This window comes from Peribacillus sp. GL_122 (genome assembly GCF_057835005.1).
This window is the reverse complement of the sequence record NZ_CM174415.1, coordinates 1-57,671: the sequence shown is the minus strand read 5'-3', so window position 1 is coordinate 57,671 and position 57,671 is coordinate 1. Positions and strand designations below refer to the sequence as shown.

Here is a 57,671-nt window from a genome sequence, read left to right as displayed (position 1 = left end):
CGGGCTGAATGTCATCAAGAGTAAGACCTGCTTCCTCTAACGCTTTGACCAATAAATAATGAACATTGGAACCTTTATTCAAGCCAACCTTCTTTCCCTTTAAATCTTTCACATTTTTAATGGGTGAATCCTTTTGTACAACTATAGCCTCTCCTGATGGGTTTGCCGGCTGATTGGCAATATAGACAAGCCGAGCATTGGCTGCTTGTGCAAATATCGGCGGTGCCTCCCCTGTGTGCCCAAAATCAATGCTGCCGACATTCAAGGCTTCAAGCAGCTGAGGTCCTGCAGGGAATTCAGTCCAATCGACTGTATATCCCACTTTCTTTAAATGTGTTTCCAGCTCCCCTTTTGATTTTAAAATATTTAATGTCCCGAATTTTTGATAACCGATTCGGATGGTCTTATCCGATTCTTTTGCATCAGCACTTGTGGAACTGTTCTTTTCCTGCCCGCATGCACTTACTATCAGCATGATGATGCTGAAGATGGACAGCAGCCATATCTTTCGTTTTTTCTTCATATTCTGCACACCCTTCTTAAACTATTTATATAAAAATAAAAGGCTCCTTTTCTTCACCAATAGGACAATAGGGCAAAAAGATGCCTAATGTTCAATGGTAAGTGAAAAGGAGCCTTCGGTAGTCCGATCGGCGTTAACCAATATGCACTTGCGTTAGTACAGGTTTTCGTTCCATGAATATGAATTGAATTTGTATAGACATTTTATTATTAGTATTCATATCTGTCAACTAAGAATTTAATATTTTCCGAAAATTTCAAACAAAAATACGGCGAGCCCGAAGGCCCGCCGTGTTTTGATTAATTTTGTTATCAATCGAATAATGTGCTGACTGATTGTTCCTCATGCACACGAATAATCGCCTCTGCAATCAAAGGTGCTACAGAAAGTCCGGTAATTTTATCGATTTTCTTATCTTCAGATAGGGCAATCGAGTTAGTCACGACCAATTCCTTGATCGTTGAATTTTGAATCCTTTCGATGGCAGGACCTGAAAGGACTGGGTGTGTACAACAAGCATACACTGCTTTAGCACCATTCTCCACAAGGGCATTGGCCGCTAGTGTAATAGTGCCTGCAGTATCGATGATGTCATCAATCAGTATTGCTGTCTTCCCTTCAATATTACCAATGATGTTCATGACTTCAGCCACGTTCGGTCTTGGACGGCGCTTATCGATAATGGCAATCGGTGCTTTTAGGCGATCGGCCATTTTACGGGCACGTGTTACACCACCATGATCTGGGGAAACGATGACGATATCACTTAAATCTTTTTCCTTGAAGAAATCAGCTAAAATCGGAACAGCAACAAGGTGATCGATCAGAATATCGAAGAAACCTTGAATTTGTGGTGCGTGAAGATCTAAAGTGATAACACGGTGGGCACCAGCCGTTTCTAAAAGATTTGCGACAAGTTTAGCTGTAATCGGTTCACGCGCACGCGCTTTACGATCTTGTCGGGCATAACCGTAATATGGCATTACAATATTGATCGTTTTAGCTGAAGCACGTTTAAGAGCATCGATCATAATTAAAAGTTCCATTAAATTTTCATTGACTGGTTGGCTTGTTGATTGGATTACGTAAACGTCACAGCCACGAATACTTTCTTCAATATTAATCTGAACTTCACCGTCACTGAAACTTGTTACACTACATTTTCCAAGTTCAACACCGATTGCAGCAGCAATTTCCTGAGCTAAATCGAAGTTTGAATTTAAAGAGAATACTTTTAAATTAGGATCTAAATACTGATTTGACATGATGACCTCCGTCGGTTATTTATTAAATTTCAAATTCTTGACATAATCTTCTTTGTTAACTTGACGAGCCCGGGCAACGGATAGGGCTTCCTGCGGTACATCTTGCGTGATGGTTGACCCAGCAGCTACATATGCCCCTTCTCCTACAGTCACAGGTGCAACCAGATTAGAATTGCAGCCTATGAAGACATTGTCTTCAATCTTCGTCAAATGTTTATTTTTCCCGTCGTAATTCACGGTAATAGATCCGCAGCCTATATTAACATTCTCCCCAACCTCTGCATCTCCAATATAACTCAAGTGAGAGGCCTTGCTTCCTTCGCCAAAAACGGTCTTTTTAATTTCTACAAAATTACCGATCTTAACGGAATCCTTAATATCTGATTGAGGTCTAACATGTGCGAATGGACCGATTTTAACAAAACTTCCAATACTGCTTTCGTGTACAACCGATTGGAGGACTTCCGTTCCATCACCAATTTCACAATTACTGATTTCCGTATTCGGGCCAATCAAGCAATCCTGCCCGATAATACTTTTTCCTTTAATGAATGACCCAGGGTTAATGACTGTATCCTGTCCGATTTGTACGTCCGCTTCAATGAACGTAGTTAGCGGATCGATGATCGTTACACCATTCCTCATATGCGTTTCATTGATGCGTTTCCGCAAAATTTGCTCCGCCTGCGATAAAGCCACTCGGTCATTTACACCCAATGTCTCCTCGAAATCACTTGATTGGAAGGCCGTCACCACTTCGCCTTCCTCTTTTAAGATTTCAATAACATCCGGTAAGTAATATTCTCCCTGGACATTTTCATTTGAAACTTTTTTCAGCGCGCTAAATAATGCTTGGTTATCGAAGCAATATGTACCGGTATTTATTTCCTTAACATATCTTTCTTCATCAGTGGCATCCTTATGCTCGACGATTTTTTCTACAAGACCGCCTTCACCGCGAAGGACCCTTCCATAACCAGCAGGGTTATCTGCATATGCTGTTAAGATTGTTGCTTTCGCCTGACTTTGCTCATGCAATGCTATAAGCTCTTTCATCGTTTCCGCTTTAATCAGAGGCGTATCACCGCAAATAACAAGAGTCGTTCCACTTTTTACGGATAAAACGCTTTCCGCTTGCATTACAGCATGTGCCGTACCTAATTGCTGTTCTTGTAAGGCATACTTGCATGAATCACCAAGTTGTTCTTGTACTTTTTCAGCTCCATGGCCGATGACTGTAACAATATCTTCTATTTGAAGTTGATTGACTTGATCGATAACATGTTGTACCATTGGTTTCCCGCAAACAGGGTGCAAAACCTTATAAAGCTTAGATTTCATCCTAGTACCTTGCCCAGCGGCCAATATTATTGCATAGCGATTACTCATAACAGGCCTCCATTTTCACCTTTTTATCCACTAAAAATATTATCTCAAATAGTGATTCTTTTCAAGGTAACAATTAAAAGTACATATAATTGTCAACCAATTAGGTAAAAAAAGTTCGATTTCCGACAGCCTCACTAAAGTTATTAATGGACCTTTTAGCATTATTTTAAATCATGGTCGATGTCATTTTCATTAACGACATAATACAGAAACCATGTCTCCTCCCCTTCATAACACCAGCAAGCCCCATTATCCCAAAACATCGCCATGATCGCGTTAGACCTATGTACAAGCCATCTGGAAGTACTGCACCCTTTGTTAACTTCCATTCCGAAATCAGATTAACGATTCAATTCATCTTCAGCTCTTTTGATGGATGGAGTAAGTGGTATCCTCAAATCCCGCTTACAGGAATTTCAATATCAGGATGGACAAAAAGGTTTAAAAAATAAAAGGATGGGTACTTAAACTCTAAAGATATCCCCTTAATTTTACAATTTAGATACTTAAAGCGAATTTCCGTATGATGAGCGAATAAGTTCTAAACTTACCCGTTTATGAATAAATAAAAAAGAGCACTACTTATGAAGTAGGCTCTAGATGCACAAATTATAAATTTAAAGTTTAAAAGTAAGGTTATTTTAAGAAGCACCTGCTCCAGCTTCCTCTAATTCAGTTTCAAGTTCTCCCAATCGATGATATTCTGTCAAGACAGCTTCTTGAATTTTCCCGCGTGTCGAGGAATTGATTGGATGAGCGATATCCCGGAATTCTCCATCTGGAGTTCGTTTACTTGGCATTGCTACAAATAAACCATTGTTTCCGTCGATCACACGAATATCATGAACCACAAATTCATTATCCAGTGTAATTGATGCGATAGCTCTCATACGACCATCCGTATTCACACGGCGTAATCTTACGTCAGTTACTTCCATTTAAGCTCACCATCCCTTTTTGTTGTTGTTAAAACTTAAAGTACATATTCAACAAAAAAACGTGAACTCCTTCTATTATCTGTAATTTTTTTAGAAAATTCAGCCTAGTTTTCAAAAACACTAAAAATCATCCTTATATTACAGGAAAATACCCATTACGAATTTCCTAAAAAATAAAAAAAACGCCCGTTTATTTAACGAGCGCTACCACTTCTATTTCCACTAGTGCATCTTTAGGAAGGCGAGCAACCTCTACACAAGAGCGAGCAGGTTTGTGAGCAGAAAAATATTCTCCGTATATTTCATTAATCGAACCGAAATCATCCATACTTTTAATGAATACTGTAGCCTTAATGACAGTTTCCAATGAAGCCCCAGCTTCTTTCAATACGGCTTGGAGATTCTTAAAGACCTGGTGTGTTTGTTCCTTTACATCCCCAGTCACCATCTCACCAGAAGCAGTAAGTGGGATCTGTCCTGAACTGAAAAATAACTTATCCACGATCACGCCTTGTGAATATGGTCCGATCGCTGCCGGTGCTTCATCAGTATGTATCGTTTTCATTAAATGATTCCCCCTATTCCTTTTTCGTAAAATAATTCCCACGGCTTACATTAATTTTCTTGTCTCTTTCGACCACCTGCGTCAACTTGATTAAAGAAACATAGTCCTCGACAAGGCACTCTTCCGTATGTTCGGATTCGACCAGCACCGCTATTCCGGCAACTGTTGCCTTAAATTCATCCAATAGACTGATCATACCATTAACGGTACCCCCAGCCTTCATGAAATCGTCTACAATTAATACATTCGAACCCTCAACCAAGCTTCTCTTAGAGAGTACCATAGTCTGAATCCTCTTTGAAGAGCCTGAAACATAATTGATGCTCACTGTTGAACCTTCCGTTACTTTATTATTCCTACTTACAATTACAACTGGAACATTCAAATAATTTGCCACGGCGTATGCTAATGATATCCCTTTGGTTGCCATTGTCATGATGACTGAGATGTTTTTTTTGGCATACATTGAAGCGATTATCCTTCCAACCTTATTCACGGTTTGCGGATGTCCTAATATGTCTGTCATATATAGATAACCGCCAGGAAGTAGCCTTTCTGGACTAGCGATCGTATCGCATAATCCGTCAATGAAGGCACTGGCTTCTTCTTCCTTGATGGAAACAATATATTTCACTCCACCGGCCGCACCTGGAACGGTTGTTAAAGATCCTATCCCGCGTTGTTCGAAGGTATCTTTGATGATTGTCAAATCTTCACTGATCGAAGACTTTGCCGAACTATATCTTTCAGCAAAATAAGTCAGCGAAACAAGTTCCCCTGGATGTTCTAATAAATAATTGGTCATATCGACTAGCCTCTCGCTGCGACGAAATTTCATTGAGACACCCCCTTTGTGAATTCCGAATATTATATAGCAACTATACCACTAATGTACGTTTCTATTCAAGATTGTTTCGATCACCCAGTAAACGGACCGCATAGACTTGATCACAAAATCCGCGAAGTCCATTATAAATTCTTTGCATGCGCGAATCATGTTCCACCAAACCAAAAACGGTCGGACCACTTCCGCTCATCAAGACCGAATCCGCTCCAAATGTCTTCATTTGATCTTTAATGTTCGCAACCTCTGGGTATAACTGCAATGTCACTTGTTCCAGAACATTACCCAACCCTTCACATACATCGTGATAATTGTTTTCCATAATAGCCGAAATCATTCCAGGTACATCCGGATGCTCCATTTTTGAAGTTTGGAGCCTTTTGTATATATCTGCCGTCGATACGCCGATCGTCGGTTTGGCCAAAATGACCCAGCATTTTGGCGGTGCGGGAAGATGCGTGATTTTTTCCCCGCGCCCCCTGGCCAATGCCGTTCCTCCATATACACAAAATGAAACATCAGAGCCAATTTCAGCTCCTATTTCCGCAAGTTCATCCATGGAAAGACCAAGCTTCCATAGTCTATTTAAGCCTCTCAAGGTAGCTGCGGCATCACTGCTTCCACCAGCAAGTCCTGCGGCTACAGGTATATTTTTCTCTATAGTTATGGAAACACCTTTTTTGATCCCAAAACGTTCCTTTAGAATAAATGCAGCTTGATAAGCTAAATTCCGATGATCATCCGGAACAAATCGATTATGGGATAGAATTTGAATATGATTTCCCTTTATTTCCTTTAGTTCAATTCTATCGGCAAGGTCGACTGTCGTCATGATCATTTCCACCTCATGATACCCATCAGGCCGTTTGAAAAGCACATCCAAAGCCAAATTAATTTTAGCCGGGGCTTTTTCCATAAGCTTCAATATGTCCACCTACTTTAACGTTCTTAAAAGTTCTTGTCCTATTCTATCATATTTGTTTATATTCTAAAGGTTTTTTCATCGTAATTTCAATGTAATGAAGCTAAGATCGGCCCTTAGAGGAGAATAGACACATGTAGGCACATTGGAGAGCAGCTGCTTCCTGCAACCCAAAAGACTTGCTACATATCCATATAGCATTCACCGATACATAAAAAAACCAGACTCCTTAACTACAATGTAAGCAAAAATGAATGGAGCTATACATTGTATAAAGAGTCCAGCTTCTTTCAACATGACGGCATGATTCAATTAAGTGTTTGATCTTACTCTTTGTTCACCAATTGACGTTGTGCTTTTTCGATAGCAAGTTTTACCATGTTACCTGCGTCCCTGGCCCGGATTCCTCCCCAGCCTTCTTTCTGGACAACATCGTAAAATCCAAGTTCTTTAGCCAATTCCTCTTTAAGATCATTTGACATAATCCCTTTTTTCCTGCTCAAGCGAAGCAACCCCTTTCACATGCCGTCACATGCCTAGTGTTTGCATCATACGCTATTTCATTACATCCTTTTTAAGCCTTTATTGGAGCTCACAGGTATTCTATACAAAACAAAAAGCAGCAAACAAAGTTGTTCGCTGCCTCGTCTAAGTTACATCTCTTGTTGTTTGTTTAAAAATGTTAGTTCTACGGTTTCCGTTAAAACATCCGCATAGCTGTAAGATACTCTTTCAAACGCATTTTCATCTTGGTCGAGCTCAATTACAAAAACAGCCGGATAAGTTTCCGCCAAAGTTCCGAATCGTTCTACAGTCTTTCTTCTTCCACCGTTTGCTTTTAAGAGCAATCTTTTACCTAGGTTTGAATCAAGTGCAGTTTTAATATCAGCTAGAGTTTTTGGCATTTTCGGTCCACCTCACTAAGTTAAGTATATCACAATTTACAAATATACGCAAACAAAATAATAAATTATATCAGCACTTAAAAATGTAGTCAATATATTTTTATCTGAAATTCGGCAAAATCGCGAACAATTTTATTATATCCTGGGAAATGAAAAATTATGTAAACGAACTATTTCATTATCTATTAAGCCGAATTTTCGTAATTAAAACATTACCTACTATCATCACTCAACAAAAAACCAGTTTTTCTGTGACGATATCCGAATTCTTACCCACTAAAAGCAAGCTGCATTCTTTCAAAATGCAGCTCGTTCATTCTTCCTGAAATGGCTTGAAAGGCAACCCGGTCCGTAACACCCCTTTTGTCTCAATTCCCCCCAACCCCTTCTCTCCAGTTAATGTATTCCGAAGGACATCCCATACATGAATATGATCGGAAAAAGGCGTAAAGCTTATCTTTCCGACGATATATACCGGATCAAGAGCATGTATATTAACACGGGAAGGAGAACTTGCAAAATTTGCCCCCGCTTGGATCAGCGATTCAAAATGCGACTGACAAGCCCCGGCAAATATAATCAGTTGGTCTAAATGAGAAACCCTCCTTCGCGCTTCTCTAACCGTCTGTACAAAATCCTTTGAGTGACGGTAGGCATTAATATCGGATATCGGCCCTTTTGATTTTGAATAGGCATCATGACCGGTGACAACAAGAATGTCCGGCCGATAATGGTCCAACAGCCCCCCGATTCTTTGGGGCATTTCCTTTTCATTGCAATAGATGCCATTGACCGGAATACTGAATTTCTGATATAGATCCATGCATTTCCTTAAGTAAGATGCATCCCCATCAACATGGAGGACTCTCCCTGGTATCTGAAAATATTCACCGCTGTACCGATAACCATTACTGGATTGATAGCCATTTTTTTGTTGTTGCAGCTCTAGATCTTGTGTTAATAAGCGGTAAGATTGTTCTTGAAGTACCTCATTCGACCTTTGTCGATCATTTCTTTCATTATCATTAATGATCATTAAATCTTGAAAAGGTGCATCTGCAATCAGTCGGATATCTTCCCCATAAAGAACAGCTTGACGCCTTCCGTCAATATCACGGATATCAATTACCCGGAACACCACGTCGCATTTATAAGAAACCCGACCAACAATATCGTTTATTTGAATATTCATGGCCCCACCCCATGAGAAGACTTATTTTCAGCCCGCCCTAGTTTATTTTCATTCTTAAGTTATGCGAACCATTCTTGAATGGTGAAAAGTGGGGATTGATTACACTTTCGGATACGTTCCCTCATGGTTGGCCAAATTCAAAATAAAAAAAGCCGGAAGTTGGGATTGACCCCATTCCGACTTGAATCCTTCACATTTCCCTTTATTTGAAATTCGGCAATAATGCATCACTTAAGCGGCCAAATTCTTTGATGCTCAGCGTTTCCCCCCGTCTGGAAGGATCCACTTCCGCGGCTTCGAGAGCAGCAAGTATAAGTTCTTTTTTCGATTTACCATCTGGCAGCTGACTGGTTAAGTTATTTAAAATCGTTTTCCGACGCTGTGCAAAGCTCGCCCGGGTCACAGTGAATAAGAAATCCTCATCCATTACCTCGACGATCGGCTTCACGCGCTTTGTAAGGCGGATTACAGCTGAATCAACATTAGGCTGAGGCATGAATACCGTTTTGGGTACTATCATCACTGTTTCGGCTTCAGTATAATATTGAATGGCAATGGATAAAGAACCGTATTCCTTTGTCCCAGGTTTTGCGGCAATTCGATCGGCTACTTCCTTTTGCAGCATGCACACGATGCCTCTAATCGGCAGGTCCTCGGACAATAGCTTTAAAATGATGGGAGTCGTGACATAGTATGGCAGATTTGCAACAACCATCAGGTCCGAAAAGCCAGCAAATTCCTCCTCGATGACCTTCTTGACATCAGCCTTGAGAACATCCCCGTGAATGATGTTTACATTGCTATAGGGAGAGAGTGTATCCGATAAGATGGGCAGCAGACGCTGATCAATCTCAAAGGCCGCAACCTTTTTGCTGCTTTTCGCTAGTTGTTCCGTCAATGCCCCGATTCCCGGCCCAATTTCGATGGCGCCGCTTTCCTCTGTCAAATTGGCATGTTCGACAATACGTTTCAAGATATTCGTATCGATTAAAAAGTTCTGGCCTAAGCTCTTTTTAAAGGAGAATCCATATTTCTTTAATATTTCTTTCGTTCTGACAGGGGTTGCAATATCCTTATTCATTTTTTTCCTCCTGAATTATCTGTACCATCGCTTTCTCAAAAGCCTCAGTTGATATTTGGAACATTTTTAGTCTCTTATATAACTGTTTACCATTGGTAAACCCGATTTTTAAAATAGATCCAAGTTTTTCCCTTCGTTCCTTGGCACCGGATCCCCCGATTAAACCTGCATCTATTAAATCCTGCTGTGAAATCTCTTCTGAAGCCTCTTCATCCATTAATTGGGCGTCCTTTAAAGCATTACGAATTGCCTCAGGAGAAGCGTGTTCCACACCAATTCCTCTACCTGACTTAGGAAGGGCTTCCTTCTTCGTTAAAAAGGCGTGTTTACAGCCTTTTACTTGTTCAGAAATTATATTCCTGATTTTTTGACCAGGAAAATCAGGGTCTGTGAAAATGATGGCTCCACGTGTCTTTTGGGCAAGCCTCACCTGCTCAATACAAGACTCATTCACCGCGGAACCGTTGGTTTCTATTGTATCAGCATTAACAGCCCTTTTTATCGCTACCGTATCGTCTTTTCCTTCTACAACAATAATTTCTTTAATCTTTTTCATGGTTTCCTCCATACAGAAAAGCGCAAGCGCTTTGATTAGCTCTTGGATAAACGTAACCGGTCCCCCGTAAAATTTTCTGGATAGAGAATCCAGTCAAGATCATTTATGAAGTTCACACGCATATATTAAATCTTATGGAATAGTGAGACGTCTATCTTATTAAAACAGTTTTACATAGGGTTTTTCAACAAACAGAAAATAAAACGCAAAAAACAGGAGACGAATTCATCTCCTGCGAGAGAAACCTTATTAGTCCAATACACGAACCTTTACCCTCTTTACACCCCAGCGATAGGCATCATTTTTTGAGGAAAAGAAGACGTCAATCCTATTTCCCTTTATTGCTCCGCCTTTGTCAGCAGCCACTGCATAGCCATAGCCATCCACATATACTTTAGAGCCCATAGGAATTACATTTGGATCGACAGCGATGATTTTCGCACCCGGATTACTCTTTAGATCCACGCCTGTGGACGTGACACCGGAACAGCCTTTACAACTGGCAGTATAAGCTGTTGATGATACGTATATTTCTTTTCCACTTGAAGAACTAACGTTAGTTACTCCGCGTGATGCCTGGGCAACCGTCGTTCGAGTTCCGACCGTTACAACTTTATCCTGCTTTTTATTAACTACTTTTTCTGAAAGTAATTCTCTTTTAACCTCTTTGCCATTTTCTTTAATAACTTCATATTCCTTGGAAATGAGTCCGTCTTTTCCTTCTTTGACAATTTTCTCTTTCCCTTTTGATAAAGAGTCATCTTTTTTAGTTATGACAGCAAAGTCAACTGGTTCTTCCACTACATCGGTGACTTTTTCAATTCGAACTACGTTTACCGTATTCTCAGCTTCAACTTTTTCGGTTAATTCTGGCTCAACTCGATCCAAATCATTGAGTTTTACTCCTTGTTGCTTTAAAAAGTCAGCGACAGTAGTCGAAGTTGACCATACCTGCTTTTCGTCTCCACCTACCACTAATTTCAGTGAAAAGGCTTTGTCTATGGCAACTTCCATATTCGCTTTCAGCTTCGTATTTTTCGAAGGGGTGATCTTATCCTGTTCCTTCACACTAAGATTTTGGTCTTTTAAAAGTTCGTCTACCGTATCGGCGGTAGACCAAACATCCTTCGTCTTACCATCCTGTACCATGACGATTTTTTGTGCAGGCTTCCAAACCACCTCTAAATCATCATCAACCTCGGTGTCTCTAGATGGGTGGACATAGTCTGCAGCTTTAACGGTAATCTCTAAATCTTCCAACATATCATTTACAGTAGCAGCGTGTGTACGCACTACCTCTTTTTTTCCGTCTAGCATAATTGTTACTGTATCCTTTGTTCCTTGATATATCAGTATTCCCAATGCTGTAGAAACAAGAATAGCACTGCAAATGGCAATTGCCATTCTCTTCTTCCCAAAAGGTTTGGGAATAAGGTTTTTCATAGTTTTTAATAGAATGAAAAACTCCTCCTTCCTCCCGGTGATTATATAGACTTAGTTATCAAGCTGTCAACCCATTCACTTCTCATTCAGGAAATTACTACCTATTATGCATATTTCATATTGAAAAGGAAAGGGTGACTTCTCGACATAATAAGCCTATAGTTGGAGTGAAATTTGTAGAAACCTTAAAAAAATTCAATTTTAGCTAGTGAACCCCGGGGGATATTGTAAAAAAAAATGTCAGTTAATGCCGAATAATTTCTTGGCATTTTCTGTTGTTGCCTGGGAAACTTCTTCTAATGTGAGTTGTTTGATTTCTGCAATTTGTTCAGCAACAAGTTTCACATACGAAGGTTCATTACGCTTTCCTCTATAAGGATGGGGAGCCAAGTATGGACAATCGGTCTCTATCAGTAAACGGTCTAATGGTACGGCGGCTGCCACTTCCTTTGGTTTTTTTGCATTCTTGAAGGTCACAGGGCCACCCAATGAAATATAAAAGTTCATATTGATGCATTCCAAAGCAGTTTCTGCACTTCCGCTAAAGCAATGCATGATGCCCCCAACCCTTGATGCCTCTTCTTCCTTGAGTATGTTCACGATATCCGCGGTCGCTTCCCGATTATGGATGATAATGGGCAGACCCACCTTTTTTGCCAATCGGATTTGCTTCCTGAACACCTCCATTTGAACATCTTTCGGCGATTTATCCCAATGATAATCCAGGCCCATCTCACCAATGGCCACAACCTTTGGATGATTGGATAATTCCTCGATCCATTTTAAGTCCTCTTCTGTCATATCTATAGCATCCACAGGATGCCATCCGACCGCGGCATACATGAAATCATAAGCTTCTATTAATTCCATTGCCCTTATAATAGTAGGCCGGTCAAAACCAACGACTACCATATTATTGACTCCTGCTTCCTTAGCTCTGTCTATTACGTCTTCGAGATCCTCGTTGAATTGTTCCGCATTAACATGTACGTGTGTATCAAATAACATTATTTTTCTTCCTTTCTAGCACTATTTTATAAAAAAATGAAAGTTTTATGTTTCACATTTAGGTAACAAAAAGATTACAAAGGATCCTATATGCCCAACAAATAAATGCAGAACAAAAAACTAAACCTGTTTTAAATTACTTTTTCCAAAAGCATAAAGAAAAAAACATAAAAATGTTTCATATGAAACACCTTTATGTTTTCATCGGTTTATTTCACCTTTGAACCATTAGGAATCGATGAATCTATTGTAGCGACTGAGAGCACTCCATCCTGGCTTCCCGCCAAAATCATTCCTTGAGAGAGCTCGCCACGAAGTTTAACAGGTTTCAAATTTGTTACGCATATCACTTTTTTGCCTACTAAATCTTCAGGTTTATAGTGCTGTGCAATGCCTGATACGACTTGGCGTTTCTCATAACCCAAATCAAGCTGAAGTTTAAGAAGCTTATCCGCCTTCTTAACAGGCTCAACTTCCATGACCTGAGCAACACGAAGCTCCACTTTTGTAAAGTCATCAATAGTGATTTCATCAACTTCGGGAATCGTCTCTTCCACTTTTTCCTCGGCCTTGGGGGCGCCGCCCTGCATTTGATCTTTAATATATAAAACTTCCTCTTCCATATCCAGACGAGGGAAGATCGGCTCTCCCTTCAAGACTTTTGTTTCAGCAGGAATTTGACCGAATTCCGCTAAACTGTCCCAGGATTTTAACACATCATCTTTGATGCTAAGCTGAGCAAAGATTTTTTCCGGTGTTTGCGTCAAGAACGGTTTCAAAAGGATTGCCGTCCTGCGTAATGATTCCGCCAAATGAACCATGACACTAGCAAGGTCTTCCTTCCTTGATTCATCTTTAGCAAGAGTCCATGGCTGGGTCTCATCAATGAATTTATTAGTTCTGCTCACGAGTTGCCAAATGGATGTTAGTGCAACTGAAAATTCCATGTTTTCCATTGCTTCCTCATACTTACCTACCGTATCTTGGTTCATTTCAAGCAAAGCCTTTTCGAATTCGCCATTGGATCCTCCGTAATTTGGAATCACACCATCAAAATACTTATTGACCATTGCAACTGTTCGATTTAATAAATTCCCTAAATCATTTGCCAGGTCAAAATTGATCCGTTCCACAAACCCTTCCGGTGTAAATACTCCATCTGAACCAAATGGTACTTCACGCAATAAGTAGTAGCGTAAAGAATCCAAACCGTAACGATCAATCAATGTAACGGGATCTACTACATTCCCTTTTGATTTGGACATTTTACCATCTTTCATGAGAAGCCATCCGTGGGCAAAGACTTTCTTTGGAAGCGGCACGTCAAGGGCCATTAACATGATCGGCCAATAGATTGTATGGAAACGAACGATTTCCTTTCCGACCAGATGTACATCGGCAGGCCAATAATTCAAGTATTTAGAATCATTATCCGTTCCATACCCTAATGCCGTTATATAATTGGTCAATGCATCAATCCATACATAAATAACATGCTTTGGATCTCCCGGCACCTTGATGCCCCAATCGAAAGTAGTACGGGAAACGGCCAGGTCTTCCAATCCAGGCTTGATGAAGTTATTGATCATTTCGTTTTTGCGCGATTCCGGTTGAATGAAATCCGGGTTCTCCTCATAAAATTTCAGTAACCGATCCGCATATTTACTCATCTTAAAGAAATAAGATTCCTCTTTCACCTTTTCAACAGGCCTGCCGCAATCAGGACAATTTCCATTGCTTTCTTCCACCTGACGTTCCGTGAAGAAAGATTCGCATGGTGTACAATATAATCCTTCATATTGGTCCAAATATATATCACCCTGGTCCAATAGCCTTTTGAAAATCTTGGCTACGACCTCTTTATGGCGATCTTCCGTCGTCCTGATGAAATCATCATATGAAATATCAAGCTTTTCCCAGAGCTCTTTAATCCCCGATACGATATTATCTACATATTGCTGAGGAGTGACTCCTTCCTCAGCCGCTTTACGCTGGATTTTTTGACCATGTTCATCAGTTCCTGTTAAATACATGACATCGAAGCCACGCATCCTTTTATAACGAGCCATGGCATCCCCTGCCACTGTCGTATACGCGTGCCCTATATGTAAATTACCACTCGGATAATATATGGGTGTCGTGATATAGAATGTTTTTAATTTATCTTGCACTTCGTTCCCTCCTCATCATTTGAAAAACCGGCTATAGGACTGGCCCAAGCTATAAGAATATATTTTAAGCTATTATCTCTATTTTAACGCTATATACAATTCTGCGCGACAATAATCACTAATCTAATCATCATGTTAATAGAATAAAAAAATATAAGTAAATCTCATTTTAACAATAAGGGAACTGGAAGTGAACTTCCCTTATGACAGCATTACCTCTTACCTCAACAAAATATACCTAAATTTCTTTTTTTGTGCAACAACTCACATATTCGTAAACTTTTTCAGAAAATTATCCTTAATTCAGAACTTTTGTTTTGAAACTAAATTATATTTAATCATATAATAGTGAAGTGTGTTTTTTATATGCATACTTTGTCGAAATGTGGTGAAGTGAGTAGTTCTTTGTATCCTGCTATTTCTTCACTTTTAAAGATATAACCGATTTTTCCTCTTTAAAAGCCTTTTTGTTACACGAAAAGAGGCATGCTATTTCTTACAAAAAAATGAAAATAAATCATTGACGAATTTGGGAATGGCTGGTATTATAAATTTATAAAAAAATTTGTCGAATAATGGCGAAAAAAATAGAAATAGGGTACTAGATTGTAACTGAGAGGAGAATTTTTAAAATGAAATCTACAGGTATTGTTCGTAAAGTTGATGAGTTAGGCCGGGTGGTTATTCCAATCGAACTTCGTCGTACATTGGGTATCGCTGAGAAAGACGCTCTTGAAATCTATGTTGATGATGAGCGCATCATCTTGAAAAAATACAAACCAAACATGACTTGCCAAGTTACAGGTGAAGTTTCCGATAACAACCTTACACTTGCTAATGGTAAATTGATCCTTAGTCGTGAAGGTGCAGAATTACTTATTCAAGAAATTCAACAAAACTTCACTGCTTCTAAATAAATGATAAAAAAACTTCCGGTCATCGGAAGTTTTTTTTATGTTTATTATTATTGTATATCAATGTGATACGCTTGATATACATCACGTTTTTGCATATTGCGATCTTTTGCGACCTGCTTGATTGCATCCTTTGAAGTGAACTGCTTGGTTTCTATATAATGATTAACATGACCGACGATATCAAGGGCCATCCACCAAGCTTCTTCAGGTTCCTCTTCCGACCATTGCCCACCTTCAATTATTAAACAGAACTCACCGCGAATTTCAGATTCCATCGCCCACGTCAATGCTTCACTCACAGTCCCTCGAATGAACTCTTCGAATTTCTTGGTTAATTCGCGGCATAATACTATACGGCGGTCACCTAAAATTTCATGCATATGTTTCAATGTTTCTTTCAATCGATGTGGCGATTCATAAACGATCCAAGTCGATTCCATTTTTTTTAATTTTTCCAGCTCCTGCTTTTTTTCTTTTGCTCCCCGTTGTAGAAAGCCATAAAAGTAAAAAGGCTGCGGAATCAGTCCAGATGCGATCAATGCAGTTAATGCAGCATTTGCCCCCGGCAATGGGATGACTTTAAACTGTTCGGCAATGGCATCTTTGACCAGTTCATATCCCGGGTCGGATATCGTCGGCAAGCCAGCATCACTCACCAATGCGATGACCTCTCCAGATCGAAGCCTCTCTAGCATTTGCTTCCCGCTATATTCCTTATTATGTTCATGGTAACTGACGATAGGTGTCGAAATTTCAAAGTAGTTGCATAACTTCTTCGTATTTCGCGTGTCCTCAGCAGCAATGACATCCGCTTCCTTTAAGATTCTTAAAGCCCGGAAACTCATATCCTCAAGGTTTCCTATTGGTGTAGGAACCAGATATAGAGCTGGCTCCAATCCTTCTTTTTCAAAACTCTTTTGCTGCCACATATCATGTATCCTCCTTTGCCATCCACTTTTGCTTTTGTTTTCTTGTTAATTGCTTAAATTTATATTCAGCCTGCATGGCCAATGTCCGTGTTTCGAATATTTCATGATAAATCAGTTCAACCGGGGTCCGGCCTCGTGTATACTTTGCACCCCTGCCATTATTATGAGCATCAATCCTACGGTGCAAATTATTTGTATACCCGGCATAATAGCTGCCGTCCCTGCATTTCAAAACATAAAAATAATGCTTATTCCTCTCCATATAGAATCCTTCTGATTTCCGGATTATACTCATTCTGATCATTATATACAACAAGTGGAGGAAGAATCTTCAAATCAGGGTTGCCGTCCTTTATCCCTTCTATAAGAATCGTATTCGCTTCTTTTGAACTCTTAGGATAAACGAATTGCAGTCGCTTCGGTTCAATTCTGTACATCCTCATGAAATGCAGGATATCCATCAGACGGCCCGGTCTATGAACGAATGCAGCCTTCCCACCTTGACGCAGCAACTGGCTTGAAACACGCATGACGTCCTCAAGATTACACATTATTTCATGTCGGGCAATTGCAAAGTGCTCATTCTTGTTAATTTCCTCGATCGATGGCGTCGGGAAATAGGGTGGATTGCAAGTAACGACATCATATTTGCTATACCCCATCTGTTTTGGAATTTCCTTTATATCCCCATGTATCATCTCGATTTGAGAGGATACGCCATTATAGTCCATGCTCCTCTGGGCCATGTCATATAACCGCTCTTGAATTTCAACACCGGTAATTGTCCCTTTCGTTCTTGTACTCAGCAGCAATGGTACGACCCCATTACCTGAGCAAAGATCTACGATTTTCCCTTTTTGGATCGGTACATTTACGAACCTTGATAATAAAACGGCATCTAATGAAAAAGAGAACACCGATGGGCTCTGGATGATCCTTAAATTCTCAGCCAATAGATAATCCAGGCGCTCATCGCCTTTAAGTTCTACCATTGCTGTTACCCTCCTAATCATGTATCGAAAAAGCATGTTTAGGGACCATGCTTCTACATTACTATCGTACAAAAAGGGGTCTGACTCATAGTATGCGTCAGACCCCGAATCACTATATATTGTAAACGGTCTATCTATCACGTAAAAGAAACATCTTTTATATTATTCCTTTATCACTTCTTGTTTAAAAAAGATAAACAGAACAGGCAATCCCCTTCTTTTCGTAAACTGCCAAAATGCAGATTGCAAATATGAAAGCCTTCTTGATAGATACGGGCTAAATTATCATAGCCTTCCCCGATATCCATAACCTTGTCCGTACTTGCGGTACGGTTTTTCACTTTTTGTTTGACCTTTACTGCAGCAGGCGCACTTTCGACTTCCACAAGGCCCAACCGATGGCGCAAATGCTCTTTCTCCAACTTGAGCGACTGATTTTCCTCAAGGATTTCAGCTAAGTTCTGCTTCAATTCTCCAAGCTGCTTATATAATTGGCCTATCTGGGTTTCCATATTGGTCACCGACTCAAAAATATCTTTCTTATCCACGCTCTCCCACCACCTTAATAATCTGTGGCTTGAATAGAAACGGCTCCCTCTTTTAGAATCTCATCTAGAGTATACTCTAATACTCTTTCTTGCTCGATTAGTTCAATCTGAAGTACGCGTTCTAGAATATTAAGCCCCACTACCTTGCCTTTGCCACCAGGCGTATTAATCATTTCACCTAAATCAGGAAGCATTTCCTTCGCACTTTCATACTCATCATTTTCATATTTCAGACAGCACATCAATCGACCGCATAAACCTGAGATTTTTGTAGGGTTTAATGATAAATTCTGATCCTTCGCCATTTTGATGGAAACCGGTTCAAAATCTCCAAGAAATGTGGAGCAGCAAAGCATTCTGCCACAAGGCCCGATGCCACCAAGCATCTTTGCCTCATCCCTTACCCCAATTTGGCGCAGTTCTATGCGAGTTCTGAATATGGCAGCTAAATCTTTGACTAAATCACGGAAATCCACGCGACCATCCGCTGTAAAATAAAACACGACTTTATTTCTGTCGAAAGTATATGACACATCAACAAGCTTCATATCCAGCTTATGCTCCACAACCTTTTGACAACATATAGAGTAAGCCTCTTCTGCAGCCGCCTTGTTCTCGTCTACAATCAGCTTATCCTTTGCATCAGCGACCCGAAGTACTTTTTTCAATGGCAGGACAACATCGTTTTCATCTACTTGTTTTCGGGCTGTAACGACTTTACCGAATTCAACACCGCGGACAGTCTCCACTATTACAAAATCGTCCTTAGGAATAGCGAATTCACCCGGATCGAAGTAGTATATTTTGCCCGCCTTTTTAAAACGGACACCTACAACATCATACAAATCATGATCCCTCCTGCAAATTCAGCACAAGCTGTTCCATCAACAGCTGTGGATTCGTGTTGGACATCAGCTTCCTTTTTGCTTCCAAAATGCAACCCATATGTTCAGCAAGGCGTCTTGGGGAAAGATGAAGAGCGTGAGTTTCAAATTCCTTCAGTTTATTTTGGAACACAACGAAGTCCTTTTTGTCCAACTGAATGTATAATAAATCCTTATATATAAGAAGTAACAAATCAAGACCTCTGTCAACCTGTTCTCTTTCTTTAAAGTGTGTGAACCAATCCGTCTGAAGGTACAGCAATGCCTTCAAGGAATTAAGTTTTAACACTTCATATAATTTTACCACTATTTTTTGAGCTTGTACAAACCATTCATCATGACTAAGCCCGATTCCAGCTTCCACATTCTGTGTTATGTGTACAATAACCGAAGCCAGCTGTGGTTCTACATCCTGTTCCATCAGCTTCCGTTTCACATTTTCAGGAGATAATGGCTTGAACGAAATCACTTGGCACCTTGATAATATAGTCGGCAGAATCCTCTGAAGCTGTTCGGTCATCAATATTGCTACAGTATCAGCCGAAGGTTCTTCTAAAAATTTCAATAGACTGTTGGCTGCCCCCACCGACATTTTGTCAGCATCGGCAATCATATAAACCTTCCGATCCGCCTCTACACTTTTTTTCGAAAATTCTTCCTGAAGACCCTTAATTTGCTCTTTCTTTATTGAGAGACCGTCTCTTTCTATCAAATGGACATCAGGATGATTCCCACTTGAAATCCGTTTGCAATTCCGACAAAGTTCGCATGGCTCATAACCTGTTGTCGGGGCTTCACATAGTAAGCTTTTGGCAAAGGCATTGCTTATCTCTTGCTTACCTGTCCCTTTTTCCCCTTCAAATAAATATGCATGAGCCACCCTTTTCTTCGTTATGCTATTTTGCAGCATCGTCATTACCTGCGGCTGAATTTGACTCATTTCCTGCCATGTTTTTTCCAAAACCATCAACTCACTTAAGTATATAAATTAATCAGAAGACCTTTAATCTCGCCTATCATTTCCAATATTTCAAGCGAGCTTTTCTCTTTATTAAGAATTTCCTCACTTAACTCAACTAATCTTACATCTATCGTTTCCACGGTTTTCAACGGCCTGCTCTGTCCATATTCGTTCCAGCTCGTGGATTGCTTCAGTTCCAGTCCATATTCAACCGCTTCTTTAACAAACCGTTTCACCAATGCTTTATATTTTGCCAATTCCCTAAAAGTGCGTGACCTTACTAAACGCTGACCCGCCCCTTCAATATCGCCAATCAAACGGTTTAATGTTTGGATTTGCATCTTTTGATCCTGTGTCTGGACCATTTGCTGAAATCCGCCATTTCCAGTTTGAAACTGCTTGGCATCCTGACGCGATTTATCCAGCTTAATAGGGATATCATGGTTGATTTTCATAATGAACCTCCCTAAAACTAACCGTTAAAATTGTAAAAAGTTTTCAACCGGCAGAACAAAAATGGTCGCACCGCCTACTTGAATCTCCACTGGGTAAGGTACATAGGACTCGGCATTCCCGCCCATCGGTGAAACCGGTGATACTAATTGGGATCGCGACTGACAATTCTGTTTGATGATCTGGATGGCTTTGTCAACACGTTCATCCTCTGTGCCAATCATAAAAGTCGTATTGCCTGATTTTAAAAACCCGCCAGTGCTGGCTAGCTTGGTCGTTCCGAAATTATTTTCCACTAATTCATTCAGCAGGCGATGACTATCCTTGTCTTGAACGACAGCAATGATCATTTTCATTCTCATCATCCTCCGGTTACTCTGAATTTTTACTAACTCCATTATATCAACTAGTCCTTGTCTGGAATAGTATTGGTTGAATATTATGGAAACCTGTATATTTAGTTTCCTGCTTTCGCTAAAAATTTCAGCAAGCTGGCTTTCGTTTCCTCAAGGACTTCATCTATTGTCCGGCCTGCATCCACGATAATGAAACGGTCTTTCCATCTATTTATAATGAACTGATACCCCTCACGAACTTTTTTATGGAAGTCGAGGGCTTCAAGATCCAGACGGTTCACTTCCCGTTCCCCATTGGACTGGATACGTCTCAATCCCTCTTCTGGGTCTATATCAAAAAAGAACGTGGCATCTGGCATCATATCTCCAATTGCGAATTTATTGATATTATAAACTTCTTCTATATCCAAGCCCCTTGCATGACCCTGATAGGCTAACGAGCTATCTATGAATCGGTCACATAGGACAATTCCCCCTCGTTCCAACTCAGGCATGACCACTTCCACTAAATGCTGACGCCTTGCTGCTGCGTATAATAAAGCCTCTGTTCTCGAGTCCATGGCTGTATTATCTTTATTAAGGATCACTTCCCTAATTTGCTCCGAAATGGGAACTCCCCCCGGCTCACGCGTTAATAGGACTTGATAGCCTTCTTGTTGCAGGGCCTTGCCAAGCATTTGGGTAATTGTTGTTTTCCCGGCACCCTCAGGCCCTTCCATTGTTATAAAAATACCACGTTTCATCGATGTACCTCCAAGGTTCTTTGTTTGTAGTATATCATTTTAATGCCCGCTTTCATAAACGATCAATTCTCCGTTTGAGAGGGAGGAACCTCCATGAAACCTTGATCCCAGTTCTAGCAGTCTCCTCAGATTGAATATATGCTCAGGAGTAATCATTTCCCCGGACATAATTAAAGGGATGCCCGGCGGATAAGGAATGACCATCTCGGCAGATACCTCACCCCCTGCTTTCTGTAATGTTACAGATTTGGATTTACTATGCTTCATGGCGGAGTATGGCATTTCAAGTCCTGTCATTGATCTTCCATCAGGCCATAGGACCCCAAGATTTGATTCCTTGTTTCCAGTTCTGTCTTCAGTGGCACTTTTTATAGTTTGAACGATTTCATGAAAAGGAAATTCGGTACCCATTTTTAATAAGGGTAAAATCATTAATAAATTATCAGGATCAGCCAATTCCGTAAAAATGCCTTCGGCTTCACATAGCTGCTGTAACTCAAACCCGCTTAAACCATTTGTTGATTGAATGACCACTTTCAACGGGTCTGCCACGGTGCCTAGTGGGGCCTCCAGCACCCTTACTGTTTGCAGGGCACCTAATTCCCACCTGAAGTCTGATATCTTTTCAATAAGGGATATTTTATCTTCTGATGTAAAAGCGGCTAAGTAGGCCCTAGCTAAGTCCAGCGATCCCATAATTGGGTAAGATGGACTGCTCGACTGAAGCATTTGTAAATAGAATGATACTTGATCGACATCAACTAAGGATGAATTCACATGAAGAAATGACCCCATTGTCATAGCCGGCAGTGTTTTATGCGCTGAATGGACAACGGCATCTGCCCCTGCCAAAATTGCTGGCTTAGGAAACGGGCTTCCTAACTGAAAATGAGCGCCATGTGCCTCGTCCACCAACACAGGGATCCCCTTTTGATGTGCGAGTCTTACCATTTCCGTCAAGTCTTCACCAAGACCATAATAATTAGGATAGGTAACAATGATGGCTTTTACATCTGGATGTACACTCAAGGCTTCTTCAATTAATTCAGATCCCACACCGCCAGCAATGCCCCATTTCTCATAATAAGCTGGTTGTAAAAAGATCGGTTGTACATTCGCTAACATCAATCCATGTAAAATTGATTTATGGCAGCTTCTTTGGACAAGGACCTTATCACCTTCCCGGCAGGTAGCAAGAATCATGGCAATGTTGCCTACGGTGGACCCATTAACCAAAAAATAACTCCGCTTTACCCCATATAGGTCAGAGAGTAGTTGCTCGGACTGTAAAATGGCGCCCTCTGGAGCATGCAGGTCATCTAAACCGCTTATCTCCGTGGCATCAATACCAAGAAGGGGATTGTATAAGGCTTGGCCCTTTTTATTAAACACCCATCCATTTTTATGCCCTGGGACATGCAGAGATATTGGGCTTTTTTTATAAAAAGCACTCAGTGCATCGAACAACGGTGTCTGTGATTGATTCATTTTTCTCTTCCCTCATATCATAGTATTTTTTCATTTTATCAAATTAGTTCAATTTTATCTCATATTGCGTCGGCTGAAAGGTAATTATGCGGCTCCGAACAGTCTGTTTGGAGGGAAGATACAGAAACATTGGAGCATGTTTCCAAGCATTCTTCTAAAGTACAAAAAAAAGAATCAGAGATTAAAGAAACACATCATTTCTTTTTTCTCTGACTCTTTAACTCTCCACATACTATTTTTTCATGATAATATTTCAGGATTAGTGATTTTTCTTAATTGCTTTAAGTAATATTGGTACTTGGGATCGTTCGTATCCGTCCTGATCATATCCCTTTCACATTCCTCACAAATAAAAGTCGTATATAAATGTATACCCATCCCTTTTATTTGTTCACAAACCGCGCACGTTTCCCCTGCCGTCGTTTTGGTTGTTGTTGTCCCCAACATCTCCACCTCCATACCTGCATTCTCCCCAAAAACCATTGTTCGCATACATTAATTTAAATAGTTTAAGAGAACCGGGGATGCTTTTAACAATGTATGATGAAGAATTTCAATACGTGTATGTCTTTATAAAAGTTTCCATAATTGATAATCCCTTTATATCCAATGATTTTTCTTTGCATTATGCAAAAAAAGACCAGCCGGATGGCTGATCTTTTTAAATGGCTTGGCGGCGTCCTACTCTCACAGGGGGAAACCCCCAACTACCATCGGCGCTGAAGAGCTTAACTGCCGTGTTCGGAATGGGAACGGGTGTGACCTCTTCGCTATCGCCACCAAACATAAAAGGAACGTTGTTCCTTCAAAACTAGATAATAAGAAGGTATTTCATTTTTTAAAAAACGTTGGTTAAGTCCTCGATCTATTAGTATCAGTCAGCTCCACATGTCGCCACGCTTCCACCTCTGACCTATCAACCTGATCATCTTTCAGGGATCTTACTAGCTTGCGCCATGGGAAATCTCATCTTGAGGGGGGCTTCATGCTTAGATGCTTTCAGCACTTATCCCGTCCGCACGTAGCTACCCAGCTATGCCTTTGGCAAGACAACTGGTACACCAGCGGTGCGTCCATCCCGGTCCTCTCGTACTAAGGACAGCTCCTCTCAAATTTCCTGCGCCCGCGACGGATAGGGACCGAACTGTCTCACGACGTTCTGAACCCAGCTCGCGTACCGCTTTAATGGGCGAACAGCCCAACCCTTGGGACCGACTACAGCCCCAGGATGCGATGAGCCGACATCGAGGTGCCAAACCTCCCCGTCGATGTGGACTCTTGGGGGAGATAAGCCTGTTATCCCCGGGGTAGCTTTTATCCGTTGAGCGATGGCCCTTCCATGCGGAACCACCGGATCACTAAGCCCGACTTTCGTCCCTGCTCGACTTGTAGGTCTCGCAGTCAAGCTCCCTTGTGCCTTTACACTCTACGAATGATTTCCAACCATTCTGAGGGAACCTTTGGGCGCCTCCGTTACTCTTTAGGAGGCGACCGCCCCAGTCAAACTGCCCACCTGACACTGTCTCCCACCCCGATAAGGGGCGCGGGTTAGAATTTCAATACAGCCAGGGTAGTATCCCACCAACGCCTCCACCGAAGCTAGCGCTCCGGCTTCTCAGGCTCCTACCTATCCTGTACAAGCTGTACCAAAATTCAATATCAGGCTGCAGTAAAGCTCCACGGGGTCTTTCCGTCCTGTCGCGGGTAACCTGCATCTTCACAGGTACTATAATTTCACCGAGTCTCTCGTTGAGACAGTGCCCAGATCGTTACACCTTTCGTGCGGGTCGGAACTTACCCGACAAGGAATTTCGCTACCTTAGGACCGTTATAGTTACGGCCGCCGTTTACTGGGGCTTCGGTTCAAAGCTTCGCTTGCGCTAACCTCTCCCCTTAACCTTCCAGCACCGGGCAGGTGTCAGCCCCTATACTTCGCCTTGCGGCTTCGCAGAGACCTGTGTTTTTGCTAAACAGTCGCCTGGGCCTATTCACTGCGGCTTTTCTGGGCTATTCACCCTAAAAAGCACCCCTTCTCCCGAAGTTACGGGGTCATTTTGCCGAGTTCCTTAACGAGAGTTCTCTCGCACACCTTAGGATTCTCTCCTCGCCTACCTGTGTCGGTTTGCGGTACGGGCACCTTACATCTCACTAGAGGCTTTTCTTGGCAGCGTGGAATCAGGAACTTCGGTACTATATTTCCCTCGCCATCACAGCTCCGCCTTAATGGAAACGGGATTTGCCTCGTTTCCGGCCTAACTGCTTGGACGCGCATATCCAACAGCGCGCTTACCCTATCCTTCTGCGTCCCCCCATCGTTCAAACGATGTATAGGTGGTACAGGAATATCAACCTGTTGTCCATCGCCTACGCCTTTCGGCCTCGGCTTAGGTCCCGACTAACCCTGAGCGGACGAGCCTTCCTCAGGAAACCTTAGGCATTCGGTGGAAGGGATTCTCACCCTTCTTTCGCTACTCATACCGGCATTCTCACTTCTAAGCGCTCCACCAGTCCTTCCGGTCTGACTTCAACGCCCTTAGAACGCTCTCCTACCATCGACACCTAATGGTGTCAATCCACAGCTTCGGTGATACGTTTAGCCCCGGTACATTTTCGGCGCGGAGTCACTCGACCAGTGAGCTATTACGCACTCTTTAAATGGTGGCTGCTTCTAAGCCAACATCCTGGTTGTCTAAGCAACTCCACATCCTTTTCCACTTAACGTATACTTTGGGACCTTAGCTGGTGGTCTGGGCTGTTTCCCTTTCGACTACGGATCTTATCACTCGCAGTCTGACTCCCAAGAATAAGTATTTGGCATTCGGAGTTTGACTGAATTCGGTAACCCGTTGGGGGCCCCTAGTCCAATCAGTGCTCTACCTCCAATACTCTCATCTTGAGGCTAGCCCTAAAGCTATTTCGGAGAGAACCAGCTATCTCCAGGTTCGATTGGAATTTCTCCGCTACCCACACCTCATCCCCGCACTTTTCAACGTGCGTGGGTTCGGGCCTCCATTCAGTGTTACCTGAACTTCACCCTGGACATGGGTAGATCACCTGGTTTCGGGTCTACGACCTCATACTCATTCGCCCTATTCAGACTCGCTTTCGCTGCGGCTCCGTCTCATCAACTTAACCTCGCATGAAATCGTAACTCGCCGGTTCATTCTACAAAAGGCACGCCATTACCCATTAACGGGCTTTGACTACTTGTAGGCACACGGTTTCAGGATCTATTTCACTCCCCTTCCGGGGTGCTTTTCACCTTTCCCTCACGGTACTGGTTCACTATCGGTCACTAGGGAGTATTTAGCCTTGGGAGATGGTCCTCCCTGCTTCCGACGGGATTTCTCGTGTCCCGCCGTACTCAGGATCCACTCAGGAGGGAACGAAGTTTCAACTACAGGGTTTTTACCTTCTTCGACGGACCTTTCCAGGTCGCTTCATTTACCCCGTTCCTTTGTAACTCCATGTTGAGTGTCCTACAACCCCAAGAGGCAAGCCTCTTGGTTTGGGCTAATTCCGTTTCGCTCGCCGCTACTCAGGAAATCGCGTTTGCTTTCTCTTCCTCCGGGTACTTAGATGTTTCAGTTCCCCGGGTCTGCCTTCAGTACCCTATGTATTCAGGTAAAGATACTGTTCCATTACGAACAGTGGGTTTCCCCATTCGGAAATCTCCGGATCAAAGCTTACTTACAGCTCCCCGAAGCATATCGGTGTTAGTCCCGTCCTTCATCGGCTCCTAGTGCCAAGGCATCCACCGTGCGCCCTTTCTAACTTAACCGTTAAAAAAGATCTTACAGATGCTTTGAAAAAAATTAATTGCCTTCTATCTATTATCTAGTTTTCAAGGAACAAGCTGTCCCAATCACAACGTGATTGTTTCATTGGTGGAGCCTAGCGGGATCGAACCGCTGACCTCCTGCGTGCAAGGCAGGCGCTCTCCCAGCTGAGCTAAGGCCCCGTTTTGGGAAATGGAATGGTGGGCCTAAATGGACTCGAACCATCGACCTCACGCTTATCAGGCGTGCGCTCTAACCAGCTGAGCTATAGGCCCATTCACATAAATAATAAGCTTCTGCTTCCCAAGCTTATCGCGGGATTGCTATTTAATTGAATGAATCACTCATTCAAAACTGAACAAAACAAAAGCGCCTCGTAATTATCCTTAGAAAGGAGGTGATCCAGCCGCACCTTCCGATACGGCTACCTTGTTACGACTTCACCCCAATCATCTGTCCCACCTTAGGCGGCTGGCTCCATGAAGGTTACCTCACCGACTTCGGGTGTTACAAACTCTCGTGGTGTGACGGGCGGTGTGTACAAGGCCCGGGAACGTATTCACCGCGGCATGCTGATCCGCGATTACTAGCGATTCCGGCTTCATGCAGGCGAGTTGCAGCCTGCAATCCGAACTGAGAATGGCTTTATGGGATTCGCTTACCTTCGCAGGTTTGCAGCCCTTTGTACCATCCATTGTAGCACGTGTGTAGCCCAGGTCATAAGGGGCATGATGATTTGACGTCATCCCCACCTTCCTCCGGTTTGTCACCGGCAGTCACCTTAGAGTGCCCAACTGAATGCTGGCAACTAAGATCAAGGGTTGCGCTCGTTGCGGGACTTAACCCAACATCTCACGACACGAGCTGACGACAACCATGCACCACCTGTCACTCTGTCCCCCGAAGGGGAAAGCCCTATCTCTAGGGTTGTCAGAGGATGTCAAGACCTGGTAAGGTTCTTCGCGTTGCTTCGAATTAAACCACATGCTCCACCGCTTGTGCGGGCCCCCGTCAATTCCTTTGAGTTTCAGCCTTGCGGCCGTACTCCCCAGGCGGAGTGCTTAATGCGTTAGCTGCAGCACTAAAGGGCGGAAACCCTCTAACACTTAGCACTCATCGTTTACGGCGTGGACTACCAGGGTATCTAATCCTGTTTGCTCCCCACGCTTTCGCGCCTCAGTGTCAGTTACAGACCAGAAAGTCGCCTTCGCCACTGGTGTTCCTCCAAATCTCTACGCATTTCACCGCTACACTTGGAATTCCACTTTCCTCTTCTGCACTCAAGTTCCCCAGTTTCCAATGACCCTCCACGGTTGAGCCGTGGGCTTTCACATCAGACTTAAGGAACCACCTGCGCGCGCTTTACGCCCAATAATTCCGGACAACGCTTGCCACCTACGTATTACCGCGGCTGCTGGCACGTAGTTAGCCGTGGCTTTCTGGTTAGGTACCGTCAAGGTACCAGCAGTTACTCTGGTACTTGTTCTTCCCTAACAACAGAACTTTACGACCCGAAGGCCTTCTTCGTTCACGCGGCGTTGCTCCGTCAGACTTTCGTCCATTGCGGAAGATTCCCTACTGCTGCCTCCCGTAGGAGTCTGGGCCGTGTCTCAGTCCCAGTGTGGCCGATCACCCTCTCAGGTCGGCTACGCATCGTCGCCTTGGTGAGCCATTACCTCACCAACTAGCTAATGCGCCGCGGGCCCATCTATAAGTGACAGCGTAAACCGTCTTTCCATCTTCTCTCATGCGAGAAAAGAACGTATCCGGTATTAGCTCCGGTTTCCCGAAGTTATCCCAGTCTTATAGGCAGGTTGCCCACGTGTTACTCACCCGTCCGCCGCTAATCTCAGGGAGCAAGCTCCCGTCGATTCGCTCGACTTGCATGTATTAGGCACGCCGCCAGCGTTCGTCCTGAGCCAGGATCAAACTCTCCGAAGAAATGTTTGACTTGCTCATTTGCTTTTTTGATAGTGTGTGCTCACTTAAAATTTAACGTTGGCGCTTTGTTTTGTTCAGTTTTCAAAGAGCGATTTTTCGCCATTACTTCGTAAGCGACTTTATTATCTTATCACTTACTTAACCTGATGTCAACAATTATTTAAAATTGTTTTTCGATTGAGCAATTGACGATGTCGTTATTGGCGACTCCTAATATATTATCAGGTTGATGAGTTATCGTCAATGGTTTAATTGGTTTTTTTTAAAAAAACTATAACATGATAAAAACCCCAGGGAGATATCCATGGGGTTTTCATAAGACTTCGACGGAATATCCTTTAAATGATCCAATAACCAATGGCCGCCAAAGCGGCAACTCCCGGTATTCCAAGCAGACCGGCGACTGCCGAGGTAACAGGGTTGATGGGTACATGAATGCCCGCTTGATTCCCAAGTGTATTCAAAAAGAACAAAAATGCTGCACCGATAATGACCTTTATAATCCCCTGCCCTATAAACCGGACAGGTCTTAATGGCGCCCCGATAATGAGGAGCATTAAAATCAGGCCGCCAATTACAGCAACAAAGACAACTGGTTCCAAACTCATTCCTCCCCGCAAGCTTGTACTACACTTATATGAAGAAATCGATGGATTAAGAACTGAAAAAAAATGGCCATGAGGAACACGCAATCCTTCACAGCCATTTCCTTATCATCTTTTTAAGCGGACATTCCTTCTTTTAACTTCCCTGAATAAGTAGAAATATTTCACTTCCGCCAGTCTCGTTTGGGCGATTACTTCCTCAGATGGATCAACGCTTTTTTCAAGTAATGATTTTTGATTATGCCAATTCCATTTCAAATGTTCAAGCTCTTCGATTAATGAATCATTGAATTCATTCCGAAGTTTCTTTTTTTTACGAAAGAACAAGTGAAGTCCTCCCAGCTATCTTATATTTCTCTTCTTCCTTCTATTGCTTTTGATAGCGTCACTTCATCCGCATACTCCAAATCTCCGCCAACAGGAAGTCCGTGGGCAATTCGGGTCACTTTGATGCCTGATGGTCTAAGCAACCGCGAAATATACATGGCTGTCGCTTCACCTTCAATGTTAGGATTAGTAGCCAAAATTACCTCCAGCACTGTTTCATCTTGCAGGCGCTTTAATAAATCAGGAATATTTATATCTTCCGGACCGATTCCGTCCATTGGGGAAATACTGCCATGCAGTACATGGTATAAACCATTGAACTCTCTCATCTTTTCCATAGCTATTACATCTTTCGGGTCCTGAACCACACAAATCAAACTTCTGTCCCTCTTTTGATCTTCGCAAATATAACAAGGATCTTGATCTGTAATATGACCACAGACTGAGCAATACATAAGATTCCGCTTAGCATTAACAAGTGCTTTTGCAAAATCCAAAACAGTATCTTCCTTCATGCTTAGTACATGAAAGGCTAATCGAGCAGCCGTTTTAGGACCAATCCCCGGCAATTTCATAAAACTGTCAATGAGCTTGGAAATTGGTTCTGGATAATGCATCGAATTCCTCCTAAAAATTTCAAAAGAAACCCCCTGAAAGGAAGTTTCTTTTGAACTTGCTTAAAACATACCCGGAAGGTTCATTCCCTTAGTGAATTGTCCCATCGTTTGGTTTGTCAGTTCTTCCGCCTTTTTCAAAGCATCGTTAGTCGCAGCCAGCACTAAATCCTGAAGCATATCGATATCATCCGGATCGACAACTTCCGGTTTGATGACTACATCGACTATTTCTTTATGTCCAGTAACGATGACCGTCACCATTCCGCCGCCAGCAGTTCCTTCAACCTTTTTTTCACCTAATTCTTCCTGTGCCTCTGCCATCTTCTTTTGCATCTTTTGCATTTGTTTCATCATGTTCTGCATATTACCGCCGCGCATACCCATTCTTCTTACCTCCAATTATTCTTTAATTTCAAGTAAATCATCGCCGACTAATTTTCTAGCCTCTGCTATAAAGGGGTCTTCTTCTTTTGATTCCGTTTCTTCTGGACCGTCGAACTGCTGTGTCGATATGAAATCCTCCCGCAAACTTTGCCACTGGCTCTCCGGAACTCCAGCTATCTCCATACGATGTCCGGTCAATTGCTGCATGATCGAGGCTATCACTTCCACGAAACGGTTATTTTCCATTGCCATTTGACAATGAATATCATATTTGAATTTTACCACAAAAGCTTCAGTAGACGCAGCAACAGGTTCTGCCTCCGTTAATAAAGCTGCCAATGATTTTTGATTTTGCTGACCTAACTGTTCAAGCACTTCCCCCCACTTACTTTTCACAGCAGTAAGGTCTGGCTTCGTAGCTTGTTTCAAAATTTGATTGATCTTTCCTGCAGGTGCTTTATACGCCTTTTTAACGGCCCTTTGCGCCTTAGCCTGCTCTGCAGGTTTTTCCGTCATGGCTGCCGGGATGCCGTTTTTCTGCATTTCGAGTAATTTCTTCTCTAAATCTTCTATTTTCTGCAGCAGCTGTTGAAGCTGCCCGTTATCACTTTGATTTGGCCTTTGCTCATTACATAACTTCACAAGTGCCACTTCAAGGAAAATCCTTGGATGATTTGTCCATTTCATATCCTGCTGTGTTTGATTGAAGCTTTCAATAATGGAGTAAATCGATTCAGAAGAGATTACTTCTGCCAATTCCTTAAATTGGGGATCTATCAAAACACGCTCGAAGGATTCTGCCAGTGCCGGTGCCGTTTGAAATAAAAGCATGTCACGGAAATAATAAATCATGTCTTCTATGAACCTAGCCGGGTCTTTTCCCATGGCCAGCAATTCTTCAAGGACTTCAAGTGCCACCGCTACTTCTTTATCATATATAGCCTTTGCCAGACGGCTTAAAAATGCCTGCGACACAGAACCAGTGACAGTCAATGCATCTTCCATAGAAACTGTCTCCGAACTGAAGGATATCGCTTGATCAAGAAGGCTTAGTGCATCTCGCATCCCGCCTTCGGCTGCCCTTGCAATGATATGCAGGGCTTGTTCATCACATGAAACACCTGTTTCTGCAATGATTTGTGACATCCTGCCAACTATATCTTGAGGCTGGATCCTTTTAAAATCAAACCTTTGGCAACGGGAAATGATCGTTAGTGGAATCTTATGAGGTTCAGTCGTCGCCAATATAAAAATCACGTGCTTCGGAGGTTCTTCCAATGTCTTTAAAAGCGCATTGAAAGCCCCTTGTGAAAGCATATGTACCTCATCGATGATATAAACTTTATATGTAACCGCGTTAGGAGCATATTTGACCTTATCACGAATGTCACGGATTTCCTCGACACCATTATTGGATGCTGCATCAATTTCTATAACATCTGATATGGAGCCATCGGTGATTCCGCGGCAGGTAGCACATTCGTTACAGGGCTCACTTGTCGGGGCATGCTCACAATTCACTGCTTTTGCTAGAATTTTGGCAGCACTTGTTTTCCCTGTTCCACGTGGACCGGAAAATAAATAGGCATGCGAAACCTTCTGCCCGACCAAGGCATTCTGCAACGTTTTCGTTACATGTTCCTGCCCGACTACATCAATGAATTGTTGTGGCCGCCATACCCGGTATAATGCTTGATACCCCACGGAAATCCCTCCTTCTTTTCTCCATCTTGTTTATTATACATTACTGATTTCCTTAATTTCAAAGTCTAAAAAGAAATTTCATCATTGCCTCATTTTTTTCAAAAATACCAAGCGCTTTACCTTCTTGGCATAAAAAAAAACCCACCCGATACGAATGAGTTTTTTGTTTATGTAAAATAACTGCCGTGCACCTTCTGTCGATTAGCAACCATAAGCGTTACTTAAGCAGTTAGCTCGACCCAGGCAACCCTGCGGCACATGAGAACTTCCACTTAATGCTGCTTCCTTCCGGACCTGACATGGTTCATGGAGTCCCATTGCGCAGGACCCGGGCGTCAACACCACTTACTTAAGGCAGGCCCTACAGAATGCTAACCTCGAGAAGGGATTCAACCTCGCTAGAGCGGATTGCGAGTACAGGGCACCGCTACCTCCCCGTCTAGCACGGCAAAAGTAATACCAATTTCACAGCGTCATGTCGACGCATAATTCATTATACTAAGGTAACAAAAAAAACGCAAGTGTTGTTCATGAACAGTTTGATTCCAAATTTATCAAACGAAGCAAACTTTTTTTCGACACTCGTTTTTCCCCTATTTATTTTCTTCGGCAATCTTAAGTGCTTGCTCTCTTTTCAAAGTTTTCTTTCTATCCCTAAGCTCTTTAAAAAAAGAAGTCAATATCCAGCCGCACTCTTCCCCCAATACACCGCTTGTTACATCACATTGATGGTTAAAGCGTTCATCTTGAAGTAAATCCATGAATGTCCCTGCACAGCCTGCCTTTGGATCATACGCTCCAAAAACTACCCTTTTCACCCTTGATTGCAAGATGGCCCCAGCACACATGGGACAAGGTTCCAGCGTTACATATAATGTCGCATCTTCAAGGCGCCAACTGCCAAGTTCCTTGCAAGCCTCATTGATCGCAAGCAGCTCCGCATGTGCCGTCGCATTCTGTTCCGTTTCCCTCAGGTTATGCCCTGTCGAAATAACTTGATCGTCTATTACGATTAAAGCGCCAATCGGCACTTCATTCAACATCTGCGCTTTTTTTGCTTCCTTTAAGGCTAAATTCATGTAATAAACATCATCCTTCATAAAAAAAACCCCCTCATATAAAGTAGGAGTAAACAGACACATATAAGACAAAAATAAAGGTCATACTACTTGTTCTAATGAATAGTAACGCATGCGGCATACGTGCTGCAAGTAAATTCTCACAATACAGGAGGATATACCATGAATCGACCTGAATCACCTTCTTTTGCATTGCTTATCATTGATATGATCAATGATTTTGATTTCAAATACGGGAATATGCTCCTTGAACATACGAAACTTATCGTCGATCCGATTTTGGAATTAAAAAAGCAAATGAAAGAAAAAGGTTTTCCAATCATTTATATCAACGACCATTATGATTTATGGCAGGCTGACTTCGATAAAATTATTGATAGATGTAAAAATGAAGGAAATGCCTCATTAATCGAAAGGATAAAACCTCAACAGGACGAATTCTTTCTCATCAAGCCGAAACATTCCGCATTTTATGGGACGGCACTCAATACACTACTTAAACGATTAAACGTGGAAACCCTGATCATTACTGGAATAGCTGGCAACATCTGCGTGCTATTCACAGCCAATGATGCCTATATGCGGGAATATAAATTATGGATTCCGAAGGATTGCATCGCTTCTGCATCAAAGGAAGATAATCATTACGCATTAAAGATGATGAACCATGTTCTCAAGGCATCCATAAAAGATGGTGAAGACTTTTAAGCATTCAATCGAACAAGGCACTAACCTACATACCACCCCCAATAAACAATCTTTCATTCTCTTTCTTTATCAACCTGACAAAAATGTCACTAAAGTCCCAAGTCTGTGATACAATATCTCTTGGCGAAAAACCTAATAACCGGGAATTTCAGCTTGATACCTCATGAAGGAGGACAGATTGGATGAAATCCACCCCATTTATCACCGTCGAAGGTCCAATCGGCGTGGGAAAAACATCACTTGCAAAAGTTATCGCAGATCATTTTCAAATTTCATTATTGAAGGAAATTGTAGATGAAAATCCATTTCTCGGGAAATTCTATAAAGATATTGATGAGTGGAGCTTTCAAACAGAAATGTTTTTTCTGTGTAACCGGTATAAACAATTGGAAGATATCGAAAAAAAGTATCTTACTAATAACCAAGCCGTGGTGGCTGATTACCATATATTCAAGAACTTGATATTTGCTGAACGAACGTTAAAGAACGGACAATACAATAAATACCTTGAAATATTCAATATTTTAACACGGGATATGCCTAAACCTAATATGGTGATTTATTTAAATGCAAGTCTTGATACTCTTATCTCCCGAATCGGTAAAAGAGGTCGTGAGTTCGAAAAAAATATATCCTCCATTTATTTAGAGCAGTTATCCGCGGATTATCGAACATTCATGGAAGCATTTGAGAAACAGCACCCTGACATACCTGTTCTTACATTCAACGGAGATGAGCTGGATTTTGTCGGGAACAAGGATGATTTGAAAACGATAATCAGCCAAATTGAGAACGCCCTGCACAAAGGAGTAAAGTCAAATGAACTTACGAAAGAAATATAACATTCCAAATAACGCTGTCATTACGATAGCAGGGACGGTTGGCGTAGGAAAATCGACCATGACCAATGCTTTAGCCGATGCCCTTCAATTCAGGACATCCTTTGAAAAGGTTGATACGAACCCCTATCTGGATAAGTTTTACGATGATTTTAATCGTTGGAGTTTCCACCTGCAAATCTATTTCCTCGCTGAACGTTTTAAAGAGCAAAAAAAAATCTTCGAATATGGCGGCGGTTTTATCCAAGACCGTTCCATTTATGAAGACACCGGGATATTTGCAAAAATGCATTATGAAAAAGGCACGATGAATGATGTGGACTACGAAACTTATACAAGCCTTTTCAACGCCATGGTAATGACGCCATACTTCCCGCACCCTGATTTACTTATCTATCTCGAAGGTTCGCTGGATGATATCCTCGACCGGATCCAAGAGCGTGGACGTCCAATGGAACAGCATACCCCAATTGAATATTGGCAGGAAATGCACGGCCGTTATGAAGAATGGATTGATCAATTCAACGCCTGCCCTGTCCTTCGGTTAAATATAAACGAATATGACCTTATGCAGGATGAAGCAAGCATCGAACCTCTTATAAAACGGATTGCCGAATATATGGAGCAAACCAAGTTGTTGCGAAATATTTAAAACAGAAAAACCACCGATTATCCGGTGGTTTTTTAATATATTAGAAAACAAAAATTCCGTTACATATCTGTAACGGAATTTATCGATATCCAATTTATGCGCTGTGGTTATTAATAAGTTATGGAGGAGGTAGAGGGATTCGAACCCCCGCGGGATTTGACTCCCCTGTCGGTTTTCAAGACCGATCCCTTCAGCCGGACTTGGGTATACCTCCGTATCAACATTTATTATATTACATGGAATTAAAATTAAAGTCAAGCCCTCTATAAAGTTTTTTTAAAATAATTTCAAACTTTGATAAAAAGGAGAATCAGCCTCTTTAATCAGAAGCTGATTCCTTTTAACTTACGGTTTAATGACTTCCGCACCGCGCATATATGGACGTAATACTTCAGGAATGATAACACTGCCATCTTCCTGCTGATAATTTTCCAAAAGGGCAGCGACTGTACGGCCGATTGCCAGACCTGATCCATTTAGAGTATGGACATGTTCCGGTTTGCCTTTTGCGTCACGTCTGAAGCGGATATTGGCCCGTCTAGCCTGGAATGCTTCAAAGTTACTGCAAGAAGAAATTTCTCGGTACGTCCCATAACTCGGGATCCAAACCTCGATATCATACTTTTTAGCAGCAGTGAATCCAAGATCTCCCGTACACATGCTCAGCACTCGGTATGGAAGGCCTAGCAATTGAAGGACCTTTTCGGCATGACCTGTGAGATTTTCCAATTCTGCATAAGAATCTTCCGGCTTCACGAACTTCACTAGTTCAACTTTATTGAACTGGTGCTGACGAATTAACCCGCGGGTATCACGACCAGCAGATCCTGCCTCTGAACGGAATGAAGCGCTGTATGCCGCATAGCTTATCGGCAGATCGTCCGTGCTCATGATTTCATCACGATGGAAGTTTGTCACCGGGACTTCGGCTGTAGGAATCAAGAAGTAATCATCACTTTCGATACGGAAAGCATCCTCTTCGAATTTTGGCAATTGACCTGTCCCAGTCATGCTTGCACGGTTCACCATATATGGCGGCAGCATTTCTTCATATCCGTGTTCCTCAACATGAAGGTCCAACATAAAGCTAATTAAAGCACGCTCTAATCGAGCACCAAGACCCCTATAAAATACAAATCGGCTTCCGGTCACTTTTGCTGCCCGTTCAAAATCCAGGATGCCTAAATCTCCAGCTACATCCCAGTGTGGTTTCGGTTCAAACTTGAATTCCGGTAACTCTCCCCATTTACGGATTTCGACATTATCGTCTTCCGTCTCACCAACAGGCACACTTTCATGCGGAATATTCGGAATGGAAAGAAGTAATGTTTCTAACTGTGCTTCCACTTCACGAAGTTCATCATCGAACCCTTTGATACGGTCACCAACTTCACGCATTTGGGCAATCAACTGATCTGCATCCTTTTTTTCCCGTTTCAATACGGCCACTTGCTGTGAAACTTCATTTCTTTGGCTTTTCAACTTTTCCGTATCAGCAATCAAAGTCCGGCGCTTTACATCCAGTTCCTCGAATTTACCTAAATCGGTCAAATCTTCCCCTCTAAATTGCAATACACGCTTCACTTCTTCAAAATTATTTCTTACATATTTCAAATCCAACATTTTCAGTTCCTCCTTAATAATTCGATGATTTATCAAAGAACGCAAAAAACTCCCGTCCCCTGAAGAAGGGACGAGAGTTAACCCGCGTTGCCACCCTAGTTGAAGGCATATGAAAAACGCCTACCACTTAACTCGATAACGGCTTTTAACCGAAAGTATTTACTGACCCCAAAAGGCTTTCCATACTCTGCTCCAGGAGGGATTCACAAAACTCTCACACCGATTTCCACCAGCCATCGGCTCTCTATAGAAAGAAATACTTGTTACTATTTCCTGTCATTGCTTTCTTATATAATCAGATTGTTTTCCATAATGTACTATAATTTTATACATTACGCAACCGTTTTATACGCGAAACTTAAAACCAGCCTTTAACAGTAGAAGCTACACTGCTCCATACGTCACCAAAGAATCCGCCAACCGCTCGCATTGATAATACGAACCAGTTTGCCTTTTCAACAGATTCAGCAGCTACGACGTTAACCTTAACTGGATCGCCGTTAATGTACCCGTAATCTTCTCCTTTTTTAGGAGTGACTGTGATGTAACCTAGCTTTTCACCTTTTTTGATTGGTGCAGTAAGCTTACCATCATCATTCAATTTGTTTTTATCGATCACTAAATCTGTTTTATAGTTATCTTTCTCACCATTTTCAACAAGTAGCTCGATTGCCTTTTCAGATTGAATCTTAACGTTTTTTTCCTTGCCTTTTACTACTGAAAGTGTTTCTTTCCCTTTCACCTGGTAATTGGCTGGAAGGACTTTTTCCTTTTTAAAGGTTGCATAAGCATAGTTCATAAGCTTAGTGCTATCTGCAAAACGTTCGTTTTTATTAGTGGACTTCATAACCACCGTGATATAGCGCTGACCGTCTCGGATAACCGTCCCTGTATGTCCATAACCGGCAAAGTCGGTAGATCCCGTTTTTAGTCCATCTACGCCTTTATATTCAAATATCAGACCTGGCAACATCCAGTTGAAGTTCGGATATTCTTTTCCATCACGGAACTTCAATTTAGGAATGCTGGCGATTTTTAACACTTCCGGATAATCGTTTATTAAACGATAAGCAAGAAGACCAGTATCTTTTGCTGTCATGATATTTTCATCATCTTCATTACCCGAAGGATATTGCCCTAATAAATCGGAGTTATTCAAACCGCTGGCATTAACGAATTTATGGTTTTTCAAGCCTAGTTCCTTTGCTTTTTCGTTCATTAACTTAACGAAGCTCTTTTCACTTCCGGAAACCAACTGTGCTAAAGCTACTGTTGCCGCATTTCCGGAATAGACGGCCATAGCTTGATATAGTTCCTTAACTGTATAATCTTCACCTTCTGTTAACCCAACATTCGACAAATTAGGTGCTTTTGAAAGGTCATGTACGTATTTATTTATTTTAACTTTCTGATCCCAACTGATTTTCCCATTTTTGATTGACTCCATTATGATGTACTCGGTCATCATTTTAGACATGGATGCAATCCCTAATACTTTATCGGCATTTTTTTCATACACGATTTGTCCTGTTTCACCATCAATGATGATGGCTGCCTCTGCTTTTAAACCCAAATTATCAGATTCAGCAACAGCTTCCCCCGGTTGATAGGCAAATTGCGACATAACAAGAACTAAAACAAAAGTGAAAATGAGGGTCATCTTGCTGATTTTTTTCAATTTCCAATACCTCCAACTTTTAAGCTAATCTCTATAACAAAGAAGAAACTTTATGTAATTCCCTTGACACCTTGTCTAGTTTATCACAGAAAAAATAAAAAAAATAGACAGAGTAATCGCAGACTCTGTCTATTTTAACAATAAATTTTAATGACGATTATATGTTAAATTCATTACATTGAGTAGTTTGGTGCTTCTTTGGTAATTTGTACATCATGAGGATGGCTTTCCCTTAACCCGGCACCGGTCATTTTGACAAATTGAGAGTTTTCTCTCAACTCTTCCAATGTGGCTGTACCGCAATATCCCATACCTGAGCGAATGCCGCCAATCAGTTGGAAAATGGTATCTGAAAGAGGTCCTTTGTATGGAAGGCGCCCCTCGATGCCTTCCGGTACGAATTTCTTGTTATCTTCTTGGAAGTAACGATCTTTAGATCCCTTTTCCATTGCAGCAACGGAGCCCATACCCCGATATACTTTAAAACGGCGACCTTGGAAAATTTCCGTTTCGCCTGGGCTTTCAGTTACACCTGCAAGCATGCTGCCAAGCATTACTGCATGTCCGCCTGCAGCCAGGGCTTTAACGATATCACCAGAGTATTTAATTCCGCCATCAGCGATAATCGTTTTACCATGTTTTCTTGCTTCTGTCGCACAATCGAAAACTGCCGTGATTTGTGGAACACCTACACCAGCCACAACCCTTGTCGTACAGATTGACCCTGGTCCGATTCCCACTTTGACTACATCGGCACCCGCTTCAATCAATGCTTTCGTTCCTTCAGCCGTTGCCACATTACCGGCAATGATCGTCAATTCAGGATATGTCCCGCGGATTTCCTTCACCATTTCAAGGACGCCTTCTGAATGACCGTGAGCAGTATCAAGTACGATTGCATCGACATGGGACTTAACTAGCATTTCTACACGCTTCATTGTATCCTTAGTCACTCCGACTGCAGCACCTGCAAGTAATCTTCCTTGCTTATCTTTCGCCGAATTCGGGAACTCAATGACTTTCTCGATATCCTTGATCGTAATAAGTCCTTTAAGGACTCCATTATCGTCTACAAGGGGAAGCTTTTCAATTTTGTACTTTTGAAGAATCTTCTCTGCTTGTTCCAAGTTAGTTCCCACTGGCGCTGTGACCAGATTCTCTACAGTCATGACACTGGAAATCTTCAAGGAAAAATCGGAAATAAATCGCAAATCACGGTTTGTAATGATACCCACAAGTTTTTGGTCCTCTATATTGTTGACTACAGGAACACCCGAAATGCGATATTTACCCATTAAATGCTCTGCATCAAATACCTGGTGATCCGGCGTTAAGAAAAATGGATCGGTAATTACACCGCTTTCTGAACGTTTTACTTTATCCACCAGTTCAGCCTGTGCTTCAATGGACATATTTTTATGGATGATACCTAAACCGCCTTGACGAGCCATGGCAATTGCCATCTCAGCTTCTGTCACGGTATCCATTCCTGCACTGATGATAGGAAGGTTGAGCTTTAAGTTTTCAGCTAAGTTGACTTGAAGGTTAACATCTTTCGGCAAAACCTCTGATTTCGCTGGAATTAATAGGACATCATCAAAGGTTAAACCTTCTTTTGCAAATTTATTTTCCCACATTATTTTCCCCTCCTGCTTAAAAATATTATTTGTAGGTTATCAATAGGACATACTACTGTCAAGAAGAGAAATAAAAGTTTGATTATTCTATTAATTCGGAGGATAGCTGCAATGCCTGAAAACAATGATAATTTCGATAAATATACACCTTTTTTTTCCGCATCTTCCTCACAACTTTTTTTACAAAAATGTTACACGCATGAAAAAATAGCAGAAGCGGAAATAAAAAGTTACGATAATTGTTATCCATTTATTTACCATCTTGAACATGCTAAAACTTATTATAATCAGGCTGCCATTGCACCACTTTCCATACAACCAATCTTAACATTTTATGGATTCGCGCAATTGTTAAAGGCTTGCCTGCTCACGATCGATCCCAACTATCCGGAATCAACTTCGATGCTTGCCCATGGGGTTACTACGAGAAAAAAGAAAAAACAGCAATATGAATTTTTAAAGGATGAAGTTAAAACGCAAAAAAACGGACTTTTCACCTGCATTGCCGAGAAGTTATTTCATATAAAGCATCTGGAGGGTGAAAAATTTTCCATGGGAACGCTGATAAAGGAAATTCCGGATATGCAAAACTTTACATGGTCCGTTTCCAAGAAAAATTTCGTCGCCATGTTACCCTCTTCGGACGGTTTTCAATTACCCTCAGCGACCTTGGATAGCTATCAAATGTCCAGCAGTCGAATGGAAGAATTTTTGAAAGCTAAAACGAATCAAGTTTACAGTATTTCAGAAGCTCCTGGGACACTGCATTTAAAAACTGATGGCATTCCTATTCATAATGCTTCTTCCCCGATACGGTATAATTTGGCAGAAAGACAGTTCATGCTATCACTCAATAAAGATTCGTCAGCTTTTTCATTACCTGAACTTTTGATCCATTATTTGATTTCTTATAACCTTAGCATAATAGCTCGTTATGAAACAGAATGGTGGGCAGAACTGATGAAAACCATGCCCAATGATGATTACCCTTGCATTGTGCAATTCCTTAAAATAAGCCAAGCTAAGGTGCCATTTTTAATATTTGAATGGATTAAGTCCGAGAGGTTCCACTTTTGATCCTTTCAACATCCAATTGGTCAATTGATCTGTCCCGAACGACGAAAAAAGACCAGCTGGATGGCTGATCTTTGAAATGGCTTGGCGGCGTCCTACTCTCACAGGGGGAAACCCCCAACTACCATCGGCGCTGAAGAGCTTAACTGCCGTGTTCGGAATGGGAACGGGTGTGACCTCTTCGCTATCGCCACCAAACATAAAAGGAACGTTGTTCCTTCAAAACTAGATAATAAGAAGGTATTTCATTTTTTAAAAAGCGTTGGTTAAGTCCTCGATCTATTAGTATCAGTCAGCTCCACATGTCGCCACGCTTCCACCTCTGACCTATCAACCTGATCATCTTTCAGGGATCTTACTAGCTTGCGCCATGGGAAATCTCATCTTGAGGGGGGCTTCATGCTTAGATGCTTTCAGCACTTATCCCGTCCGCACGTAGCTACCCAGCTATGCCTTTGGCAAGACAACTGGTACACCAGCGGTGCGTCCATCCCGGTCCTCTCGTACTAAGGACAGCTCCTCTCAAATTTCCTGCGCCCGCGACGGATAGGGACCGAACTGTCTCACGACGTTCTGAACCCAGCTCGCGTACCGCTTTAATGGGCGAACAGCCCAACCCTTGGGACCGACTACAGCCCCAGGATGCGATGAGCCGACATCGAGGTGCCAAACCTCCCCGTCGATGTGGACTCTTGGGGGAGATAAGCCTGTTATCCCCGGGGTAGCTTTTATCCGTTGAGCGATGGCCCTTCCATGCGGAACCACCGGATCACTAAGCCCGACTTTCGTCCCTGCTCGACTTGTAGGTCTCGCAGTCAAGCTCCCTTGTGCCTTTACACTCTACGAATGATTTCCAACCATTCTGAGGGAACCTTTGGGCGCCTCCGTTACTCTTTAGGAGGCGACCGCCCCAGTCAAACTGCCCACCTGACACTGTCTCCCACCCCGATAAGGGGCGCGGGTTAGAATTTCAATACAGCCAGGGTAGTATCCCACCAACGCCTCCACCGAAGCTAGCGCTCCGGCTTCTCAGGCTCCTACCTATCCTGTACAAGCTGTACCAAAATTCAATATCAGGCTGCAGTAAAGCTCCACGGGGTCTTTCCGTCCTGTCGCGGGTAACCTGCATCTTCACAGGTACTATAATTTCACCGAGTCTCTCGTTGAGACAGTGCCCAGATCGTTACACCTTTCGTGCGGGTCGGAACTTACCCGACAAGGAATTTCGCTACCTTAGGACCGTTATAGTTACGGCCGCCGTTTACTGGGGCTTCGGTTCAAAGCTTCGCTTGCGCTAACCTCTCCCCTTAACCTTCCAGCACCGGGCAGGTGTCAGCCCCTATACTTCGCCTTGCGGCTTCGCAGAGACCTGTGTTTTTGCTAAACAGTCGCCTGGGCCTATTCACTGCGGCTTTTCTGGGCTATTCACCCTAAAAAGCACCCCTTCTCCCGAAGTTACGGGGTCATTTTGCCGAGTTCCTTAACGAGAGTTCTCTCGCACACCTTAGGATTCTCTCCTCGCCTACCTGTGTCGGTTTGCGGTACGGGCACCTTACATCTCACTAGAGGCTTTTCTTGGCAGCGTGGAATCAGGAACTTCGGTACTATATTTCCCTCGCCATCACAGCTCCGCCTTAATGGAAACGGGATTTGCCTCGTTTCCGGCCTAACTGCTTGGACGCGCATATCCAACAGCGCGCTTACCCTATCCTTCTGCGTCCCCCCATCGTTCAAACGATGTATAGGTGGTACAGGAATATCAACCTGTTGTCCATCGCCTACGCCTTTCGGCCTCGGCTTAGGTCCCGACTAACCCTGAGCGGACGAGCCTTCCTCAGGAAACCTTAGGCATTCGGTGGAAGGGATTCTCACCCTTCTTTCGCTACTCATACCGGCATTCTCACTTCTAAGCGCTCCACCAGTCCTTCCGGTCTGACTTCAACGCCCTTAGAACGCTCTCCTACCATCGACACCTAATGGTGTCAATCCACAGCTTCGGTGATACGTTTAGCCCCGGTACATTTTCGGCGCGGAGTCACTCGACCAGTGAGCTATTACGCACTCTTTAAATGGTGGCTGCTTCTAAGCCAACATCCTGGTTGTCTAAGCAACTCCACATCCTTTTCCACTTAACGTATACTTTGGGACCTTAGCTGGTGGTCTGGGCTGTTTCCCTTTCGACTACGGATCTTATCACTCGCAGTCTGACTCCCAAGAATAAGTATTTGGCATTCGGAGTTTGACTGAATTCGGTAACCCGTTGGGGGCCCCTAGTCCAATCAGTGCTCTACCTCCAATACTCTCATCTTGAGGCTAGCCCTAAAGCTATTTCGGAGAGAACCAGCTATCTCCAGGTTCGATTGGAATTTCTCCGCTACCCACACCTCATCCCCGCACTTTTCAACGTGCGTGGGTTCGGGCCTCCATTCAGTGTTACCTGAACTTCACCCTGGACATGGGTAGATCACCTGGTTTCGGGTCTACGACCTCATACTCATTCGCCCTATTCAGACTCGCTTTCGCTGCGGCTCCGTCTCATCAACTTAACCTCGCATGAAATCGTAACTCGCCGGTTCATTCTACAAAAGGCACGCCATTACCCATTAACGGGCTTTGACTACTTGTAGGCACACGGTTTCAGGATCTATTTCACTCCCCTTCCGGGGTGCTTTTCACCTTTCCCTCACGGTACTGGTTCACTATCGGTCACTAGGGAGTATTTAGCCTTGGGAGATGGTCCTCCCTGCTTCCGACGGGATTTCTCGTGTCCCGCCGTACTCAGGATCCACTCAGGAGGGAACGAAGTTTCAACTACAGGGTTTTTACCTTCTTCGACGGACCTTTCCAGATCACTTCATTTACCCCGTTCCTTTGTAACTCCATGTTGAGTGTCCTACAACCCCAAGAGGCAAGCCTCTTGGTTTGGGCTAATTCCGTTTCGCTCGCCGCTACTCAGGAAATCGCGTTTGCTTTCTCTTCCTCCGGGTACTTAGATGTTTCAGTTCCCCGGGTCTGCCTTCAGTACCCTATGTATTCAGGTAAAGATACTGTTCCATTACGAACAGTGGGTTTCCCCATTCGGAAATCTCCGGATCAAAGCTTACTTACAGCTCCCCGAAGCATATCGGTGTTAGTCCCGTCCTTCATCGGCTCCTAGTGCCAAGGCATCCACCGTGCGCCCTTTCTAACTTAACCGTTAAAAAAGATCTTACAGATGCTTTGAAAAAAATTAATTGCCTTCTATCTATTATCTAGTTTTCAAGGAACAAGCTGTCCCAATCACAACGTGATTGTTTCATTGGTGGAGCCTAGCGGGATCGAACCGCTGACCTCCTGCGTGCAAGGCAGGCGCTCTCCCAGCTGAGCTAAGGCCCCGTTTTGGGAAATGGAATGGTGGGCCTAAATGGACTCGAACCATCGACCTCACGCTTATCAGGCGTGCGCTCTAACCAGCTGAGCTATAGGCCCATTCACATAAATAATAAGCTTCTGCTTCCCAAGCTTATCGCGGGATTGCTATTTAATTGAATGAATCACTCATTCAAAACTGAACAAAACAAAAGCGCTCTCGTAATTATCCTTAGAAAGGAGGTGATCCAGCCGCACCTTCCGATACGGCTACCTTGTTACGACTTCACCCCAATCATCTGTCCCACCTTAGGCGGCTGGCTCCATGAAGGTTACCTCACCGACTTCGGGTGTTACAAACTCTCGTGGTGTGACGGGCGGTGTGTACAAGGCCCGGGAACGTATTCACCGCGGCATGCTGATCCGCGATTACTAGCGATTCCGGCTTCATGCAGGCGAGTTGCAGCCTGCAATCCGAACTGAGAATGGCTTTATGGGATTCGCTTACCTTCGCAGGTTTGCAGCCCTTTGTACCATCCATTGTAGCACGTGTGTAGCCCAGGTCATAAGGGGCATGATGATTTGACGTCATCCCCACCTTCCTCCGGTTTGTCACCGGCAGTCACCTTAGAGTGCCCAACTGAATGCTGGCAACTAAGATCAAGGGTTGCGCTCGTTGCGGGACTTAACCCAACATCTCACGACACGAGCTGACGACAACCATGCACCACCTGTCACTCTGTCCCCCGAAGGGGAAAGCCCTATCTCTAGGGTTGTCAGAGGATGTCAAGACCTGGTAAGGTTCTTCGCGTTGCTTCGAATTAAACCACATGCTCCACCGCTTGTGCGGGCCCCCGTCAATTCCTTTGAGTTTCAGCCTTGCGGCCGTACTCCCCAGGCGGAGTGCTTAATGCGTTAGCTGCAGCACTAAAGGGCGGAAACCCTCTAACACTTAGCACTCATCGTTTACGGCGTGGACTACCAGGGTATCTAATCCTGTTTGCTCCCCACGCTTTCGCGCCTCAGTGTCAGTTACAGACCAGAAAGTCGCCTTCGCCACTGGTGTTCCTCCAAATCTCTACGCATTTCACCGCTACACTTGGAATTCCACTTTCCTCTTCTGCACTCAAGTTCCCCAGTTTCCAATGACCCTCCACGGTTGAGCCGTGGGCTTTCACATCAGACTTAAGGAACCACCTGCGCGCGCTTTACGCCCAATAATTCCGGACAACGCTTGCCACCTACGTATTACCGCGGCTGCTGGCACGTAGTTAGCCGTGGCTTTCTGGTTAGGTACCGTCAAGGTACCAGCAGTTACTCTGGTACTTGTTCTTCCCTAACAACAGAACTTTACGACCCGAAGGCCTTCTTCGTTCACGCGGCGTTGCTCCGTCAGACTTTCGTCCATTGCGGAAGATTCCCTACTGCTGCCTCCCGTAGGAGTCTGGGCCGTGTCTCAGTCCCAGTGTGGCCGATCACCCTCTCAGGTCGGCTACGCATCGTCGCCTTGGTGAGCCATTACCTCACCAACTAGCTAATGCGCCGCGGGCCCATCTATAAGTGACAGCGTAAACCGTCTTTCCATCTTCTCTCATGCGAGAAAAGAACGTATCCGGTATTAGCTCCGGTTTCCCGAAGTTATCCCAGTCTTATAGGCAGGTTGCCCACGTGTTACTCACCCGTCCGCCGCTAATCTCAGGGAGCAAGCTCCCGTCGATTCGCTCGACTTGCATGTATTAGGCACGCCGCCAGCGTTCGTCCTGAGCCAGGATCAAACTCTCCGAAGAAATGTTTGACTTGCTCATTTGCTTTTTTGATAGTGTGTGCTCACTTAAAATTTAACGTTGGCGCTTTGTTTTGTTCAGTTTTCAAAGAGCAATTTGTGTCGTTCGCTTAGAAACGACTTTAATAATATATCAACTATATTATTTTTTGTCAACAACTTTTTTTCTTTCGCTGTCGACTTAGTTATTATATCTAGTATCGGGAATAAAAGCAATAGTTATTTTAAAATAAATAATATACACGAATTCATAGATTTCAAATACTATGACTGCACTCCTGATCAAGTTGAAAAGGCGTACCTTTTAAGAGTAAACTTTTTCTTTAAACATTATAATATTTCTTCTATATATAATTCCCGATTAATCCCTAAATTGATAATTTGCTCACTATCCCTCACCTTTATGACCGGTCTTGTTTCCGAACAGGCATCAATAAAAATGATTTCAGCAATGAATCCATTGTTCAGTTTGACCCTGCTTCCTATGAAAAAATTAGCGAAGCTTGATAACAAGGTTTTAACTACCCCAATATCAAATTTACCAAAGTCATCATATAAAATCATTTCTAATACCTTAAACGGTGACTGTTTCTTTCTATAAGTCCTCTCGGAAGTCATGGCGTGAAATACATCTGCAACTGCAATGATTTTTGAGAATAAGTTCATGGGCTTTGTTTTCAATCTTTTTGGATAACCCGTTCCATCTAACCTTCCATGATGCTCAAGAACGGCTATCTTCACACTATCCTTAATGATGGAACTATCTTTAATCATCATCTTGTAGCTGAAAATAGGATGAGAATGTATCTCCTCATAATCATCTACTGTCAGGCTTGCCGTTTTACTTAATAACCTTGGTGGCAGCTTTGCCATCCCGCAATCTGCCAGACATCCGCCAATTGCAGTTTGATAGACATCAGCCCTATTGCATTTCATTTTATATGCAATATATCCCCCTATTAATCCAATGGAAATAGCATGATGATATACATAGTCTTCTTTATTGCAATAGTGGTGCAGCTTCAAAATGTTTCCTGGTTCCTCTAAAGCCTTGTCCATAAGGGGGATCATGATTAAACGAATCATGGCCACCTCGATTTTACTGCCCGCCTGCCAATTTTTAAATAATCGTTTATATGTTAGTACCGACTTAAAATAAAAATCCGTAAAATCCGATGCCATTTCATCCCATTCTGGATCCATTACCTCTTTCGGCAGAAATCTCTTTCCATCAATAAAGGTTTTTTTAACGCTTACCTCTGTTATTAAAAAGGCTTGCAAAGCTTCGATTAATTGCCAGGTCAATATTGTTTTTTCATACATTATAGGTCTGTTCGAAAGACCTCTAATCTCTTTTGACAGGATGCAGCCTTCGATTAAATAGCGAGTTTTCACAAGCAAAACGTTTCACCTCGGTAATATTGGTGAGTATCATTCTACTTGAAAAACATGGTAGAAACTATCCTTTTTTTATGATTAAATACCTAAACAAATTCTATTTATTAGCATTTTCATTTTGAATCTCCTAAATATGATAAGTCTTTTTACTTAAATCCGAACACTCATGAAATCAGTTTGAAATTCATCTTAAGCACAAAAAAAAGACCCCGCTCAATTGCCTGGGTCTTTTTTTGTGGAAAGATTATTCTTCCGTATCTTTTTCAGTTTCTTCATTTTCTTCAATTACAGTAGGTTCAGAATCAGAATCTGGAGTCGTGACCGTTTCTATATCCATGTCTTTTTCTTCTTCTTCTTCTTCTCTTCCTACGATGGCTACCGTCGAAACATATTCATTATCAGCGGATTCGAGTCGGATGAGCTTAACACCCTGTGTATTACGGCCCGTTTTAGAAATGCCTTCGACTTCCATTCGGATTAATACACCAGCTGCTGTAATCAGCATCAAATCTTCATCTACACCCGTAACTGTTTTCACGGCTATAAGTTCACCATTTTTCTCAGTGACATTACATGTTTTTATTCCTTTGCCTCCACGGCTTTGAATACGGTATTCTTCCGCAGAGGTCCGTTTACCATAGCCATTTTTCGTAACAATCAGCACTTCTTCATCATCTTCAAGAATTTCCATACCGACTACTTCATCATCCGCCCGTAAGGAAATCCCTTTCACACCCGCTGCAGTACGTCCCATTGTCCGTACATCCGTCTCAGGGAAACGAATCATCATCCCGGACTTCGTTCCAATTATGATCTGTTTCTCTCCATTCGTAAGACGGACAGAAATCAATTCATCATCTTCACGTAAACCTAGGGCAATTAAACCATTATTACGGATATTTGCAAAAGAAGACAAAGGTGTACGCTTTGAAACCCCATGTCTGGTCGTGAAGAATAAATACCAATCGTCAGCAAATTCCTTCACAGGTATGATTGCGTTGACCCACTCGCCTTTATCGACTTCCAACAAGTTGATAAGCGGCAATCCTTTTGCCGTTCTACCATATTCAGGTATTTCATATCCTTTGGAACGATAGACTTTACCTTTGTTGGTGAAGAATAATAGAGTGTCATGAGTCGATGTGGTTAACAAGTGACCGACAAAGTCATCTGTATTCGTTCCCATACCCTGTATTCCGCGCCCCCCGCGTTTTTGACTGCGGTATGTGGTTGCAGGCAAGCGTTTAATATAACCGTTATGCGTAAGTGTCACGATTATATTTTCCTCTGGGATTAAATCTTCATCTTCCAAGCTTTCAAAGCCGGCTAATGTGATTTCAGTTCTCCGTTTATCATCAAAACGCTCTTTAATTTCAAGAAGCTCTTCACGAATAATTTCAAGAACCTTTTCCTCATCAGCAAGAATGGCTTTATACTCTGCAATTATGGCCATTAATGCCTGGTATTCATCTTCAATTTTTTCACGTTCCAGACCAGTCAAGCGTTGTAAACGCATATCCAGGATAGCTTGCGCTTGTTTTTCAGAAAGTGAAAATTGTGTCATTAACCCTTCACGGGCAATTTCAGTAGTTTGGGAACTACGGATTAACGAAATGACTGCATCCAAATTATCAAGTGCAATGCGCAAACCTTCTAAAATATGGGCACGCGCTTCCGCTTTCCGTAATTCAAATTCCGTCCTGCGCCGTATGACTACCTGCTGATGCTCCAAGTAGTAGTGCAGGCATTGTTTTAAATTCAATACTTTAGGCTGTCCGTCCACCAAAGCAAGCAGATTGATTCCGAAGGTGGTCTGCATCGCGGTATGCTTATACAGGTTGTTTAAAAGGACATTTGCATTAACATCCTTTCGAAGCTCCATGACAATACGCATACCGTTGCGATCCGACTCATCCCGTAAGTCGGTAATGCCTTCGATTTTCTTATCTCGAGCAAGTTCTGCAATTTTTTCAATCAATCTTGCTTTATTCACTTGATAAGGGATTTCCTTAACAAGGATTACCTGTTTACCATTGGGTTTCTCTTCAATCTCGACTTTCGCACGTTGAATGATTGACCCTTTTCCGGTTTCATAGGCCTTTCTGATTCCACTTCTCCCTAAAATCAAACCTGCTGTCGGAAAGTCCGGACCAGGGATATATTCCATCAACTCAGGAATTGTAATTTCAGGATTCTTGCTTAAAGCCAATACGCCGTCAATTACCTCGCCTAATTGATGGGGTGGAATATTGGTTGCCATCCCTACTGCTATACCAGATGATCCATTCACTAACAAGTTCGGGAAACGGGCTGGCATAACGGCTGGTTCTCTTTCTGAACCATCATAGTTATCTTGGAAATTAACCGTATCTTTATTTAAATCGCGAAGCAATTCCATCGAAATCTTCGACATTCTTGCTTCTGTGTACCTCATTGCGGCAGCTTGGTCTCCATCGACTGAACCGAAATTTCCATGACCATCGACAAGCATATAGCGATAGTTAAAAGGCTGCGCCATCCGTACCATCGTTTCATATACGGCTGAATCACCATGCGGGTGATATTTACCGATTACTTCCCCGACAATACGGGCAGATTTTTTAAATGGTTTATCCGAAGTCATTCCAAGATCATTCATTGCATAAAGAATTCTTCGGTGTACCGGTTTTAAACCGTCCCTTACATCAGGCAAAGCCCGAGACACGATAACACTCATCGCATAATCCAAAAACGATGTCCGCATCTCGGTACTTATATTTATTTCTTTTACACCTGATCTTTCATTTTCTGACATGGAGCCAACCTCCTATAAAAAGCTTATATCTCATTTAGTTTTAACTGTTCGTTCACTATGTAAAGAACAGGATGTAAAAAGCATCCTGTCAAAAAATCAGATATCGAGATTTTTTACATAAATTGCATTTTCTTCAATGAAGTTACGTCGTGGTTCTACCTTATCGCCCATCAACATCTCGAAAGTTTCATCTGCCTCGGCAGCATCTTTCAAACTGACTTGAAGCAGCGTTCTCGTATCAGGATTCATGGTCGTTTCCCACAATTGCTCTGGATTCATTTCCCCCAGCCCTTTATAACGCTGCAGGTTAGGCTTTGGAGTACTTGGCAAACTTGCTATGATTTCGTCAAGCTCGCGGTCATTATAAGCATAATCCACTTTTTTCCCTTGCTGGATTTTGAAAAGCGGCGGCTGAGCAATATATATATATCCGTACTCGATAATTTTTCGCATATACCGGTAGAAGAATGTCAACATCAGTGTTCTGATATGGGCACCATCCACATCCGCATCGGTCATGATGACAATTTTATGGTATCTAGCCTTTTCAATATTGAATTCATCACCAATGCCTGTTCCAAGTGCTGTAATGATCGTACCTATTTCTTCGTTATGAAGGATTCTATCCAATCTCGCTTTTTCTACATTCAGGATTTTACCCCTTAGCGGCAAAATGGCTTGGAAATGGCGGTCCCGTCCTTGCTTTGCCGAGCCTCCCGCCGAGTTTCCTTCAACGATGTACAATTCACTGATACCCGGGTCCTTGGAAGAACAATCCGCCAATTTCCCTGGAAGATTGGATACTTCCAAAGCACTTTTCCTTCGGGTCAATTCACGTGCTTTCTTCGCTGCCATACGGGCTCTCGCTGCCATTTGCCCTTTATCTACAATTTTCCGGGCCACGGCAGGATTTTCGTATAAGAAGGCATCAAGTCGTTCAGAAAGAATGGAATCAGTAACCGTTCTTACTTCAGAGTTTCCGAGTTTGGTTTTCGTCTGACCTTCAAATTGTGGATCAGGATGCTTAATCGAAATGATTGCCGTTAAACCTTCCCGGACATCTTCACCTGAGAAGTTGGAATCAGCCTCTTTTAAAAGACCATTTTTCCGTGCATAATCATTGATGACACGGGTTAAAGCAGTCTTGAATCCTGATTCATGTGTACCGCCTTCATAGGTATGAATATTATTGGCAAAAGAAAAGACATTACTGATATAACTGTCGTTATATTGGAGAGCCAATTCAACAGAAATTCCATCTTTCTCGCCTTCCATGAAAATCGGTTCCTCATGCAATACCTCTTTTGAACGGTTCAAATGCTCAACATAAGATTTGATACCGCCCTCATAGTGGAAATCCCTGACCTTCTCTTCTTCCCCACGTTTATCTTCAATGATCAGTTTCAAGCCTTTATTCAGGAATGCAAGCTCACGGATTCGTGTAGCTAATGTATCGAAATCATATTCCAAGGTTTCGGTGAAAATTTCACCATCAGGAATGAAGTGTACAGTCGTTCCTGTATGATCGGTTTCCCCGATAATTTTCAAATCTTCTTTAGGGATACCGCGGTTAAATTGCTGATAATGGATTTTACCTTCACGATGAACATAAACTTCCAATACCGTGGATAGGGCATTAACTACTGAAGCCCCAACACCATGCAGACCACCGGAAACCTTGTAGCCCCCGCCGCCAAATTTACCGCCCGCATGAAGGACCGTCATGATCACTTCAACTGCTGGCCGTCCCATTTTTTCATGGATACCGACTGGAATTCCCCGACCATTATCGACTACCGTTATGCTATTGTCTTCTTCGATCGTCACTTTGATTTCCGTACAGAAACCAGCTAGCGCTTCATCAATACTATTATCGACAATTTCCCAAACAAGATGGTGAAGTCCTTTTGCAGAGGTCGTACCGATATACATCCCCGGACGTTTACGAACTGCTTCTAAGCCTTCTAAAACCTGTATCTGATTCTCATCGTATGCCTGAGCTTGTACTTCTTTTTGTTCCATTGTCATACGTATCACCTACACTTTTCTTTTGGCATTTATCAATTTTTCTGGAGTAATTAAAGCGTTACCGCTTAATTTCAAAGAATATCTATATCATCGATTAAGAGCGATGACTGCAGTGAACGCTTTTTCAAAGTGGACGACGCAAGCGGTGAATAATATACCTGTTTGTCCGTCACTACAATCGATTTAACCGAGTTTTTTGCTAAATGGTAAGTTACATCAGACTTTTTCTCCAAAAATTCACTCATGATTGGAGAGGCCTGAAGCAGCTTCTTATCTAAAATGGCTATGACATCATCCGTTTTCACAAGAATGTCTTCACCAATATGGAGATACATACATTCACCTCATCATTTAACCTTTTTTATACTTCCTTGACTCACATAAAAGGTGGACGCTTCTCTTAGGGTTTGATGATCGATTCCATCAACGGAGGGTGTCGTCACAAATGTCTGCACTTTCCCTTGTATCGTATTCAGTAAATGGGATTGACGGAAATCGTCAAGTTCCGATAACACATCATCCAATAATAAAATGGGATACTCGCCGATTTCTTCATGGATCAGCTCAATTTCGGCAAGCTTCAAAGACAGGGCAGTCGTACGCTGTTGTCCTTGTGAACCATATGTCTGGACATCGCGGTCATTCACAAAAAAAACCAGGTCGTCACGATGAGGACCTACCAATGTTACACCCCGTTCAATTTCCCTTGTTTTTATTTTATCAAATTTTTCTGTGTATACTTCTATCATTTTCGTCAAATCCATAGATTCTGATACATCAAGCGACGGTTTATATTGGATTTTCAATACTTCTAGATTTCTGGAGATCCCCGAATGAATCGGCTCTGCCCATTGCTGGAGCTTTAAAAGAAACTCGTATCTTCTTTCGACAATTTTCGCTGCATACTGAATAAATTGATCAGTCAGCACGTCAAGCATCGTCGTATCCGTTTGTTTCCGGGTCTGCAGAAGCTTTAAGTAATGATTTCTTTGTTGAAGTATTTTATGATATTGGCTCATATCATGAAGGTATACGGGAGAAACCTGGCCAATTTCCATATCTATAAAACGGCGTCTGACTAGAGGACTTCCCTTTACAAGGTTAAGATCCTCAGGCGCAAACATGACCACATTCATATTTCCGACATATTGACTCAACTTTCTTTGTTCAATATGGTTGCACTTCGCCTTTTTCCCTTTTTTTGAAATGGTCAGCTCAAGTGGTATTGAGGTATTTCTCTTTCTAACTCTTCCTTCTATTTTAGCATACTCTTCATCCCAGCGAATAAGTTCTTTATCATTTGAGGTCCGATGGGATTTTGCCATTGCTAAAACAAAAATGGATTCCATGACATTTGTTTTCCCTTGAGCATTTTCGCCGAGGATTACATTGACTTTATTCTCAAAAGTCAGATTCAATTCGGTATAGTTGCGGTAATTTTTCAAACTTATATTTTCAATATACATATTCCGCTCTTCCCTTATGTTTTAGCTTGTAATTGTGTAGGTGCCAAATCCAGGAATCTCTATTTTATCACCTGATCTTAATTTTCTGCCCCTTCTCACGTCTAATTCGCCATTAATGTAAACCTCATATTCACTTAAGAACCATTTCGCCATTCCGCCGCTTTGAATCAAATCGGCCAATTTCAGGAATTGTCCAAGCGTAATATATTCGGTATTGATTTTTATGGAGTCCATTTCATGCCTCACTCATTTCTAAGTAGTCTTTAATATTTCATTTTACTAAATTAATCCCATTAAGACAAAGTATAGCTTTTTCAGTTCTTGTTTTTAGCGATTCAGCGTTCCGGACAGCATTGAAAAAACGCTAAAAACCCTTTGGAAACCTATATTTAAATATAAAAAAATTAAAGACCTGCTATACAAGCCTTTAATTTTTTTGAAATATTATTTTAGCTTAATAAGTCCTTACCGGGAGAATTAATTGCAGCATGGAATCATCATGTAGCGGGCGAATGACAAACGGACGCATTGCACCTGTGAAATTAATTTTTATATCGGAACCTTCCAATGCTTTTAGAGCATCCATTACAAATTTGGCACTGAATGAGATTTTCAGGTCTTCACCTTCAATGGCTTCTGCCTGAACCTCTTCAATTACTTTACCAATTTCAGGAGTGTTGGAAGAGACTTCGATTATACGGCCTTCCAGGGTTGTCAATTTGACGACATTATTTCTTCCTTCTCTCGCCAATAAAGAAGCCCTGTCGATCGCTTGAAGAAAATCTTTAGTGTGAACAATCACATCCGTTTTGCTATCAGATGGAATCAAGCGTGATGTATCGGGATAATTTCCTTCAAGCAGTCTTGAGAAGAATAATAAATTTTCAGCTTTGAAAAGTACTTGGTTTTCGGTAATGACGATTTCAATGAGTTCGTTTGTATCATCAAGGATTTTACTTAACTCATTCAGGCTTTTACCTGGGATTACAACGCTATAGGTCCCGTTAATTTTATTTTCTATTTTGGCTGTTCTCATTGCAAGCCTATGACTATCTGTTGCAATACAGGTCAATTCGTCATCTTGTACCTTCAAGTTTACACCTGTTAAGATGGGGCGTGTTTCTGACGTGGACACTGCAAAGCCAGTTTGGCGGATAAGGGTCTTTAAAAGGTCCGTTGGAAGTTTGAAAATATTTTCTTCTTCAATGATCGGAAGATGTGGATATTCCTCAGGATCCAGTCCATTTAGATTAAATTCAGCTTTGCCTGAGCGAATAATCGTTTGAAAGTTATTCTCCACTTCAATTTCTACAGTATCCATCGGCAGCTTTTTGACAATTTCACTGAAAAAACGGGCATTCAGGACAATACCGCCGCTAGTTTTAACTTCAACAATCTCATCTCCGTCAACCTCAGCCGGGATGAATGATTGGATGGAGATATCTGAATCACTTCCTGTTAGAGTGACACCCTCACTAGTAACGCTTATTTTTATCCCCGTTAGAATCGGAATCGTCGTCCTTGATGTGACTGCTTTCATTACTTCTTGGACACTATGAACTAATCGATCTCTTTGGATTATAAATCTCATGTTTCATCCTCCAATTTTTTTATTGCCGAATAGGCATATTTATTAATAATTTTTATTAAAAAAGATAGTAGTAATAGTAGTAGGGCCTGTTGATATGTGGATAAGTCCACTCAACCTAAGGAAAAACAGTCTATCCACATGTGGACAGACTGTGTGTAAGTAGTCATCAGTTATTCACATTATCCAGAATCTATTATACCCTCAACTGGTCCTGGATTTCTTTAACCTGACGTTGAAGCTGTGTGTCCGTTTGCATGAGTTTGGAGATTTTTTCATGCGCATGGATAACGGTCGTATGATCGCGACCTCCAAATTCATCACCTATCTTAGGCAGGGATGAGTCCGTTAACTCCCTGGAAAGATACATGGCAATCTGTCTTGGAAAGGCTACGGATTTTGTCCGTTTTTTCGCCTTGAAATCCTCAAGTTTGACACTATAATGTTCACCGACTGTCTTCTGGATTTCCAAGATGGTGATTATTTTAGGTTTGGAGCTAGGGATGATGTCTTTTAATGCTTCAGCTGCCAAATCGGCATTTATATCTTTATTAATCAATGAAGAATAGGCGACGACACGAATAAGTGCACCCTCCAGCTCACGAATATTGGAATCGATTTGGTTGGCAATATAGAGCATGACTTCATTCGGGATATCAAGGCCCTCAGCTTTTGCCTTTTTACGCAATATGGCAATCCGCGTTTCTAGGTCAGGAGGTGTGATATCCGTGATCAAGCCCCACTCAAACCTTGAACGGAGGCGATCCTCGAGTGTAGGTATCTCTTTTGGCGGGCGGTCACTCGAGATGACAATCTGCTTGCTTTCTTCATGCAACGCATTGAATGTATGGAAAAACTCTTCTTGAGTTTGTTCTTTTCCCGCAAGAAATTGAATATCATCAATTAATAAAACATCCACGCTTCGGTATCTATCACGGAATTCCCCAGCTTTATTGTCCCGGATCGAGTTGATGAATTCATTCGTGAACTTTTCAGACGATAAATAAACGACCTTTGCATTCGGATTATGCTCAAGAACATAATGCCCGATTGCATGCATTAAATGAGTTTTTCCAAGACCTACGCCCCCGTATATGAATAAGGGATTATAGGCTTTGGCCGGAGCTTCTGCGACAGCGAGAGACGCGGCATGGGCAAAACGATTGCCGGAGCCGATGACAAATGTATCGAAGGTATTTTTCGCATTCAGCATATGCTGCGGAAATGCAGCATGCTCTTTGTCCTGTTTTTTTATCTTTTTAGGTTGAACAGGAACGGTAAAATCATCATCTTCTTGATTGGGGGGAATGATGAATTTTGCTTCCAATTCCTCACCGGTAAGTTCAAACAATACATCGGAAATAAGATGGGAATAGCGTTCTTCAAGCCAATCCCTGGCAAATTCATTGGGAGCGGTGACTGTTAAGGTATCACCTTGCAGTAAATAAGCCTTGGTTGATTTAAGCCAAGTTTCAAAGCTTGGTTTACTGATTTTTTTTTCGATTTTTCCGAGCGCCTGGTTCCAGAGGCTATCGATGTTATCCAA

At 42.4% G+C, this 57,671-nt stretch carries 48 protein-coding genes, 5 tRNA genes, 6 rRNA genes, 1 other RNA gene and 1 other annotated feature (1 of these 61 running past the window's edge); of the genes, 5 read left to right on the top strand and 55 right to left on the bottom strand.

Annotated elements, in window-relative coordinates; all coding sequences use genetic code 11:
* From AC3ISB_RS00300 to metG, 15 genes are all read right to left on the bottom strand, one after another.
* Positions 1-523, bottom strand: partial view of a sulfonate ABC transporter substrate-binding protein gene (locus AC3ISB_RS00300; RefSeq protein ID WP_489275270.1) — the 5' portion only. It extends 458 nt beyond the left edge of the window; 523 of the gene's 981 nt are visible here — the first part of the coding sequence; it begins with the start codon at positions 521-523; the stop codon falls past the left edge of the window.
* 311 nt (positions 524-834) lie between these two features.
* On the bottom strand, positions 835-1,788 hold the full coding sequence (locus tag AC3ISB_RS00295) for a ribose-phosphate diphosphokinase (RefSeq protein ID WP_057276495.1): 954 nt from the start codon (positions 1,786-1,788) through the stop codon (positions 835-837).
* A gap of 15 nt (positions 1,789-1,803) precedes the next feature.
* A complete protein-coding gene (gene glmU / locus AC3ISB_RS00290) occupies positions 1,804-3,177 on the bottom strand; it encodes a bifunctional UDP-N-acetylglucosamine diphosphorylase/glucosamine-1-phosphate N-acetyltransferase GlmU (RefSeq protein WP_098372659.1) in 1,374 nt (457 codons plus the stop codon).
* 641 nt (positions 3,178-3,818) lie between these two features.
* Positions 3,819-4,115 (bottom strand): septation regulator SpoVG, encoded by a 297-nt coding sequence (gene spoVG, locus AC3ISB_RS00285; protein WP_034316332.1) that lies wholly within the window; start codon positions 4,113-4,115, stop codon positions 3,819-3,821.
* A gap of 190 nt (positions 4,116-4,305) precedes the next feature.
* Positions 4,306-4,680 (bottom strand): RidA family protein, encoded by a 375-nt coding sequence (locus tag AC3ISB_RS00280; RefSeq protein WP_053537019.1) that lies wholly within the window; start codon positions 4,678-4,680, stop codon positions 4,306-4,308.
* A 13-nt stretch (positions 4,681-4,693) separates the two neighbouring features.
* A complete protein-coding gene (gene purR / locus AC3ISB_RS00275; RefSeq protein WP_098372658.1) occupies positions 4,694-5,518 on the bottom strand; it encodes a pur operon repressor in 825 nt (274 codons plus the stop codon).
* Between the two features lie 61 nt (positions 5,519-5,579).
* Positions 5,580-6,449 carry a 4-(cytidine 5'-diphospho)-2-C-methyl-D-erythritol kinase gene (gene ispE, locus AC3ISB_RS00270; protein WP_098372657.1) on the bottom strand — a complete coding sequence of 290 codons (870 nt, stop codon included), beginning with the start codon at positions 6,447-6,449 and terminating at the stop codon, positions 5,580-5,582.
* Between the two features lie 323 nt (positions 6,450-6,772).
* Entirely contained in the window at positions 6,773-6,949 is a 177-nt protein-coding gene (locus tag AC3ISB_RS00265; protein WP_034316340.1) for a small, acid-soluble spore protein, alpha/beta type, read from the bottom strand.
* 150 nt (positions 6,950-7,099) lie between these two features.
* Entirely contained in the window at positions 7,100-7,351 is a 252-nt protein-coding gene (gene veg, locus AC3ISB_RS00260) for a biofilm formation stimulator Veg (RefSeq protein WP_034316343.1), read from the bottom strand.
* A 313-nt stretch (positions 7,352-7,664) separates the two neighbouring features.
* Complete coding sequence (yabG, locus tag AC3ISB_RS00255; protein WP_098372656.1) at positions 7,665-8,543, bottom strand: sporulation peptidase YabG; 879 nt, start codon at positions 8,541-8,543, stop codon at positions 7,665-7,667.
* 202 nt (positions 8,544-8,745) lie between these two features.
* Positions 8,746-9,624 (bottom strand): 16S rRNA (adenine(1518)-N(6)/adenine(1519)-N(6))-dimethyltransferase RsmA, encoded by an 879-nt coding sequence (rsmA, locus tag AC3ISB_RS00250; RefSeq protein WP_098372655.1) that lies wholly within the window; start codon positions 9,622-9,624, stop codon positions 8,746-8,748.
* Positions 9,617-10,180, bottom strand: coding sequence for a ribonuclease M5 (gene rnmV / locus AC3ISB_RS00245; protein ID WP_096340998.1), 564 nt, complete (start codon positions 10,178-10,180; stop codon positions 9,617-9,619). Before rnmV ends, rsmA begins: the two co-directional genes overlap by 8 nt.
* Before the next feature lie 249 nt (positions 10,181-10,429).
* Positions 10,430-11,584 carry a ubiquitin-like domain-containing protein gene (locus AC3ISB_RS00240; protein ID WP_480340490.1) on the bottom strand — a complete coding sequence of 385 codons (1,155 nt, stop codon included), beginning with the start codon at positions 11,582-11,584 and terminating at the stop codon, positions 10,430-10,432.
* A 279-nt stretch (positions 11,585-11,863) separates the two neighbouring features.
* Positions 11,864-12,631, bottom strand: coding sequence for a TatD family hydrolase (locus AC3ISB_RS00235; protein WP_489275267.1), 768 nt, complete (start codon positions 12,629-12,631; stop codon positions 11,864-11,866).
* A 209-nt stretch (positions 12,632-12,840) separates the two neighbouring features.
* Positions 12,841-14,802 carry a methionine--tRNA ligase gene (gene metG, locus AC3ISB_RS00230; RefSeq protein WP_347940966.1) on the bottom strand — a complete coding sequence of 654 codons (1,962 nt, stop codon included), beginning with the start codon at positions 14,800-14,802 and terminating at the stop codon, positions 12,841-12,843.
* A 632-nt stretch (positions 14,803-15,434) separates the two neighbouring features.
* Between metG and abrB the strand changes: the two genes are divergently transcribed.
* Positions 15,435-15,719: a transition state genes transcriptional regulator AbrB gene (gene abrB / locus AC3ISB_RS00225; RefSeq protein WP_048689982.1), complete on the top strand. Its 285-nt coding sequence runs from the start codon at positions 15,435-15,437 to the stop codon at positions 15,717-15,719.
* 47 nt (positions 15,720-15,766) lie between these two features.
* Here the strand turns inward: abrB and rsmI are convergent, their stop codons facing one another.
* From rsmI to tadA, 23 genes are all read right to left on the bottom strand, one after another.
* On the bottom strand, positions 15,767-16,648 hold the full coding sequence (rsmI, locus tag AC3ISB_RS00220) for a 16S rRNA (cytidine(1402)-2'-O)-methyltransferase (RefSeq protein WP_098372651.1): 882 nt from the start codon (positions 16,646-16,648) through the stop codon (positions 15,767-15,769).
* Position 16,649: 1 nt separating this feature from the next.
* Positions 16,650-16,910 carry a GIY-YIG nuclease family protein gene (locus AC3ISB_RS00215; RefSeq protein WP_076372928.1) on the bottom strand — a complete coding sequence of 87 codons (261 nt, stop codon included), beginning with the start codon at positions 16,908-16,910 and terminating at the stop codon, positions 16,650-16,652.
* On the bottom strand, positions 16,897-17,640 hold the full coding sequence (locus AC3ISB_RS00210) for a tRNA1(Val) (adenine(37)-N6)-methyltransferase (RefSeq protein WP_098372650.1): 744 nt from the start codon (positions 17,638-17,640) through the stop codon (positions 16,897-16,899). Before AC3ISB_RS00210 ends, AC3ISB_RS00215 begins: the two co-directional genes overlap by 14 nt.
* A 173-nt stretch (positions 17,641-17,813) precedes the next feature.
* Complete coding sequence (gene yabA / locus AC3ISB_RS00205; protein ID WP_370662572.1) at positions 17,814-18,152, bottom strand: DNA replication initiation control protein YabA; 339 nt, start codon at positions 18,150-18,152, stop codon at positions 17,814-17,816.
* A gap of 50 nt (positions 18,153-18,202) precedes the next feature.
* A complete protein-coding gene (locus AC3ISB_RS00200) occupies positions 18,203-19,033 on the bottom strand; it encodes a PSP1 domain-containing protein (RefSeq protein ID WP_061440314.1) in 831 nt (276 codons plus the stop codon).
* Between the two features lies 1 nt (position 19,034).
* Entirely contained in the window at positions 19,035-20,039 is a 1,005-nt protein-coding gene (gene holB / locus AC3ISB_RS00195) for a DNA polymerase III subunit delta' (protein ID WP_142323988.1), read from the bottom strand.
* 8 nt (positions 20,040-20,047) lie between these two features.
* Positions 20,048-20,488 carry a YaaR family protein gene (locus AC3ISB_RS00190; protein WP_098372649.1) on the bottom strand — a complete coding sequence of 147 codons (441 nt, stop codon included), beginning with the start codon at positions 20,486-20,488 and terminating at the stop codon, positions 20,048-20,050.
* 24 nt (positions 20,489-20,512) lie between these two features.
* Complete coding sequence (locus AC3ISB_RS00185) at positions 20,513-20,842, bottom strand: cyclic di-AMP receptor DarA (protein ID WP_063235895.1); 330 nt, start codon at positions 20,840-20,842, stop codon at positions 20,513-20,515.
* Between the two features lie 101 nt (positions 20,843-20,943).
* Positions 20,944-21,585, bottom strand: a complete 642-nt coding sequence (gene tmk / locus AC3ISB_RS00180; protein ID WP_098372648.1) for a dTMP kinase — start codon at positions 21,583-21,585, stop codon at positions 20,944-20,946.
* Positions 21,586-21,624: 39 nt separating this feature from the next.
* On the bottom strand, positions 21,625-23,073 hold the full coding sequence (locus tag AC3ISB_RS00175) for an aminotransferase class I/II-fold pyridoxal phosphate-dependent enzyme (RefSeq protein ID WP_489275261.1): 1,449 nt from the start codon (positions 23,071-23,073) through the stop codon (positions 21,625-21,627).
* Positions 23,074-23,313: 240 nt separating this feature from the next.
* Entirely contained in the window at positions 23,314-23,532 is a 219-nt protein-coding gene (locus tag AC3ISB_RS00170; protein ID WP_141993387.1) for a sigma factor G inhibitor Gin, read from the bottom strand.
* Positions 23,533-23,741: 209 nt separating this feature from the next.
* A 5S ribosomal RNA gene (gene rrf / locus AC3ISB_RS00165) occupies positions 23,742-23,857 on the bottom strand.
* Positions 23,858-23,921: 64 nt separating this feature from the next.
* A 23S ribosomal RNA gene (locus tag AC3ISB_RS00160) occupies positions 23,922-26,854 on the bottom strand.
* A gap of 104 nt (positions 26,855-26,958) precedes the next feature.
* Positions 26,959-27,034 (bottom strand) — tRNA-Ala (locus tag AC3ISB_RS00155).
* 16 nt (positions 27,035-27,050) lie between these two features.
* Positions 27,051-27,127: transfer RNA gene (locus tag AC3ISB_RS00150), tRNA-Ile, on the bottom strand.
* A 115-nt stretch (positions 27,128-27,242) separates the two neighbouring features.
* Positions 27,243-28,793: ribosomal RNA gene (locus AC3ISB_RS00145) — 16S ribosomal RNA — on the bottom strand.
* Together the 16S, 23S and 5S rRNA genes with 2 tRNA genes alongside form the textbook arrangement of a ribosomal RNA operon.
* A 338-nt stretch (positions 28,794-29,131) precedes the next feature.
* Positions 29,132-29,401, bottom strand: a complete 270-nt coding sequence (locus AC3ISB_RS00140) for a pro-sigmaK processing inhibitor BofA family protein (RefSeq protein WP_377402698.1) — start codon at positions 29,399-29,401, stop codon at positions 29,132-29,134.
* Positions 29,402-29,506: 105 nt separating this feature from the next.
* Positions 29,507-29,725 (bottom strand): YaaL family protein, encoded by a 219-nt coding sequence (locus AC3ISB_RS00135; RefSeq protein WP_063236519.1) that lies wholly within the window; start codon positions 29,723-29,725, stop codon positions 29,507-29,509.
* Between the two features lie 20 nt (positions 29,726-29,745).
* Positions 29,746-30,342 carry a recombination mediator RecR gene (gene recR / locus AC3ISB_RS00130; RefSeq protein ID WP_034316264.1) on the bottom strand — a complete coding sequence of 199 codons (597 nt, stop codon included), beginning with the start codon at positions 30,340-30,342 and terminating at the stop codon, positions 29,746-29,748.
* A gap of 60 nt (positions 30,343-30,402) precedes the next feature.
* On the bottom strand, positions 30,403-30,720 hold the full coding sequence (locus tag AC3ISB_RS00125; RefSeq protein ID WP_076373267.1) for a YbaB/EbfC family nucleoid-associated protein: 318 nt from the start codon (positions 30,718-30,720) through the stop codon (positions 30,403-30,405).
* A gap of 21 nt (positions 30,721-30,741) precedes the next feature.
* Positions 30,742-32,430, bottom strand: a complete 1,689-nt coding sequence (gene dnaX / locus AC3ISB_RS00120) for a DNA polymerase III subunit gamma/tau (RefSeq protein WP_489275259.1) — start codon at positions 32,428-32,430, stop codon at positions 30,742-30,744.
* Between the two features lie 183 nt (positions 32,431-32,613).
* An RNA gene (gene ffs, locus AC3ISB_RS00115) (signal recognition particle sRNA large type) lies at positions 32,614-32,878 on the bottom strand.
* A 145-nt stretch (positions 32,879-33,023) separates the two neighbouring features.
* Positions 33,024-33,530 carry a tRNA adenosine(34) deaminase TadA gene (gene tadA / locus AC3ISB_RS00110; protein WP_141994799.1) on the bottom strand — a complete coding sequence of 169 codons (507 nt, stop codon included), beginning with the start codon at positions 33,528-33,530 and terminating at the stop codon, positions 33,024-33,026.
* A 141-nt stretch (positions 33,531-33,671) separates the two neighbouring features.
* Here tadA and AC3ISB_RS00105 point away from each other — a divergent pair, with 141 nt between their 5' ends.
* The 3 genes from AC3ISB_RS00105 to AC3ISB_RS00095 all read left to right on the top strand — a co-directional run bounded on the left by AC3ISB_RS00105 (position 33,672) and on the right by AC3ISB_RS00095 (position 35,708).
* The gene (locus AC3ISB_RS00105) at positions 33,672-34,217 is read left to right on the top strand and encodes a cysteine hydrolase family protein (RefSeq protein WP_098373825.1); all 546 of its coding nucleotides are present in this window, start codon (positions 33,672-33,674) and stop codon (positions 34,215-34,217) included.
* A gap of 182 nt (positions 34,218-34,399) precedes the next feature.
* A complete protein-coding gene (locus AC3ISB_RS00100) occupies positions 34,400-35,059 on the top strand; it encodes a deoxynucleoside kinase (RefSeq protein WP_141994800.1) in 660 nt (219 codons plus the stop codon).
* Entirely contained in the window at positions 35,037-35,708 is a 672-nt protein-coding gene (locus tag AC3ISB_RS00095; protein ID WP_098373823.1) for a deoxynucleoside kinase, read from the top strand. The genes AC3ISB_RS00100 and AC3ISB_RS00095 overlap by 23 nt, the downstream gene beginning before the upstream one ends.
* 121 nt (positions 35,709-35,829) lie before the next feature.
* Here AC3ISB_RS00095 and AC3ISB_RS00090 read toward each other — a convergent pair.
* From AC3ISB_RS00090 to guaB, 4 genes are all read right to left on the bottom strand, one after another.
* Positions 35,830-35,922: transfer RNA gene (locus AC3ISB_RS00090), tRNA-Ser, on the bottom strand.
* Between the two features lie 131 nt (positions 35,923-36,053).
* Positions 36,054-37,331: a serine--tRNA ligase gene (gene serS, locus AC3ISB_RS00085; RefSeq protein ID WP_098373822.1), complete on the bottom strand. Its 1,278-nt coding sequence runs from the start codon at positions 37,329-37,331 to the stop codon at positions 36,054-36,056.
* A 63-nt stretch (positions 37,332-37,394) separates the two neighbouring features.
* Positions 37,395-37,620: a binding site (T-box leader), on the bottom strand.
* Positions 37,621-37,689: 69 nt separating this feature from the next.
* A complete protein-coding gene (locus AC3ISB_RS00080) occupies positions 37,690-39,009 on the bottom strand; it encodes a D-alanyl-D-alanine carboxypeptidase family protein (RefSeq protein ID WP_286178840.1) in 1,320 nt (439 codons plus the stop codon).
* A gap of 173 nt (positions 39,010-39,182) precedes the next feature.
* Positions 39,183-40,646 carry an IMP dehydrogenase gene (gene guaB, locus AC3ISB_RS00075; protein WP_063236531.1) on the bottom strand — a complete coding sequence of 488 codons (1,464 nt, stop codon included), beginning with the start codon at positions 40,644-40,646 and terminating at the stop codon, positions 39,183-39,185.
* A 111-nt stretch (positions 40,647-40,757) separates the two neighbouring features.
* On the opposite strand from guaB, the gene AC3ISB_RS00070 reads away from it, so the two are divergent.
* On the top strand, positions 40,758-41,723 hold the full coding sequence (locus AC3ISB_RS00070; protein WP_144529987.1) for a YaaC family protein: 966 nt from the start codon (positions 40,758-40,760) through the stop codon (positions 41,721-41,723).
* A 79-nt stretch (positions 41,724-41,802) separates the two neighbouring features.
* Here AC3ISB_RS00070 and rrf (AC3ISB_RS00065) read toward each other — a convergent pair.
* The 13 genes from rrf (AC3ISB_RS00065) to dnaA all read right to left on the bottom strand — a co-directional run bounded on the left by rrf (AC3ISB_RS00065) (position 41,803) and on the right by dnaA (position 57,671).
* A 5S ribosomal RNA gene (gene rrf / locus AC3ISB_RS00065) occupies positions 41,803-41,918 on the bottom strand.
* Between the two features lie 64 nt (positions 41,919-41,982).
* A 23S ribosomal RNA gene (locus tag AC3ISB_RS00060) occupies positions 41,983-44,915 on the bottom strand.
* 104 nt (positions 44,916-45,019) lie between these two features.
* A tRNA-Ala gene (locus AC3ISB_RS00055) sits at positions 45,020-45,095 on the bottom strand.
* A 16-nt stretch (positions 45,096-45,111) separates the two neighbouring features.
* Positions 45,112-45,188 (bottom strand) — tRNA-Ile (locus AC3ISB_RS00050).
* 116 nt (positions 45,189-45,304) lie between these two features.
* Positions 45,305-46,855: ribosomal RNA gene (locus tag AC3ISB_RS00045) — 16S ribosomal RNA — on the bottom strand.
* A 326-nt stretch (positions 46,856-47,181) separates the two neighbouring features.
* Entirely contained in the window at positions 47,182-48,246 is a 1,065-nt protein-coding gene (locus tag AC3ISB_RS00040; protein WP_489277045.1) for an HD-GYP domain-containing protein, read from the bottom strand.
* 247 nt (positions 48,247-48,493) lie between these two features.
* Complete coding sequence (gyrA, locus tag AC3ISB_RS00035) at positions 48,494-51,043, bottom strand: DNA gyrase subunit A (protein WP_144552692.1); 2,550 nt, start codon at positions 51,041-51,043, stop codon at positions 48,494-48,496.
* 96 nt (positions 51,044-51,139) lie between these two features.
* Complete coding sequence (gene gyrB / locus AC3ISB_RS00030) at positions 51,140-53,065, bottom strand: DNA topoisomerase (ATP-hydrolyzing) subunit B (RefSeq protein WP_480340154.1); 1,926 nt, start codon at positions 53,063-53,065, stop codon at positions 51,140-51,142.
* 77 nt (positions 53,066-53,142) lie between these two features.
* Positions 53,143-53,406 (bottom strand): extracellular matrix regulator RemB, encoded by a 264-nt coding sequence (gene remB / locus AC3ISB_RS00025; protein WP_098370330.1) that lies wholly within the window; start codon positions 53,404-53,406, stop codon positions 53,143-53,145.
* A gap of 12 nt (positions 53,407-53,418) precedes the next feature.
* Positions 53,419-54,537, bottom strand: coding sequence for a DNA replication/repair protein RecF (gene recF, locus AC3ISB_RS00020; protein WP_048687943.1), 1,119 nt, complete (start codon positions 54,535-54,537; stop codon positions 53,419-53,421).
* Positions 54,538-54,558: 21 nt separating this feature from the next.
* Positions 54,559-54,771 carry a S4 domain-containing protein YaaA gene (yaaA, locus tag AC3ISB_RS00015; RefSeq protein ID WP_034316192.1) on the bottom strand — a complete coding sequence of 71 codons (213 nt, stop codon included), beginning with the start codon at positions 54,769-54,771 and terminating at the stop codon, positions 54,559-54,561.
* A 220-nt stretch (positions 54,772-54,991) separates the two neighbouring features.
* Complete coding sequence (gene dnaN, locus AC3ISB_RS00010; RefSeq protein ID WP_098370329.1) at positions 54,992-56,128, bottom strand: DNA polymerase III subunit beta; 1,137 nt, start codon at positions 56,126-56,128, stop codon at positions 54,992-54,994.
* A 193-nt stretch (positions 56,129-56,321) separates the two neighbouring features.
* Positions 56,322-57,671 carry a chromosomal replication initiator protein DnaA gene (dnaA, locus tag AC3ISB_RS00005; protein WP_057914144.1) on the bottom strand — a complete coding sequence of 450 codons (1,350 nt, stop codon included), beginning with the start codon at positions 57,669-57,671 and terminating at the stop codon, positions 56,322-56,324.

Coding starts and splice junctions, on each gene's coding strand:
- AC3ISB_RS00295 (WP_057276495.1), bottom strand. CDS start 1,788: ATGTCAAATCAGTATTTAGATCCTAATTTAAAAGTATTCTCTTTAAAT.
- glmU (WP_098372659.1), bottom strand. CDS start 3,177: ATGAGTAATCGCTATGCAATAATATTGGCCGCTGGGCAAGGTACTAGG.
- spoVG (WP_034316332.1), bottom strand. CDS start 4,115: ATGGAAGTAACTGACGTAAGATTACGCCGTGTGAATACGGATGGTCGT.
- AC3ISB_RS00280 (WP_053537019.1), bottom strand. CDS start 4,680: ATGAAAACGATACATACTGATGAAGCACCGGCAGCGATCGGACCATAT.
- purR (WP_098372658.1), bottom strand. CDS start 5,518: ATGAAATTTCGTCGCAGCGAGAGGCTAGTCGATATGACCAATTATTTA.
- veg (WP_034316343.1), bottom strand. CDS start 7,351: ATGCCAAAAACTCTAGCTGATATTAAAACTGCACTTGATTCAAACCTA.
- yabG (WP_098372656.1), bottom strand. CDS start 8,543: ATGAATATTCAAATAAACGATATTGTTGGTCGGGTTTCTTATAAATGC.
- rsmA (WP_098372655.1), bottom strand. CDS start 9,624: ATGAATAAGGATATTGCAACCCCTGTCAGAACGAAAGAAATATTAAAG.
- rnmV (WP_096340998.1), bottom strand. CDS start 10,180: ATGAAAAAGATTAAAGAAATTATTGTTGTAGAAGGAAAAGACGATACG.
- AC3ISB_RS00240 (WP_480340490.1), bottom strand. CDS start 11,584: ATGGCAATTGCCATTTGCAGTGCTATTCTTGTTTCTACAGCATTGGGA.
- AC3ISB_RS00235 (WP_489275267.1), bottom strand. CDS start 12,631: ATGTTATTTGATACACACGTACATGTTAATGCGGAACAATTCAACGAG.
- abrB (WP_048689982.1), top strand. CDS start 15,435: ATGAAATCTACAGGTATTGTTCGTAAAGTTGATGAGTTAGGCCGGGTG.
- rsmI (WP_098372651.1), bottom strand. CDS start 16,648: ATGTGGCAGCAAAAGAGTTTTGAAAAAGAAGGATTGGAGCCAGCTCTA.
- AC3ISB_RS00215 (WP_076372928.1), bottom strand. CDS start 16,910: ATGGAGAGGAATAAGCATTATTTTTATGTTTTGAAATGCAGGGACGGC.
- AC3ISB_RS00210 (WP_098372650.1), bottom strand. CDS start 17,640: ATGGTAGAACTTAAAGGCGATGAGCGCCTGGATTATCTATTGGCTGAG.
- yabA (WP_370662572.1), bottom strand. CDS start 18,152: ATGGAAACCCAGATAGGCCAATTATATAAGCAGCTTGGAGAATTGAAG.
- holB (WP_142323988.1), bottom strand. CDS start 20,039: ATGGTTTTGGAAAAAACATGGCAGGAAATGAGTCAAATTCAGCCGCAG.
- AC3ISB_RS00190 (WP_098372649.1), bottom strand. CDS start 20,488: ATGAAAATCAACCATGATATCCCTATTAAGCTGGATAAATCGCGTCAG.
- AC3ISB_RS00185 (WP_063235895.1), bottom strand. CDS start 20,842: ATGAAAATGATCATTGCTGTCGTTCAAGACAAGGATAGTCATCGCCTG.
- tmk (WP_098372648.1), bottom strand. CDS start 21,585: ATGAAACGTGGTATTTTTATAACAATGGAAGGGCCTGAGGGTGCCGGG.
- AC3ISB_RS00175 (WP_489275261.1), bottom strand. CDS start 23,073: ATGAATCAATCACAGACACCGTTGTTCGATGCACTGAGTGCTTTTTAT.
- AC3ISB_RS00170 (WP_141993387.1), bottom strand. CDS start 23,532: ATGGAGGTGGAGATGTTGGGGACAACAACAACCAAAACGACGGCAGGG.
- AC3ISB_RS00140 (WP_377402698.1), bottom strand. CDS start 29,401: ATGAGTTTGGAACCAGTTGTCTTTGTTGCTGTAATTGGCGGCCTGATT.
- recR (WP_034316264.1), bottom strand. CDS start 30,342: ATGCATTATCCAGAACCAATTTCCAAGCTCATTGACAGTTTTATGAAA.
- AC3ISB_RS00125 (WP_076373267.1), bottom strand. CDS start 30,720: ATGCGCGGCGGTAATATGCAGAACATGATGAAACAAATGCAAAAGATG.
- tadA (WP_141994799.1), bottom strand. CDS start 33,530: ATGAAGGATGATGTTTATTACATGAATTTAGCCTTAAAGGAAGCAAAA.
- AC3ISB_RS00105 (WP_098373825.1), top strand. CDS start 33,672: ATGAATCGACCTGAATCACCTTCTTTTGCATTGCTTATCATTGATATG.
- AC3ISB_RS00100 (WP_141994800.1), top strand. CDS start 34,400: ATGAAATCCACCCCATTTATCACCGTCGAAGGTCCAATCGGCGTGGGA.
- AC3ISB_RS00095 (WP_098373823.1), top strand. CDS start 35,037: ATGAACTTACGAAAGAAATATAACATTCCAAATAACGCTGTCATTACG.
- serS (WP_098373822.1), bottom strand. CDS start 37,331: ATGTTGGATTTGAAATATGTAAGAAATAATTTTGAAGAAGTGAAGCGT.
- guaB (WP_063236531.1), bottom strand. CDS start 40,646: ATGTGGGAAAATAAATTTGCAAAAGAAGGTTTAACCTTTGATGATGTC.
- AC3ISB_RS00070 (WP_144529987.1), top strand. CDS start 40,758: ATGCCTGAAAACAATGATAATTTCGATAAATATACACCTTTTTTTTCC.
- gyrA (WP_144552692.1), bottom strand. CDS start 51,043: ATGTCAGAAAATGAAAGATCAGGTGTAAAAGAAATAAATATAAGTACC.
- gyrB (WP_480340154.1), bottom strand. CDS start 53,065: ATGGAACAAAAAGAAGTACAAGCTCAGGCATACGATGAGAATCAGATA.
- remB (WP_098370330.1), bottom strand. CDS start 53,406: ATGTATCTCCATATTGGTGAAGACATTCTTGTGAAAACGGATGATGTC.
- recF (WP_048687943.1), bottom strand. CDS start 54,537: ATGTATATTGAAAATATAAGTTTGAAAAATTACCGCAACTATACCGAA.
- yaaA (WP_034316192.1), bottom strand. CDS start 54,771: ATGGACTCCATAAAAATCAATACCGAATATATTACGCTTGGACAATTC.
- dnaN (WP_098370329.1), bottom strand. CDS start 56,128: ATGAGATTTATAATCCAAAGAGATCGATTAGTTCATAGTGTCCAAGAA.